Source organism: Chryseotalea sp. (genome assembly GCF_057350905.1).
Genome location: NZ_JBMRCF010000007.1, coordinates 1 through 48420, shown reverse-complemented (window position 1 = coordinate 48420; position 48420 = coordinate 1). Strand labels below are relative to the sequence as shown.

Here is a 48420-nt window from a genome sequence, read left to right as displayed (position 1 = left end):
GCAAGTAAGAATTGAGGAAAGCATTATTGCAGATGATGGTTTTATCAAACTTGAAGAAATTAAGAGTGTTGCAAGCCTGGGTATTGATGCTTACTACAAAACAGAGGCTATTGGTAGGTACAGCTATGCAAAGCCAGGCATAATGCCGCTAAGATTAATGAATTAGAATGTTAATTGGTAGTAGACAAAAAAACAAGGCAATGTTTGCAAAAGCCATCTCAAAAATACTTCGAAATAAATAAAAATAGTGTCATAGTGATTAACGAAGCGTTGAATGTGTGCTGGGGCGAAGAGGGAATCTATTGATGTGAATGTAAAGCCAGTAGTTAGATTGCTTCTCCCTCCTGAACACGAACCTTAACTTCGGGACTCGTAATGACGAGTTCTATTATTTGTAAGATCGGCTCTAGTATTTTATAAGCTTACCAGTTTCTAGTAAACCCGCAGCATCTTCAATAATGTAATGGTAAATACCAGCACTTAGTGTTGATGCTGAGCAAGTATATGGTAATCGTATACGCTCATTCACAGCAAGATCTCCTTTGATGTTAATCAGTCTGAAAGAAAATTCATGACCTGATTCTCCATCAATAGTCAATATATTTTCCATCGGATTCGGGAACACGCGAATCATGGCCTCTTCCTTTTTCTTCTTAACCTCAGTCACTGTATTTTTGATAAAGCGAATAGAATCGTTGCTGAGTATGCGGTCCACCCAGGACTTGTACATTTTACCAGAAGGATGTAAACGATCACCCGCTACCAACTCCGGATCTTGTAAACCTAGTCTTGATATATCTGTGATGTTAATATAAAGGACGCCTTTTCTTTCTGTAATACTTTTATTAACGCGGTTAAATTCATCGAGCTGTGCACTGATAGTAGCTTGGTTGGATTCACCAAAGGGCGTATAACCATAATCAGGAATGGAGACAACAAATACACGTTCTTTACTGCCCGCGAGATCAATAGCCATTTGCAGCAGTTCCTCAAATTCCTGTGCATAAACATTAACTGGTCTGTTTTGGTATTGGTTGTTCACACCAATTAATAAGGATATGAGGTTATAACTTCCCGGACTAATTGCGGCATTCAGCACAGCAGCCTTTAACTGGTCAGTACGCCAACCGGTAGTAGCGATAATCCGCGGTTCATCGGCAGTTAAGTTCTTTTCGCTTTTAAGTTGTTCAATCAATTGAACAGGCCAGCGTTCCGCCACAGCAACACTTTGGCCAATGGTATATGAATCGCCTAAGGCCAGCAATTTTACCTTTTCTTCAATCAATAAGGTTTGCGCTGACGAGGCAGAGGAAATCAATAAAAGCAATAGAAATCTCATATGGTTAAAACAACTAAATACTAAACAAGTTCAGGACTTTCAGTATTGGTGTACATTCCTTAACTTTCAATCCTATGCCTAAAGTAACTACTTGTTCCTCAGGTAAAAAAGTATTTCTGTCCATGAGTTTGGCAGAAGAAGCGCTATTGTCTGCCCATATACAGTTTGACTTCCGGCAGGGTAAGGCACCTGTGGCTGTTTACCAGTGTGAAGATTGTGGGCAGTTCCATTTGACTTCAAGTGGAGCAATGACTTCAAGATTAAAAGACTTTTTAGCTTCGTCTGATTTTAAGCGGCTAAAGCAGGCAGCTGAATGGACAGATAAATTAAAACATAAATATTAGAAAGTGAACTGGATTGAAATGATGGGCCATACCGGCTCGCTGCTAAGCAGCATTACTTTTATACCGCAGGTGTATAAAGTCTGGCAAACAAAACGCACACAAGACTTAAGCATGACCATGATGCTGATTGTTTTTACCAGCACGATTGTCTGGATCGTTTATGGTGTAGGACTTATGCTTTGGCCAGTTATCATTTGCAACAGTATTATCTGCTTCCTCAGTTTAATGCTTATCTATTTTAAATTAAGTTTTGAGAAGAAAAATGGCTGATCTTACAATTGGTACTCCGCTAACGAAGGGTGCACTTAAAGCCATGTTGCTGGGTTCGGGCGAATTGGGTAAGGAAGTGGTGATTGAATTTCAACGCTTTGGCGTAGAAGTAATAGCCGTAGACCGCTATGCGAATGCACCCGCCATGCAGGTGGCACACAGGGCTTACGCGATATCCATGCTGGATGGTAAGGCTTTACGAGAGGTGATTGAAAAGGAAAAACCTGACTACATCATTCCGGAAGTAGAAGCCATTGCAACAGATACATTGGTAGCGTTGGAAAAGGAAGGCTACAACGTAATCCCTACTGCAAATGCCACGCGCCTGACCATGAATCGCGAGGGAATAAGATCCCTGACTGCCGAAACCTTGAAGGTAAAAACATCACCTTTCCGCTTTGCGGGTACTAAAGATGATTTTGATAAGGCTGTTAAAGAAATCGGTATACCCTGCGTTGTAAAACCCATCATGAGCTCTTCGGGTAAAGGACAGAGTGTAATAAAAACAGAAAAGGATATTGATCATGCCTGGAAATATGCACAAGAAGGTGGACGCAGTGGAGGAGGTCGTGTAATCGTTGAAGGATTTGTTGATTTCGATTATGAGATCACCTTGCTAACCATACGTCATAAAGCAGGTGTTTCTTTTTGTGAACCGATTGGTCATCGACAGGAGCATGGCGATTATCAGGAATCGTGGCAGCCACACCCCATGAGTCGCCAAGCCTTGCTTGAATCGCAAAACATTGCACGGAAAGTGGTCGATGCCCTGGGTGGTTATGGCATTTTTGGTGTGGAGTTCTTTGTAAAAGGAGATACAGTATACTTTAGTGAGTTATCGCCAAGACCACACGATACCGGTATGGTCACCATGATTTCTCAAGACTTGTCAGAGTTTGCTTTGCATGTGCGTGCCATTTTAGGCTTACCAATTCCCGCCATCCGACAATTAGGTCCATCTGCTTCAAGTGTTGTGTTGGTAAAAGGACATTCTGCTTCCGTTACTTTTAGTGGAATTGAAAAAGCATTGCGTGAAGAAGATACCCAAATGCGCTTATTCGGTAAGCCAGAAGTACAAGGCGAAAGAAGAATGGGTGTTTGTTTGGCTAAAGGTAAAACAATAGAGGAGGCCAGGGCTAAAGCCAATCGTGCAGCTGCAGCGATTGAGGTTACCTTGTAGTTAGTTTAAAACAAAATGTTTAGCATGAATCAGGAAAAGCATTGGAATACTATAGGATCATCGTACAAAGACGAAATATTCGATGTCTTTGCCAGCGATAAAAATAAACTCTTGCCAAAGTATTTTCAAAAACATGCCAACAAACAACATACAGCGATCGATTTTGGTTGTGGCATCGGCAAGGCATTTCCTTATCTATCTCCTTTGTTTAAAAAAATTATCGGAACCGATATTTCAATGCGCTTACTCAATCAGGCAAAGAAGCAACCCTATAGTAACATATCATTGCTCAAAGCTGATTTATCAAAACCTGATTTAAAATTTCCCAAGGCTGATTTTGCCTTTTGCTGCAACGTTATCATGCTTCCCGAAATTGAGAAGAATTATCGCATGTTCAAGAACATTCAACGTTCACTCAAACCTGGTGGTCATGCTTTGCTGGTATTGCCTTCCATAGAATCCATGATGTTTGCCAGTTGGCGTTTAATTGACTGGTATCAAAAGGAAGGTGTAACACTGGAGGAAATCCCCAATAGTGAGCTGGCTTATTTTAAAAGCCCAAAGAAAGAAATTTTAAGAGGCAATGTTCACATTAACGGAGTGCCTACAAAACACTATTCAGAACCTGAACTGGAGGTAATTTTAGAAGAAGCGGGTTTTGTAGTGAGGGCCATAAAAAAGATAGAATATGACTGGAATACGGAGTTTTCAACGGTTCCGGAATGGATGAAGGCGCCTTATCCCTGGGATTGGCTCGTTGAATGCAAAAAAGTCTGAACAAGTTTGCTTGTGATCTCAAAAGCTGACTATCTTTCTTCTCGTCTTTACCTATGCATTCACTTTTTTACCGTTTCAAAAGCTTTCTAAAATCGTGGAGCATCATCATTTGGCAGTTTATTGTAGAGCGCTACCAGCAAATCAGGCTGTATTATAGTACCCATCCCAAACAAAAAAAATGGTCGATCGTAGCCGCTTGTTTTTTTGGACCACCCTTACTTTTATTACTAATCGTTTGGATAGAGATACCGAGTAAGCGTGCCTTGCGCAACATCCGTAACCAACTCCCATCAGAAATATATACTTCCGACAGTGTTTTAATTGGCAGGTTTTACATTCAGGATAGAACCGAAGTTGGCTATGATGCTATTGCTCCCGTTGTATTGGATGCCTTGATTGCCACGGAAGACATTCGTTTTAAACAACACGGTGGTATTGACTACGCCAGTATGGGCCGTGTGTTAATTCGCTCGATCATTATGGGCGATGAATCTTCAGGAGGGGGTAGTACCATTACACAGCAGCTTGCTAAGAACCTGTATCCGCGCAAGCGATATTGGATAGCCTCTATGCTGCTGAATAAAATGCGTGAAATGATTACGGCCATTCGCCTTGAGAATATTTATTCAAAAGAGGAAATCATCACTATGTACCTTAATACGGTTTCTTTTGCAGACCAGACTTTTGGTATCGAAACAGCATCCAAGCGTTTTTTTTCAGTGAGTGCTTCCAGCCTAAGACCACATCAGGCAGCTTTGTTGATTGGTATGTTAAAGGCTACACACTCCTACAATCCACGTTTATTTCCAGAGAGAGCTTTGGCAAGAAGAAATGTGGTGATAAGTCAAATGCAAAAATACCAGTTTATTGATTCGCTGCGTGCCGATTCTATTAAGCGCTTACCTTTATCACTCAAATATTCCAAGACACTCAATCAAACACCACTCGCGCCTTACTTTAAAGAATATTTGCGTACCGAATTGCAGCAATGGTTTAATGATCATCCGAATGAAGATGGAGAAGTGTACAATATCTATACTGATGGACTGAAAATATATACGACACTGGATTCAAGGTTACAGCGTTATGCCGAGAAGGCCATGGTACAGCAAATGACAGAAGTGCAGAAACAATTTTTAGCACACTGGGGGCAAGATGGTATTTTTAAAAGTAATCCCGCTATTGCTGAAGATGCCATCAAGAGAACAACAAGGTATCAGCGCTTAAAAGAAGAAGGCCTGAGTGAAGAAGAAATCATAAAGGAATTAAATAAGAAGATTCCTACACGCTTATTCTCATGGCGCGGGGATAAGGAAGTGTTAATGAGTCCCATCGATTCAGTAAAGCATCACTTACAATTCCTCAATGCAGGTTTGTTGGCTATCGATCCACGGAATGGTTATGTAATGGCTTGGGTAGGTGGCATTGACCATGAATTTTTTCAATACGATCACGTACGCGAATCTACCAAGCGACAAGTGGGTTCTATCTTTAAACCCATTGTGTATGCTACAGCAGTTGAGCAGGGCATTGAGCCTTGTGAACTGGTGCTGGCTAACCGAGAAACCTACATTGATAAAGAGGGAGAAGAGTGGTCACCAAGAAACTCACAAGTCGATTATGAGGTGAAATATACCATGCGGGGTGCGATGGCGTACTCCGTTAATACGGTTGCAGTGAAAGCCATCTTAAAAGCAGGTGTTGACAATACCATTCGTCTTGCCAAAGATATGGGCATCGTAAGCGAGTTGCCAGATGTACCCTCTATATCTCTTGGCTCAGCCTCTGTTTCATTAATGGAAATGACCACAGCCTACACAACCTTTGCCAATGGTGGTGAACGCGTAATGCCAATATTGATTTCTTCTATAGTTGATCAGGATGGGCTTGTATTTACCGCCATGATGCCTGAAGAGCCAAGAAAAAAAGTATTGTCGGCTAAGGCCAGTGCGATTACTAACGCTATGTTACGCACCGTGGTTACAGAGGGTACTGCTTCGCGTCTTCGTTGGCGTTATGGCGTTTACAATATGGAAGTGGGTGGAAAAACCGGCACAACTCAATCGAATGCAGATGGTTGGTTCATGGCCGTTTCACCTCATCTCGTTGTAGGTTCGTGGGTAGGTGCAGATGATCCACGCATCAGGTTTAGAAATACAGAGTTAGGGCAGGGGGCGAGCACAGCCTTACCGATAACAGGCTACTTTTTAAATCAATTAGTGAACGACAAGCAATTTGAAACGATAGCCCAGGCCAAGTTTCCTGATCTGGAAGAAGACTGGAAGAAGCTGCTGGATTGTGATTTATATGAACTTGATTCAACGCTGATCAGACGAATTGAGGTAATGGCAATGAAAAGAGATTCATTGGTACAAGCCGATACTACAGCCAAAGCAGATGAAAGTTTTCTCGAACAACTGTACAATAGAAAACTGCGTATGCAGCGGCAGCAAGAGAAGCGCGACAGCACAGCACGCGCCAACCTGATTAAAATTATTGAATCTGAAAACGAAACCGAAAGTGATGACAATTGATAAAATGCTCGGAATTGATTACCCGATTATCGTAGCACCGATGTTCCTGATATCTAATACAGCTATGATTAAGGCAGCATTAGACAATGGTATTACTGCGGCATTTCCTGCTTTAAATTACAGGACAGATGATGAATTGCGAAAAGCAATCGATGAAATTAAAGCATATACCAATAAACCTTTTGGTGTTAATTTAATTGTCAATCAATCCAACCCAAAGTACAAGGGGCAGCTAGCTATTTTAGTAGAGAAGAGAGTAGCCTTTATCATTACTTCTCTGGGTAATCCCAAAGAAGTAATTGCTCAGTGCAAACCTGTAGGCATTAAAGTGTTCTGTGATGTAGTAGATCTCGCCTATGCAAAAAAAGTTGAAGAACTGGGTGCTGATGCCGTGATTGCTGTGAACAGCGAGGCGGGAGGACATGCTGGTAATATCAAACCACAGGAATTGGTAACGCTGTTAAAGGCAAATTTAAATATCCCTATTATTTCAGCCGGTGGCATTGCTAAGGCAGAGCATCTGAATGAAGTAATGCGTTGGGGGGCGGCAGGCGTATCGGTAGGTACTATTTTTATTGCCAGCGAAGAAGCACCGGTAACACCAGATTATAAACAGGCCATGATTGACTATGGTGCTAAAGACATCGTGAGAACAACGAAACTATCAGGTTCTGCGCTTACTGTAATCAACACACCCTACGTGCAAGAATTGGGTACAGAAGCGAATTGGTTAGAACGCTTGATGAATAAAAACAAACGATTAAAAAAATACATTAAATTGTTTATCGCGCTAAAAGGCATGAAGGCCATTGAAAAAGCTGCTTTTGGTGCCACGTATAAAACACTTTGGTGTGCGGGACCTTCCATCGAATATGTGAAGGAAATACGACCCATGAAAGCGATCATTGGGGATCTGATTAATGGGTATACACAGGCTAAGTAGTTACTAGCTTCGAGCTGCTGGCTACTAGCTGATGCATATGCTGGAATTATGTGCTTAGTGAATAGTCAAAGCATACGACTGATTATAAACTGGGAAGTTTTACGGTAAAACAAGAACCCTCGCCAACTTTACTGTCCACTTCAATAGATCCTTGTAGCCTATCAACTGAACGTTTTAAAATGTATAGTCCGAGTCCGCTGCCTTGTGCATGCTGACTGGCTCTGTAGAACATTTCAAAAATTCTATTCTGATACTCTTCCGGAATACCGGCACCATTATCTTTTACTTTAATTTCAAGTCCGTTCTGATCAGTTTTAACATAAATATGCACGTAAGGACTTTCGGTACTGCAATACTTTACAGCATTCTCTATTAAATTCTGTACAATAGCATTTAACAGTGTCCACTCCGTATGATAAGTAGTATTGATTTCGATTTCTCTTTTGAAAGTAATTTTCTCGAAACTATGTAAACTGCGCGAGGCATCAATGCAATCATCAATCAGCCTTTCAAAATCAATAGCCTCCCGTTGCAAGGCCGCATTATTGAGTCTGGTAAGGTTGATAAGGCCATTAATAATTTGGTGAAGTCTTTCTACCTGACTATGTTGTTTTGTAACATAGTCAAGGGCAAGTTCATCTTTAATATCCATTTTGGCCAGGGCATTTAAGCCCAGGAGGGAAGCAATAGGACCTTTTAAATCGTGAGAGATCCGGTAAAAGAAAGCATCCAGTTCAGCATTTTTATCTTCAATTATTTCTTTCTGAAGTTTAATGGTGTCGAGTGTTTGCTGTAGCTCCTCCGTTCTTTCCTTTACTTTCAATTCAAGTTGTTCATTGGCTTCTTGTTGAACCTGCAAGGCTTGGAGTTGAATTTCTTCCTTTTCTTCTTTGTATCTTCTGTATCGATCTCCGAGGGCTATGGCAATAATGGTTGTCTCCAGCACAGCCCCGATTTCAACAAAATGAGTAGTCCAGAAATTAAATACCAGCACGCCTGAATTGCGGAGGGTAAGTAACAATCCTCCGATCAAATAAAACCCCCAGGCCGCAATAAAAAAATTAGCAGTTCTATTGCCTTTAATACGGCAAACAATACCTGTTGATAAGTAGATTAATGTAGAGAGCGAAATCAGGTTATTGCTGGCTGATGACATGATACCACTCGCAGTAAGCACCCCTGCAACAAGCCCCAGAAAAGGGAGTGCATACAGCACATAATACATTGTTTTAGAATATTGTTTTACCTCCAGAAAGCGAATGGTAAAAATGGCGAGGAAGATGGTAAGTACAGGAAGCGACATGCGTCCTGCATAGAAATTCCATTCCGGATTCTCAGGCCAAAAATATTTTCCGGCATATCCGGTGGCTGATGCAAATATGAAAAATGTGCAAACAATGGTGCAGATATAAAGCAGATAGTTTGTCTGCTTTAGTGTAATATAAATAACAAGGTTATAGAAGAACATGACGATCAGAATGCCGAAGAATATGCCATAGCCAATATCTTCGAATCTTGTTTTTTGATAGAAATGTTCTTTTTCAAGAATATAGACCGGAAAAGTTTTCGGACTTCTTCCGGCAACTTTTATATAAACATGACTAACATCGTCATTCCCAAAAATCAAGGGCTCAAGGTGATTAGTATGCGAAATGATTCTTTTACTTTGAGCCCTGTAATAACCCGACTCATGATGCACCCAGGTGCCGTCCGACTTTAGCTGATAGAAATCAACGAACTCAAGAAAGGGAGCCGGTAATTCAAGAAGCCATGCTGCATTAGAAGCAGATTTTTTTACAGCAAACTTCAGCCAAATGTTAGCTTTGCTATAACCAAATTTTAAATCACCACCGCTATGTATAAATTTTTGTTGTACATCATTCTTCAGAATATCCTGATGATTTAATCTTTCTGTTGCATCAATATAGATTTGTACATGCGCATCCAGGCGATGACTTCCTGCGCCATCATGCAAGGTATAATTTACCTGCGCATAGGAGAGTGGGGCAATGAACAGAAAGAGCCCCAAGAATATAAAATCCTTAGAGCTAGGTTTTGTAGGGGGCATGATTAAAGCATTACAAAGCGTTGTAATGTAGTCAAAACAACTAAAAATTTTACGCTACCCAAATTATTTAGCAAATAATTGAGTAATTGTACGCAAAAGTTAAACAAATCAAACCTTATAGGTACAGCAATGAAAACTCAGGGGTTTGCCCTAACACTTGTTATTGAAAATCAGTGAATTAAACTTTTCCTTTCAAGGGTTCTAACAAGTAATCAAGGCCATTTAGTTTGATCTCGAACATGGTTTGCAGGAGCATCCCTAATTTGCCGTTTGGAAAACCCTTTCGATTGAACCATTCAAGGTATGACACCGGTAAGTTGCATAAGATGACACCCTTGTATTTGCCAAAAGGCATACGCATGCGAACAAGTTCCAATAATAGGGTAGGATCGAAAGACATGTTTACTTAACGATGAAAGACAGATGAAAAGTGAATAAGACCTTGTTTAACCTCCAGCATTTCTCCAACATAAAGTTCTTCCTCATGATCAACACGTCTTACATATTCCATAAAAACACGCTCTTCAAATGGTGTAAGTCTGATCAATTCATATTGCAGGCTTGGTAAACGGTCGAAGGCATCCTGCCACCAGATACGAAGATTCTTTTTGTGTTGAATAAGCCCTTTTGTTTCAGGTTGCCGTACCTTTAGTTTAGGACTATAATGCTGCGCATCCTCATGGTACAAAGCCAGGAGTGCATCCAGATTTTTACTATTGAAAGCAGCCATCCAGTTTTCAGCTAGTTTTATAAGGTCTTCGTTTGTCATTTGCCTGTAAATATAATTGTATTGAAAAGAAGCTGAGCAGACTCTGTGATTTCTTTTGCAACATGTTTACATTTACTGCTCATGGCCTTATATACTGCATCATTAAATTCTGGAAGTAATGGCAATTGCTATTATGTAGGAAATGCGAATGAAGCTGTATTGATTGATGTGGGGATTTCCTGCAGGGAAGTTGAAAAACGAATGAAACGATTAAATCTGAATCCAAAACAGATTAAGGCTATTTTTGTTTCTCACGAGCATGGCGACCATATACACGGTGTACCTGCCTTTGCCGCAAAATTTGAAATACCGGTTTACATAACACCGGCAACCTATCGTGCGGCCAACCTCTCTTTAACAAAAGTAAGTGTTCATACTTTCGTTCCTAATCAATCCATTAATATTGGTGACCTGGTGGTGTTGCCATTCCCTAAGTATCATGATGCCGCAGATCCGCACAGTTTTGTCGTGCAACATAAAGGAATCCATGTTGGCATAATGACTGATATCGGACGTGTGTGCGACCATGTTATCACATATTTTAAACAATGCCATGCTGTATTTCTTGAATCTAATTACGACACAGAAATGTTGGAAAAAGGTGGCTATCCCTTAGCGTTAAAAAATAGAATCAGAAACGGATACGGGCATCTGTCCAATCATGAAGCAGCTACTTTGCTGATGCAGCACCGACCTGATTTTCTAAGCCATGTATTTCTTTCACATTTATCACGTAACAACAACTCTCCGGAGCGCGCATTAGCAGCCTTTCAAAGTTTCGAACACCAAAGTCAGGTAGTGATTGCTCCCAGAGATCAGGAGACACCATTATTTTTGATTGATGGAAGTATGGCCGTTAATACAAAACCTTCCATTGTAGTGCCAGAGGGCTTACAGTTTCGCTTATTTTAATTCCACATAAACAAACCTACCAAAACAGCAATGCTAATGGCAATCGCATTATTTGCCCACATATTTACAGCGGCATCCAGCTTATAAAACTGCTTAAGCGGCTTGCTATTCATAAGAGCAATCGGGAGAATTAGTGCGATAACAGCCAAAAGGTAGGTTAAGGAGTTTATAGCAGGTAATAATTGATCAAGTTCAATGATGACCGTAATAATGGCGCCCATCAAGGAATAGAAAAATTGTGCTGTTAAAACCCACCCTTTACTTTCTTTCACAATAAGACCTGTTGCTGATAACAGAATTAGCAATAAAATTAACATATCTTCTTTTCTGTAGGTAAAGATGTAAGACCAGCTGATGTCGCCTTGTTTCAGCAGCTGATTGAAATCGTAAGCCAGGTTGTACAAGACTAACACATAACAAATACCAAGGATGAGTAGAATAAGGCCGATGCTTATATTTTTCATGGTAATGGTTTACTATTTATTACGTCTACCTTCTAAATTTCAAATTTGGAATTTGGAATTTGGAATTTGGAATTCTTTCTACTACTCCTTATTCACCATAAACATGGCAGTAGGTACTAATCTTTTCATCATATCCTGCTTCACGCTTTCATCGATGGGCAAGGTAATAATGGCTTGCGACATGCACGACAACCAGGCTTCAGCTTCCTTCATACCAATGGGATGGAGCATGTGCCTTGCACGCATTTTCGGATGACCGTAGACTGCTGAATATAACGCTGGCCCACCAAAAAATTGTGTTAGAAATAGCCTTTGCTTTTCTTTGATCAGTGCCTTGTCTGTTTTGAATAAAGGCGCTATCGTCTTATCCTCAAAAACCAGATCATAAAACCGGCTTACCAGCAAGTCAATATTTTCTTCTCCAATCTGTTCAAACAATGTTTGCTCCATTATTATTATTATTCTGAAGGCATTACGACAGCCAGGATTACATAGAGTAGCAAACCGGTTCCAAAAAATAATAAGGCAATCAGAAAGGCAAGACGAACTAATGTCGGATCAAGCTGAAAGTAATCTGCCAGACCACTGCAAACACCCATGATCATTTTTTTTCCTTTGACTAATCTTTTAGACATAGTATAATTTTTATTTGGATGATTAATTTATCAATTCCTACGTGTTTAAACTTGATTTCTCAGGATGTTTTGCTGTAAACTGCCTGTAGAAGTTTTGAATCTTAACCAGATCTTTTTCATAATCGCCCGTAGGGTAGAAGAGATCGCCAAAACCCGCAGTCTTTTTTCCATAGTCAAGATAACCCATCACGATAGGTACCTTTGCCCCCATGGCTGTATGGTAAAAACCAGATTTCCATTCCTTCACATAGCTGCGAGTGCCCTCAACAGGAATCATAAGTATAAGTTCTTCATGTTCCTTAAACATGGCAATCATGTTGTCAACCAGATTATTATGCTTCGATCTGTCAACCGGTATGCCTCCGGTAGCGCGCATCAATATGCCCAATGGGAAATTAAAGAGTGCTTTTTTTCCAAGGAATCGAACCTTAACGCCATTGGCATAAAGTGTTGCAAGTGAAATTGGATAGTCCCAGTTGCTGGTGTGTGGTGCTGCCACCAAAACACATTGTTTAATTGAGGGATCAAGTACACTGGCCGTCTTCCAGCCAATCATCTTCAAATAAAGTCTACAGAGCCACTTCATCGGTTCACTTTCTAATACACTGCAAAATGCAATTTTGAGGTGAATGAATTGATTGTTACCGGAAAATAATTTAAGCTTTGAATCTGTCAGTATTGTGCCAATTTGAAAAATATCGGAAGCACAATTCTCTGCTTTACGGGCTTACCGCGTTGCTTGGCAGGTTGCCAATCCGAAGACAATTTTAAGATGCGTATAGCTTCTTCATCGCAGCCGGAGCCAATGCCTTTCACTATAGTAATGCTCCCGATCTTTCCTTCTTTATCAACTACAAACTCAACAAATACTTTCCCTTCTACATTCATTCTTCTGGCCTGCGGTGGATAACGCAAATTTTCAGAAGCCATTTTATAAAAGGCAGGCATGCCACCTTTAGGAACAGCGCTTTCTTCCACCACAATAAAGATTTCATCTGCTTTTTCAAGATCATCAACAACAACACTTGGTTCAGCGAGCACAAGCTCCTCTAACTTGGTGTCCGTGCTGATTTCAACATCAAAATTCACGACAACTTTCTCTATAATTTCTGATTCATTGGGAACTTCTGTGATTTGGGGAAGTTGCAGTGTAGGAGGTGGCGGTGGTATTGTGGTGGGCGGAATCTCCAGAATTTCTTCTATAGCCATATTGGAGCCAGCCAACTCAATTACTTCGATGCTGCTTTTGCTTTTAATTTGAAAAGCAACAATAACCAATAGTAAGGACGTTGTTAAACCTAAACCTAACAGCAAAGGTCTGAGTTCCATCAGATCAGCATGTTTGTATTTTTTGGGTTCCAGATAGGGGTGTATTTCTGTGTGTGTCATGTAGCGAAAGTATCTGAATAGGTATTATACAATTATGAGATTACTTAGTATATCAACTGACATTTGTAAGGTCTGGATGTACTGAGTTGAATCACTTTTGCGACTGATAATGATCAGTGGTTTTGTGTGACTGTGGTTACAATAGATGCAGCCTAATGTGCCGAATTTAGTATCAACAAAAGCGAATGATTATGAAAACCAGGCAAATTATTATTTTAGGAAGCAACTTTGGCGGTGCTACAGCTGCCATGGAGCTCAAGCGCAAATTGAAAGACAAGGCCACTGTTACAGTGATTTCACCCACTACAGATTTCACTTACATCCCATCAATGATCTGGGTGCCTTTCGGCAGGAGAAAAATGACTGATATCAAGTTTCCGATCAGCCCCATCTTTGCCAAAAAAGAAATCGACTTCATTCAAGACAAAGCAGTGCGTGTTGACCCTAAGTTGAACGAAGTGCAAACGGAACAGCATGGCAAACTCACCTACGACTACCTTGTTGTGTCAACCGGTATACAAATGGATTTTAATATCGTAGAAAACCTGCATCCCGAGAAAGGCATGATCGAAAACATTGTGCTGCCAAAATATGGTGAGAAGGCGCTGCAACGTTTTGAGGAACTAGTTAAAGCTCCTGGTCCTGTAGTGGTGGGTGCAACCCAGGGTGCCAGTTGCATGGGAGCAGCTTATGAATATCTCTTTAACATGGATAAGGAATTGAGAAGAAGAGGCGTTCGTAATAAAATTAGTCTTACCTGGTTTACACCAGAACCATACCTGGGGCACTTTGGCATTGGTGGTATTACGGGTGGTCAAACCATGCTCGAGGCTTTCATGAAAATGTATAACATCAACTGGATTACCAATGCTTCTGTTGATAAAATCGAGAAAGATAATATTTACCTCAAAGATGGCCAGGTTCTTCCATATAAAATGGCCATGATCATGCCACCTTTTGTGGGAACGGAAGCCATGAAGCAGTCTCCGGAATTAGTGGATGAAAAAGGTTTTGTAGTTTGTAATGAAGGTTATCAGCATGTGACCTACAAAAATGTTTATGCGGTTGGTCTTGCTGTTGAAGTAAAAGCACCCTTTAAATGTATAGTACCGTTTGGTGTGCCTAAGACTGGTTTCCCTACGGAAGTATCTGCCAAGATTGCTTCTCAGAATATCGTTGCTGCAGTAGAGGGCAAGCATGAGTTTAAAAAGAGAGACTGGGGTAGAATACCGGCAGTGTGTGTAATGGATGCAGGCCATAAGGAAGTAATCATATTTGGTGATCGCTTATTCCGCCCAAGAAATTTTGCGGTAATGATTCCAAACATTTTTAATGACTGGGGTAAATTACTTATCGAGAAATACTTTTTGTTCAAATTCAAGCATGGCTTATCTATGCTTCCATAAAATAATCTGACCTTGTCTGGTAGGTGCCTGAGCAATATTCTCTGTACTTTAGCAACATGACCACGTTGCAATATGTATTAGAATTGCTTGGCACCTTTTTCTTTGCCATTTCAGGTGCTCTGGCAGTACGCGATCAGCATGACGACTTATTCGGTGCAGGTTTTATGGGCTTTGTTACAGCTATTGGCGGGGGCACACTAAGGGATATCATGCTGGGTAGTTACCCCTTAGTATGGATTGGTGACATTAATTTTCTTTACGCCATTCTGCTCGGTGTAATTATAGCCTATGTCTTTTTTAGATACCTGATACAACTAAGGCGCACTTTTGTATTATTTGATACCATTGGTATTTCATTCTTTACCATTTTAGGGGTTGAAAAAGCCCTCAGTTTGGGGGTACAACCCGAAATAGCAGCCATTATGGGTATGTTTAGTGCTGTTATGGGCGGTGTTATCCGCGATGTGTTAACCAACGAAACCCCTGTGCTCTTTAAGAAAGAAATTTATGCCACTGCCTGCCTGCTCGGTGCGGTGGTTTATTTAGTACTGGTTAAGCTTAACCTCGACAGAGATATCAACCTTATTGTTTCCAGTGCAGTGATTTTTGTATTCCGAATCGTCTCGATAAAGTATAAACTATCCTTACCAAATTTTAAAAGATAAGTCGTTCGCTTAATTATATTTGTATATCGTACAACCATTACACCTGGTTGTCTTACGTCTACACATAATTGTTGATCTATGAAAAAACTGGTTTTTATTGTTGAAGATAACCTGGTGCAACAAAAGATGCTGCAAGTTCATTTTGAAGAGATTTTAGGTGATTACGCAGTGCAGACATTTGAGCATCCTCAGGATATGTTGCCGCAACTTAAGGAGAAACCTTTTGCGGTGGTGTTAGACCATTTCTTCGGTGATAAGGAGGGGAGGACTGGCCTTGATTTTCTTAAGCAGCTAAGACAAAGTTACAAGAGCATTCCCGTTATCTATTACACTTCGCTGGATGATGAAACTGTAAAGGCAGACGTAATGAAGCTGGGTGCAGAACAATATATTATAAAAAACTCTGCCTCACTGGTACGATTAAAAACAGCCCTTGACTCTCTGCATAAAAAAGATGCAGATAAGGGTTTCTTTAAGAAATTGTTTTCTTAAGAAATCAGGTTACAAAGGCAAAGTGAAGTAGAACACAGAACCTTTATTGAGTTCACTGCTCACACCAATTTTTCCACCATTTTTCTCGATAAAATCCTTACAGAGAATTAAGCCCAATCCGGTACCTTTTTCGTTGGCGGTGCCTTTGGTACTGTGTTTACTGTCGATTCTGAATAGTTTATCCATTACCTCCGGACTCATACCCACGCCTGTATCACTGATGCTGACTTTTACGAATCCTTTTTCACTTTCCATGTTCATGGTAATGGCGCCACCCTCCGGAGTAAACTTAATTGCATTGGAAAGTAAATTGCGAACAACAGTAGTAACGGAATGTCTATGCGCTTTTATAGGCATGGGTTGTTGATAACGCTGTTCCAGGCTAATGTTTTTTGCACCCGCCTGTGCTTCAAGTAAGGCTTTATTTTCATTTAGGATTGCTGTCAGGTCAAGGGCTTCTGGTGTAAACTCAATATTGCCGGTTTGAGAGCGCGACCACTCTAAGAGATTCTCCAATAAAGCAAAAAGGTTTTTTACAGACTTATCCAGGTCGGTTGCCAGCATCTGTATATCTTCCTTACTCAGCTTGTCGGTATGGTTAATCAGTAAGCCAGAAAAAGAAGTTAATGAATTGAGCGGACCTTTTAAATCGTGACTGATGATTGAAAAAAATTTATCCTTGGTGGCGTTCAAATCCTGTAACTGCAGGTTTTGCTGTTGGATTCGTTCATTGGAAGCAGCAAGTAAGCTATTGGCTCTTCTTTTCGAAATGTAAAGTATAAAAATCAGTGAGGCGATTATAGCAACCAGCGCCATGCCGATCATGAGCATCCTCCTGAATTCCTTTTGGGTTTGCAATTCTTTCTCTCGTTGCAGCCTTTCTATTTCAAGCTTCTCCACTTTCGATTCCTGTATGGCAATTTCACGGGCAGCTTCCTTCGACAAAATACTCGATTGATCATTTTCCTGCTGCAGCATTTCATTGTAGCTGGTAAATTGTTCCTGATAATGGAGCGCCCTTTGAAAATCGTTTAAGCTTTTATAGCACAGGTATAAGTATTCATAACTTCTGCGTGTTTCACCCGTGGCATTAATCTCTTTGGCTTCTGCCAATGCCAGTTCTAGATTCGGAATGGCCTTCTGTACATTTTGTTGTTCAAAATAAAGGATAGCCACATCGTTGTAGGTTTGCGCAATGCCAGGTTTGTCTTTAAGGCTTTGCCTTATTTCAAGGGCAGCTGTATAGTTGGCAAGCGCACGCTCATAATTTTTATTGGCTTTATACAGTTTGCCAATATCGTTAAGGGCAATGGCTTCGCGGTTTTTCTCTTTTACCGAACGATATTCTTCTAAAGCCATTTTATAGTACTTCAGTGCTTTCTCGAAATCGCCATCAATGGAGATAGCATTGGCTATGTTATAATAAGCTTCACCCCTCAGACTTGGTTTGTTGATATCAGCAAGTAACTCAAGTACAACTTCATACTGCTCTATGGCTAATGCAGTATTATTATTGGCCAGGTATTGTTTACCCAATTGGGTGTAATAATAAACACGTAGATTCAGATCCTCTGTTTTCTCCTGAAAGGCAATGCCTCTGTTTAAAGTCTGAAGGCTCTTGGTGGGTTCTTTAACTTGCTGGTATAATTGTGCAATGGCCAGATAAGTGATGGTTCTTTCATAATTAAGCGAAAGCGAGTCTTCTATGTCAAGTGCCTTGGTAAAATAATCGTACGCCTGCGCATAATTGTGTGTACGTGTTAAGGCCAATAAACCTTGTTCTTTAAACTCCCTGGCCTGTCCGGATAAATCCTGTATATCTAAGGCAGTCTGTAAACGCTTGTTACTTTCTTCAAGGAGCAGCGCAGGGTCCTTCATGCTGTAGTCCAAAAAACCAAGATACCAGGTCAGATCCTGTTTTTCCTGGGCAGATACTCCTGTATGGGTGATACAAAATAAAACAAAACCAGAAAAGAATCGGAACAGCATGATTTAGATGTATATTCAAAGGTGGAAAAAATCGTAGAGATTCCGTCTATCTATTTGGATCAAAATCTTACATAGTCGAACTTGTTTTTGTACGACAGAACTTTTTACAAAGTAGGATTTTACTCGGTGTTTTTCACTTAAATGTTATCAGTTATGATGCTTTTCTTTAAATCACTTTTGTTCATTATTGCAGGCGTGTATTTATCTTTTCAGGAAAGCGCCCCTCTAAAAGCTGCAGATGAGTATACCTGTAAACTGAACCTAAGCTTTAAAACCAGAAGTGGAGAACCAAATAAAGTTGTAAGTTTTACCGAAACGGTAGTAGAGCGTGAAAAGCGTATGTCGACAACACCCTTGCCGTACCTTAAAATTAATTTGAATTTGATCAAACTTCAGCCTGAAGAATTTCGCTTGCAGGTACTGACCAAGGACGGGACATTAAGAAATAAAAAAATTATTGAAGGGGAGGTGATAGAGCTTGATCTAGGTTACACTGATGATATAAAAGACGGGATTTCCCCAAGAGAATACCAGATAATATTACTAAGTAAAGACAAAAAACCTGTTTCCAGAATTGATATTCGATTTGAAGAGTCGGGTGATTTTTTTGTTAATGGTGAAAAACGGGGGAGAATCTGATCTGCCCTTCCGTTTATACTGAATAAGTGCTTGTTTGTCAAAGCCATAATATCTATTTCCTGAATTCTACGTTAATTCGCCAAACTGAAATTGCATGCGATTTATTCTACTCTTGTTAATACCCTTTTTAGGCCTGGCCCAGCAAAAACCTCAGCCGAATGCAGCTGAAATTAAACTGGGACTAAAAAAACTTAGTTTTCTGGGATCAGTCTTATATGTTGCAGCACACCCTGATGATGAGAACACACGCGCCATAACCTATTTTGCAAATGAAAGACTGGCTGCAACTGCTTATCTGTCGATGACACGGGGTGATGGAGGACAAAATTTAATAGGTCCTGAAATCAGGGATGAATTGGGTCTGATTCGCACCCAGGAATTATTGGCAGCCAGGCGTTTAGACGGTGGGCAGCAGTTTTTTACCAGAGCCAATGACTTCGGCTTTTCCAAATCAGCAGATGAAACCTTTGCCATTTGGGGTAAAGACCAGATACTGGAAGATGTAGTGCGCATCTACAGACAATTTCAACCTGACGTAATTATTACACGCTTTCCTCCTGATGAAAGAGCTGGTCATGGGCACCACACAGCCTCAGCAGTGTTAGCACAAGAAGCTTTTGATGCAGCAGCAGCTAAAGATCGATTTACCAAGCAGCTTGCTGAGTATTCTACATGGCAAGTAAAACGTTTATACACCAACACTGGTCGTTGGTGGAACCAGAGCATTAATGAAAATACACCAGGAGTGCTGACCTTGAATGTGGGCGGCTACAGTGCCTTACTTGGCACATCCTATTCTGAATTGGCTGCTATCAGCAGAAGCCAGCATAAGAGTCAGGGCTTTGGCTCACGTGGTACAAGGGGCGATCAGCTGGAGTTTCTTGAGTTTGTAAAAGGTGAAGAAGCCAAACAAGATATATTTGAGAATGTAAATACTACCTGGACAAGGTTGAAGGGTGGTGAAAAAGTTAAAACTTTAGTAGATAAAGCGATTCTTGACTATAACGAAGAAAAGCCTGAAGCCTCAGTACCCGCCTTAATTCAAATCCGACAACAAATTTTAGCACTGGAAAAAAGTGTATGGAGCGACCGAAAGTTGGAAGAAGTGAATCTCTTACTGCAAAGCTGTCTGGGGCTTTACCTGGAAGCAACAGCAGATCATTATTGGGCAACACCCGGAAACATAGTACCTGTCAATATCGAATTGTTAAACAGATCGTCCTTGTCGATTGCTGTTAAAAAAATAATAGCGCCAACCTTAAATTACGATACCACACTGAATGCAAATCTGTTGACAGGCAAAACGCTGAATCTTAAAGTGAAACGCGCTGTGGATAGTACATTACCTTATTCATCACCTTATTGGTTACAGGAAGAACACGCCATTGGTACCTTCACTATTCCAGATGAGAAATTAGTAGGTAAACCAGAAAGTGATCCAGCCATTCAGTTTACAATAGATGTTGAAATTGCAGGTCAGGTGTTGTCTTTAACAGTGCCCCTGATTTATAAAAATGTTGATCCTGTAAAAGGTGAGTTAAACAGGGCTGTGGAAGTGGTACCTCCTGTTTTTGTAAACCTGGCAGAGTCCGTAATCATTTTTGCTACCGATGCACCACGTCAAGTGCAGGTAGTTGTTAAATCTTCAGCGAAGGAGAAAGTGCAGGGTAATTTAAATCTGCGCTTACCCAACGGTTGGCGTTCCGAACCAGCAAGCGCAAACTTTGAATTAAATAAATTGGGGGAAGAGCAGGTAAAAAGCTTTACTGTATATCCTGGAGCCGGAGAAGGTAAATTTGTACTTGAGGCTTACGCTGCAATCAATGATAAGGAGTATAATAGAGAATTAAAGATCATTGCTTACGATCACATTCCCACCCAAACCATTTTGCAGAAATCAACTGCGGCTTTGGTGCGCATTGATTTGAAGAAGGAAGGAAATAGCATTGGTTATATAAAAGGTGCCGGTGATGATGTTCCCTCAGCCTTGCGCAACATGGGTTATGAAGTATGGGAAATGAAAAACGAGGAAATCACATCTGAGAACCTTAAACGTTTAGATGCGGTGGTGTTGGGTATTCGCGCAGTAAATACGAATAACCGCTTGCAATTTGCCATGCCGGCCTTACTCGATTATGTAAAAAATGGCGGCACGCTTGTGGTGCAGTACAATACCAATTTCGACTATGAAACAGATGTCTTCTCTCCCTATCCACTTACGCTGTCGCGCGACAGGGTAACAGAGGAAGATGCAGCCGTAACTATTTTAAAGCCAACGCATCCCATTTTGAATTATCCAAATAAAATCAATTCAACAGATTTTGATGGTTGGGTGCAGGAGCGTGGTTTGTATTTCCCTAATAAATGGGATGGACAATTTGAAGCACTGCTTTCGATGAATGATAAAGGAGAGAAAGCAAAAGAAGGTAGTTTGCTGGTGGCCAATCATGGAGAAGGAAAATACATTTATACAGGCTTATCTTTCTTCAGAGAATTGCCCGAAGGTGTACCAGGGGCTTATAAACTTTTTGCAAACCTGGTCTCTGGCGGAAAAGCAAAAATAACAGAGCCAACATCAAATGTGAAAGGAAAAAAGAAATCCGGTAATGGAAGAAATTGAAAAGCCACCCTTATTTAAAAAATGGAGTAGTTGGTATTATTTGGTATTGGTGTTCATGCTGATACAAGTTGTATTTTATTTCTTCTTAACTCGTTATTTCGCATGAATTATATAGACTGGATCGTACTATTCGGTACACTCATATCCATTGTGTCCTATGGCGTTTATAAAACAAGAGGTAGCCAGACCATACAAGGTTATCTGAAAGGCGATAACTCTATGAAATGGTGGATGATTGGGGTATCCATTATGGCCACGCAGGCAAGTGCCATTACGTTTCTTTCTACACCCGGGCAGGCCATTGAAGATGGCATGCGTTTTATCCAATTCTATTTTGGCTTGCCTTTGGCGATGGTGATTATTTCTGTCACTATGGTGCCCATCTATTATCGGTTAAAGGTTTATACTGCCTATGAATATTTAGAGTCACGCTTCGATTTAAAAACAAGAACATTAGCCGCTATTCTATTTTTAATACTTCGTGGTTTATCAGCGGGTATTACTTTATATGCACCAGCCATTGTACTCTCTACTATTTTGGGTTGGAACATTTTTGTAACCACTTCGCTGATCGGTCTGTTTGTTATCATCTACACCGTATCTGGTGGTACCAAGGCAGTGAGCATTACCCAACGTCAGCAAATGACCATCATCATGAGTGGTATGTTTCTGGCAGGCTTTGTGGCCTATTCTATGTTACCCGAATCTTTGTCCTTTGGCGAAACACTGAGCCTGGCAGGGGAGTTGGGTAAGTTCAACATCGTGAACGTATTGCCATCAGACATTGAACAGAATCTACCAGTGGGTGTGGCTACTGTTGATGAGCTAAGTTTGTTCCAAAAAGTCAATCTGATCCTGAGTGACCGGTATAACATCTGGACGGGTTTAATTGCCAGTACTTTCTTGTTCTTATCCTATTTTGGAACAGACCAATCGCAGGTATCCCGTTATTTAGGGGGTAAGTCGATAAGGGAAAGCCGTATGGGCTTAATCTTTAATGGATTGCTTAAAATACCCATGCAGTTTGTAATCCTTTTCATAGGGGTACTGGTCTATGTTTTCTTCTTGTTTAATCAGCCTCCTGTTTTTCATAATACAGCCTTGTATCAAACGGCATTACAAACCTCAAGTCAGCAGGAATTAGTGGCACTCGAGCAAGAATACAAAAGTGTATTAGCTCAAAAGGAAATAGCTACCAAACGTCTAGTACAGGCTATTGAAAATGACGATACATCAGTAAAGCAATCAGCAAGGGCTGAAGTGTTAGCGTTTCAGGCACAAGAGAAAACAATTAGAGATGAAGTGAAAGCAAGCATTGCCAAGGCTGTGCCCGGTGCTAAAACACAAGACAGGGATTATATATTCCTGAATTTTGTACTTTCCTATTTACCACACGGTATCATTGGCTTATTATTAGCAGTTATGTTCTCAGCTGCTATGTCATCGATGGCTTCTGAGTTAAATGCCCTGGCTTCCACCACAACGGTAGATATTTATAAGCGTTCCTTTAATGCCAATGCAACAGATAAGCATTATGTAAAAGCATCACGAAGTTTTACGCTCATGTGGGCTTTGCTGGCCATGGTGTTTGCTATGTTGGCAGGCTTCGCAGAAAATTTGATTCAATTTGTAAACATTGTGGGTTCGCTTTTCTATGGCACCATCCTGGGAATTTTCTTATGTGCCTTCTATGTAAAACGTGTGCATGGCACCGCAGTATTCTGGGCTGCGTTATTGGCTGAAGCAGTGGTGCTGTATTGCTATTTATTTACCGATCTGGCTTTCCTGCTTTATAACATTATTGGTTGTGTGCTTGTTGTTTTGGTGAGTTTGATTATTCAATCATTTCTAAAGAAAGAAGTGGAAGGTTAATCAATTTGAAATTTCAAATTTAAAATTTCAAATTATATGAAAAAGGCTGTTCCGGATTATTCCAGAACAGCCTCTTCAATTTGAATGCAGATCAATTACTTGATTGTCTTCAAGAAATCTTCATTCAACTTAACGTAACCGAAGTCGTTACCATTTTCTTTAGCCAGGCGGATAGACTCATTGGCAGTCTCGCGAGCGCCTTTTACATCACCGGCTTTAGCCTGAATTTTTGCCTTTTGGTGTATATACCAGAAAGCTTTAGGATTCGCCTTAATGGCTTCGTTAATCCATGTTAAGGCCTGATTTAAATCCTTGCCATTCTCAGCGTAGTAGATGGCAGCATTGGCATAGTTGCCTGGAGATACTTTAGTAGCCGTTTCAATAGACTTCATCACTTTAGCATCATAATCAACAGCGATACCGAATTTTACAGAAGTATTTTCCCAGGCAATTTCAATTTTAGCTGTTTTGCTGTCATCCGAAAGGTCAGTAATGTTCATGGTGAACATGTCCACTTTCTCAGTAAGTTTTGCAGGCTTTACTTTAAACTTAGCCACTTCATTTTCCACTTTGTAGCCATCAGTATTACCACCAATGCTAAGGTCTTTGTATAAAGAAAGTGTCCATTCGGTAGCACCAGGCCATGAGAACAGAAGGTATTCACCTTTTGCCACTTTAGTGCCTTCTACTGTAACTTCATCAGAGAAAGTGATTTTAGTTCCATTGTTGGCACCTGTTCTCCAGATTTTACCATTCGGAACTAATACATCAGCACCTTCACCAAATATTTTGCGGCCTTTCGTGCGAGGGCGCGCATAATCGATCTTTACATCTGTAAGACCCACCACTGTAGATACAGAGGCTGAAGGGCTAGGCTGAGGCGTTTGCACTTGTGCTTCCGCTGTAAGAACCGCAACAAATAGTATTGCGAAGAGTAACTTTTTCATGGTAGTATTGATTTAATTTAGTGTTTTTAAGCGCGCCAAAAATAGGCATTTTTTGTGTAGTGTAGTGTTAAGCGTATGAAGTTGAAGCAATCCTTTTACGAACGGCCTAATGTAGTCTTGATTGCAAGGCAATTACTTGGTAAACAATTAGTTAGCAACGAGAATGGGCTTATCACCTCAGGGATTATTGTAGAAACCGAGGCTTATTCATGGAAAGAAAAAGGTTGCCATGCTTATAATAATCGAAGAACAGAAAGAACTGAGGTGATGTTTGCTACAGGTGGAGTGGCTTATGTGTATTTATGTTATGGCATGTATAATCTATTTAACATTGTTACCAATAAATCCGGCAAGGCAGAGGCTGTGCTGATACGGGCCTTGCAACCACTGGAGGGTATTGAGCATATGCGTATGCGCAGAGGAAAAGTGAAAGATAATCAACTTAGCTCTGGTCCCGGTAAACTAACGCAGGCATTGGGAATTTCCCGAAAACATAATGGAATCCAACTAGATGATGAGCATCTTTGGATTGAGGATGGTTTTAAAGTAAAGCCAGCGCAAATTGTAAGCTCTGCACGCATTGGTATAGACTATGCCGGAGAAGATGCAAATCTGCCCTGGAGATTCTATCTTCGCGATAATATATGGATATCAAAAAAGTAAAGCTTCTCTTATGCTGTGGCCTGTTGTTTTCGGCCAGTGTTCATGCCCAGTTATTATCTGCCGACAAGGTTGCTGCTTTTAACTCAACTTTTGATGAACAAAACCCCGTGTTAAGTGCTGATGGTAATTATTTATTTGTAACCAGAAGTAATCATCCACAAAATATAGGCGGACTCAAAGACCCGGGTGATATCTGGATTGCCCATTTTAATGGTACTGAATGGTCTGCTCCTCAACATGCAGGCAGTGAGTTGAACGACAAAGGGTATAACACAGTATTGGGTACTTCTCCGGATTTGGCAGAACTCTATATAGGCAATCATTTCACAACTACAGGCGAAGCAGCCACAACGCAAGGTATGGCGGTTGCAACATTTGAAAATGGTAAGTGGGCTAAACCACAGAATATTAATATTCCCTATTTTCATTCCAAGTCGCGTAACATTCAGGGCCAGCTTTCTTATGATGCACAGCATTTTGTCTATGCCGCTGAAACATATGGTACTTATGGTGTTGAAGACCTTTATGTAGTGAGCAGAACTTTAAATGGTTGGTCAGAGCCGAAAAACCTTGGTAAAATTATAAATACCAGTTTTCAGGAATTAGCGCCTTCATTAAACCGTACTAACGACACCTTATATTTCTCGAGTAACGGCCGCAAGGGAATGGGTAGCTTTGATGTATACGCTGCTGCACGATTGGATGACACATGGCAAAATTGGTCAGAACCTGTCAACATAAAAGAGATTAATACTGATGGTCGTGATTTATTCTATAAAAGTATTGGCAGGGGCAATGCCCTATACACAAGTACCTTCGATAGTGATGGTTATGGTGATGTTCGCTTTTATGATGCAGGCGCACCCATTATAATTGATACAATTAATCAAGTCGTAACGCAACCGGTTACTACCAAACCTAATGAAACCATTGTATCCGGTGCGATTACAAATGCAAAAACAGGACAGACAATCAATGCAAGTCTCTCTTTTGTTTCAGGTGCAGCCATTGCAAAAACCGAAGCAAGTCTGAGCGGTTATCAGCTTCCCTTGGTAAATGGCAATAGCTATAGAATTGTAGTAGAAGCCAGAGGATACATCTCTTATTTTCAAAATGTGGTTATAAATGAAGATCAGGCTGAACTTGAACTTGATTTTGCTTTGCAGCCTATTGAAGTGGGTACCACTGTTAATTTAAAAGGTGTTTTGTTCAAACAGAGCTCAACAGATCTTTTGCCTGAGTCGAAAGATGAATTGAATGTGGTCGCAACTTTTATGAAGGCCAATCCAAAGGTAAAAATTGAATTGTCGGGGCACACTGATAACAGAGGTGTGCAAAAAGATAATGAGAAACTATCGCAGGCAAGGGTGCAAAAAGTAAAAGAATATTTAGTTGCCAATGGCGTTTCAGCTAAACGTATTTCAGGTAAGGGTTATGGAGGCGCTAAACCCATAGCGGCCAACGATACAGAAGAAAGCCGCAAGCTCAACAGAAGGGTAGAGTTCACCATTGTTAAAAACTGATTGTCATGTCACCCGGAGTAAAGCGCACGCTTAAAATTCTTACAGGATTTTTTTTAATTGTTTGTATACTTATTGCTATATCCATTGCTCCGATTGACAGGACACCTATAGAAGCACAGGATTTTTATAAAAAGTCTTTTACTGCTATAGATACTGCCACCATTCATCATTTTAGTGGCAAGGATAGTTTACTGATTGGCTGGGCTTCTGTAAACATTACACCAGAACAAACACTACCAATCGCTGGCTATCGCCCTCGCAATCATTTTGAGAGTGTTCATGATTCTTTATTTACACGGGTGCTTGTTATTGACAATGGCGAAACAACAGTAGCGCTGATAACAGTTGATCTTTTGCTCTTTCCTCCCTTGCTGAATAAATTAGTAAAGGAAGCGTTACAGGATAAGGTGGATTTCATATACTTAAGTGCTACTCATACGCACAACAGTGTTGGTGCATTCGATAATACGGTAGGAGGTAAGTTGATTTCAGGTGCTTATGATTCATCCTGGCTGAACACGTTAAGCAGCAAAATTCAGGATGCTGTACGAATGGCTGCAACTTCTAGGATAAGAGCAACCATGGCTTATGGCGAAAGCTATGCACAAGATCTGGTTGCTAACCGATTAAGACGCAGCGGGCAGAAAGATGGTAGGGTGCGTAGCGTATTGATTGAACGGAGTGATGGTTCGAAAGGGTTATTCTTTACGTTTAGCGCGCACGCCACAAGTATCGATAAAAAATCCATGGCCTTATCAGCTGATTATCCAGGAAGGGTGGTTGAAATTTTAAAAGTAAATGGAATTGATTTCGGTATGTACATGGCCGGTATGGTGGGGAGTCATCGCGTTGAATACAAGATGAAACGCATGGTGGGCTTTCCTTTAATGGATACTTTCAGTACCACATTAAGCAGACGAATACTGAGTACACACCATAATCGTGCAGATGCCGGAGCCAGCATTAGTTTTGCTGAAGTGCCGCTTTCTTTTGGTGCATCACAAATGAGGATATCAGAGAATTGGCGCATAAGACCCTGGTTGTTTAATGCCTTGCTGAATCCACTGGAAGGAAGCTTGACCTATTTAAAAATGGGTAGTATAACTTTGGTAGGCACACCTTGCGATTTTTCAGGTGAGCTTTATTTGAATCACTTAAAAAGCTATAATGATCCTCTGATGATCACGAGTTTTAATGGTTCCTATGTTGGTTACATCACTGAAGATGCTGCTTATGATGAAATTAATAGAACAGAGGTGAGAAATATGAATTGGGTGGGTCCATATCATGGACAGTTTATGGCTGAGCTTATTGAAAGGTTGATTAGTAAAGAGTAAGATTCACCTGCGGTCAGTGTTTTCACCGAAACGCATTCATCTTTAAAATCAGATCATACAATACTTGTCACTAAATTAAGTGATCGGTGATAACACCGACCACAGGTTAAATCAGATCATACAATACTTGTCACTAAATTAAGTGATCGGTGATAACACCGACCACAGGTTAATTCAATAACTATCTTTAGGTAGAATGGAAGCAAGTTCGTCAGTCCGAGAACCGAGGAGGATTTTCAAAATATCTTTATTAGCCCCCAGACAATAAGTGCAATACCACCATACTTAAAGAAATTGCCAAATTTTTTATAAAAAATTTCTTCTTTTTCCTTTGTAAATGGTTTGTACAAGCCAAACCCAATCAATGTCACTATTATCCCAAGAACTAAGTTAAAGTATCCGTAAAAATTATCAATTGATTCCATTCTTTGTTATTGTTTCTGTCCCGACTTGCCCTTGTTGGTAATCCACCGCGAATACTTGCACGCAAAATTGAGAAAGCTATGAACACCACTCTTTACTTCAGATTCCGCTTCTTCATAATATTTTCTAACTCCAGCTTATTGTATTTTGAACTATTGATCAATTTATAGGCTAAAAATAAAGGGATGAGAGTAAGTAAACCCAAAGTATTTTTCATAACACTGTAAAGTACAATACCTATCAAAAATCCAATTAGCACAGCATTAGTTATAGCGGTTGATTTCATTTTTTTTGCGGCTTGCAACAATTCCTGATCTGTTAATTCTGATAGTTTTTTCTCCTCCATTTTCATTATTTTGATTGCAATATCCTTAACAACATTGTCTTTTCATAATGGTTGCCTAATACTAACTATATTCTGATCACCTTCTGGTCTTAGCGTATCGAAAATCCCGCATGTGTTTACTGTTTTTACTTTACCTTAATTTGTATGTTTTTAGTAGATCGTAGGGAGCCCCTACGACCAGTGAGGGTAGCGCATTCTAAGCTTGATTAGTCTTTTTTTTTGAGAAAATTGAGTGATGAATTTTAGCAAGCTAAATGTTGCTTCGTAAGCACACGAAACAGAATATGAACCGGAGATGAAACGAATTAAAATCTGTTTTATTTATAGCTCCACATGTTAGCGCAGCACATGACTAAAAATAAGAGTAACAAAGTGTATTGAGTCAGGTATCTTGCTTTGGATTTTTGGTACTCCACACCATGGTTAATACGCCAGTAATAACTAAAGGTACACTTAATATTTGCCCCATGTTCAGCAGAAAATTTTCTTCAAAAGCCACCTGATTTTCTTTAAGGAATTCCATAAAGAATCTTAACGTGAAGATTAATGATAAACCTAAGCCGAATAGAAAACCTTTGTGATGTTGAACTCTCTTTCTTTTCCAGAGCATAAACAAAAATGAAAAAATCGCAAGGTAGAAGATAGCTTCATAAAGTTGTGTCGCATGCCTTGGGAAATAATCGATGCGCGTAAAGACAAATGCCCAGGGTACCTGCGTTGGTATTCCAATGATTTCGGAATTCATCAAATTACCCAATCTTATGAAAGCCCCCAGCAATGAAGCTGCAATGGTCAACCGATCTAATGTCCACAAAAAGTCTTTTGTGTGTTTTTTGCAATACAGGTATAGAGCAAACAAGGCACCTATAACGCCACCATGACTGGCCAGTCCCGCCAGTCCAGTAAACTCAAATGAGGGCTTAATTCGAATTGGCAGAATCTCAATAGGATTGTCCAGGTAGTAAACGGGATCATAGAAAAGAATGTGCCCTAAGCGGGCACCTATAATAGCGCCCAGTATCACATAAATAGTCAACGTGTCTAAGTCATGTTGTTCGAGACTTTCATGCTTATAGATTTTTAGCATGACTTGATAGCCCATCATCATTCCAATAGCCCAGCAGCATCCATACCACCTTAAAAATTCTATCTCCCTAAAAATTACGGGATCGAGATCCCAAACGATAAAGGAAATCATCCTCCCTGACAACAAACAGTGAGCAAAACAAACACTAGCGTGATCGTCATGTATCCAGGAAATCTTTGTATTGTTTGTAGTTCTTCCCGCTCTATGATAGATAAGATTTCTTTTTGATTTGCAGGTTGCATGGAATTCAGAAACCGGAACTGCTTCCATGCGGGTTTAAGGTTATTTAAATTCATAACGCTGACTTTTGAATTTGCTTTTTAGTTCTGTCTTCACTCTGTTCAGTCTGGTACTAACATTAGTAGAGGTTAAGTCCAGCATCTGAGAGATCTCTTTGTTTTTGTATCCTTCTAAATACAAAATGATAATGGCCTTGTCGATTTCTTTTAATGACTGAAGCACAATGTTGAGAAGTTCATTGTCATCATCAGCCATGGCTCGCGGTTCAAGCTGTTCAGATACTGACAATGTCTCTGTAATTATTTTATTTCTATCGTTTCTTACTTTGGTAAGTAAGGTGTTAAGACTAACCCTGTAAATCCATGTACTAAGTGCGGACACTCCGCGAAATGTTTCAAAGGATTTCCAGAGTTGCAGGATGATGTCCTGATAAGCATCTTTTTGATCTTCATGCCTGGTATAATAGGCCTTGCAAAGACTCTTAACAATCCCTTGCTGGCTGTTGATGACTTCTATAAATCTTTGCTTTTGCGATTCCACTGAAGTAATGATCTTTGCCTTGTTAGTAGCATAATTTGCCGAATTGTCACAGCAAGGGACATTTTTTTATAGTATTTGCATCAATCTGGGCTTTAAGGCGTGGGGAGATAATAAACTATGACATTGAACGTTGCACAATGTACACGACACCCCATAAGAAGATGAAAAAGTTGGCCATAACATCTGCTTTTCTAATCTGCCTGGTAAACTCCACAGTAGCGCAGTATAAAACTTACTTCGGTTTAGAGTTTTCTGTAGCAAATGACATTTACAGCATTAAAGAAAGTGGCACTTACCTAAAGCAGGTTCCGCTTATTGGGGCTCAAGGTGGCTTCAATTTCAGGCAAGAAATTGGTAAATATTATTACATAGAAACTGCCCTGATATTAAAATATTACGCAGAGGGTTTTGGTTTTAAGACTATCCCATACTATGCCAGTAGCAGTAGTGATAATTCATGGATTATTCCCTTGCGTATTGGATCGAACCTGAATCTTTACAAAGAAAAATTGTATGTCGTTCCTGTCGTTGGCTATTCACTGGGTATTAATCCTTCTTTTGGATACGGTTTAGGCTATGGCATTCAAACAGCTGATGCAACTGTAATTAATTATAATTACACCAACAATCCAGACGTTAACAGGTACTTCTCACTTTTCCAGGCGGGACTTGGTTTTGAGCTAGAAGTATTCAAATCATTGCTAATCTCAATTTCAACAAATTACTATTTTGGCATCAATGAAATTAATCAGTTGGATATACAATACACAGTAAATAATAGCAATACCTATTACGGTACAGCAATAAGTAAGGGCGATTTTTGGTGCATCAGTACCGAGGTCAAATATCCTATTAGTAATTTCTGGTCGAAGAATAATCCCTGACGATACATCTTTATGATTTGCAGTTCATGCTTTGCAAACAGAACTAACAATGAGTACAAAAAGTGATCAACAAGTAGCATGTCCAGCCCGCCTAGAAATCTATTTGCGGAGAGTTTCATGAACCTTTGGAAATATTAGCCTTGTTCTGGCATAACAACACTATAACCCATGCTTAGGTAGTAACGCATCACTTATGCGCTTTTAATCTGCGCTGATGATTTATTTAAGCCTTTGGTGTAATTCAATTGACAATTTGTTAACAAATGGCTTTCTTACTTAACATTTAAATTGCTTATGAAGAAACAATACCTCCTGGCACTTATCGCATTCTTTGTTGCCTTTGCAACACTGGCACAAGACGATAAGAAAGAAAAGTCGGACTCGACTAAAAAAGAAAAGCCCAAAAAGAAAAAGGACCTCCCTTTAGAAGTGGGCAGAACGGTATCCATTAAAACTTCCGAGGGTACCTGGATGTCGCTTGACGTTAGTCCTGACGGCAAAACCATTGCCTTCGATTTTCTGGGTGACATTTTTACGATGCCCATCAGCGGTGGCAAGCCTACACAATTTACCAAAGGCATGGCCTTCGATTCACATCCTAAATTCAGCCCTGATGGTACAAAGTTATTGTTTGTATCTGATCGGAGCGGTGGAGAAAACATCTGGTGGTTTTCATTAGATGGAAAGGATTCACTGCAGGTTACAAAAGGAAATACCGATCACTATCAATCAGCTGAGTGGACACCCGATGGAACCTATATTGTTGGGTCGCGGGGTACACGGAATTTGAAATTATGGATGTTCCACAAAGACGGTGGTTCTGGAGCGCAGATCATCAGCAAGCCAGATAACCTTAAAGTGGTGGAGCCTGCTTTTGGTGCTGACGGTCGCTATGTTTGGTATGCACAACGTAATGCTGCCTGGAACTACAATGCCCAATTACCTCAATATCAATTAGCAGTTTATGATAGAGACAATGGCGAAACAGAAGTGAAAACTTCTCGCTATGGTTCAGCCTTCTCCCCAACACTTTCCCCCGATGGTAAGTGGTTAGTATATGGTTCACGTTACAACGACCAGACGGGTTTAATTCTTCACGACCTTAAGACAGGCGATGAGAAATGGCTTGCCTACCCCGTGCAGCGCGATGAGCAGGAGTCTATTGCTCCGCTGGGTGTTTTACCGGCCATGTCATTTACACCCGACAGTAAAGAAGTTGTAGCGTCTTATGGTGGTAAGTTTTACCGTATTCCTGTAGCCGGTGGTGCTGCTATTAATATTCCTTTCCAGATGGAAACTGAATTGTTAATGGGACCTTTGGTTGATTTTAATTATCCGATTAAGGATGATAAAGATATGGTGGTGACTCAAATACGCACACCTGTTGTTTCACCCGATGGCAAACAAGTAGCCTTTACAGCATTGAACAGGTTGTACGTAATGGATTTACCCAACGGCACACCTAAGCGCGTGAGTGCAGCTAATTACACAGAAGCCCAGCCCGCCTGGAGTGCCGATGGCGCTCAGTTGGCATGGACAACCTGGGAAGGAAATGGCGGTCATATCTACAAAATCAACTTTAAAGTGAAAGGGGCCAAGCCACAACGCTTGACAACGGTGCCTGCACTGTACTCTGAACCTGCCTGGACATTCCAGGGTAACAAAATTGTTTTCCTGCAAGGTAGTTCGTACAATTTTAAAGAAGACCCAGATCCGGTAACTTTTGCTAATCAGAATGCAATCGCCTGGATCAGTGGAGATGGAGGCAACATCAATGTGATTGGTAAAGCGAAGGGTAGAAGCAATCCGCATTTTGTAAAAAGTGATGATCGCATTTATCTCTACAGCGGTCAGAAAGGTTTGGTATCCATCCGCTGGGATGGCAGCGATGAGAAAGCGCATGCTAAAATTACCGGTATTATGACTTATGGTTCAGCACTCGGTGAGCAACATTGCATGTTGTATGAATCAGCTACCGAGCCTCAACGTGAACCGTCTAATGCCAACGTTATTTTAATGGCACCCGAAGGCGACAAGGCCATTGCTCATATCAACAATGATATCTATGTAGTGACTATACCCAAAACAGGTGGCGATGTTCCTAAAATTTCAGTAGCCGAGGCAGGTAATGCATCATTCCCTGCCACAAAGCTTACTAAAATAGGGGGTGAGTTTCCCAGCTGGAGCAGTAATGGTAAACTCGTTTACTATTCTCTAGGTAATGCCTTCTTTACCTATAATCTGGACGAGGCCAAAGCGAAAGAACTTGAGCTGAAAAAGAAAACAGCGGAAGAGGAGAAGGCCAAAGAAGCAGGTAAAGATACTAAGGCAGAAGGAGAGAAGAAGGAAGCCGATAAGGCCGAGAAGAAGGACGAAAACTATAAGCCTGCAGAACTCAGGGTTAAAGTAATCGTACAGAAGGATATCCCTTCAGGCAGCATCTTGTTACAAAATGCGAGAATCATCAGCATGAAAGGAGATGAAGTCATTGAAAGTGGCGATGTATTGATTGAGAATGCACGCATTAAACAAGTAGGGCCTGCGGGCTCTATCAGTGTCGGTAGCACGGTTCAAAAAATGGATCTAAAAGGAAAAACCATTGTACCAGGTTTTGTAGATACCCACGCACACATGTGGCCAGCCTGGGGTATTCACAAAAATCAGGTGTGGATGTATGCAGCCAACCTGGCTTATGGCGTTACCTCAACCCGCGATCCACAGACTGCTACGACAGATGTACTAACTTATAGTGACATGGTTGAGACAGGTGATATCATTGGTCCTCGTGTATATAGCACAGGTCCTGGTGTAGGTTTCTGGTCATATAACCTAAAGGATTATGAACAAACTAAAGACATTCTGAAGCAGTACTCAGAATACTACAACACCAAGACAATCAAGATGTATCTGACGGGTAATCGCCAGCACAGACAGTGGGTAATTCAGGCTTGTAAGGAACAAGGTTTGATGCCTACTACTGAAGGTGGTCTTGACTTTAAACTCAATGTTACCAACTTGATTGACGGTTATTCCGGACATGAGCATGCTTTTCCTATTTATCCCTTGTACAGCGATTTTGCCAAGGCAGTTGCAGAATCCAAGATGACCTACACGCCTACATTGTTAGTGGCGTATGGCGGACCATGGGCAGAGAATTTTTACTATGCAACAGAAAACGTGAATGGCGATCCAAAACTTAATTACTTCACAGCGAAGTCAGAGTTGGATCAAAAGTCAAGAAGAAGGCCAGGATGGTTTATGAAAGAAGAACACGTGTTTGATGACCATGCACGCTTTGTAAATGATCTTGTTAAAGCAGGCGGTAATGCAGGCATAGGCTCTCATGGTCAGCTACAAGGTCTTGGTTACCATTGGGAATTGTGGAGCGTGGCTTCCGGAGGTTTAAGTAATCATAATGCATTAAAAGTAGCCACTATCCATGGCGCTAAAGCATTAGGTTTAGCAAACGATCTAGGTAGTATTGAGCCAGGTAAATTAGCTGACTTGCTGATCCTGGATAGCAATCCACTTGAAAATATTCGCAACACCAACACCATTAATAAAGTAATGAAGAATGGTCGCTTGTATGAAGGCAATACTTTGGATGAAGTATATCCTGCGCAACGTAAGGCACCTTCATTTGCTAACGAACAGGCTAAGCCAGAAGGCTTGCCAGGTGTACAAAAATAATTAAGTGCCCAGTGGAAAACTAAAAGGTCTTAATTCGAAAGAATTAAGACCTTTTTAGTTTTGTGCAGTTTATTTTGCTGCCTGTAAATGTGATATTTATTTCGAAGCGATTTAGTAAATCTTTTTACAGTGAGGTAAAAGTTATTTTAAGTCGAATCTTTTCCCATGACATAAGAAGAGCATTTTGTTTGTTCCCCATCTCATTCAGGTAGTAGGTGAGTCTTTCCTGATTTTTATTGCTTTTACTTGGCTTTACCTTTATTCTTATCACATCTTCATCGGAATCATAATCGTCTGCTAGATGCTGATCCCAGTTTTTGTTTAAGATAAACACCCATTCTTTTTTACCGGGAATAGTAAAGACTCCGTATTTGCCAGCCGGAATACGTTGTTTACCAATCATAATATCCTTGTCAAATTGCCAATGAGTGGCCCGATGCGCCCCTGTTACCCAAACCTCATTAAAAGGCACTAAGCCACCCCATATGGCTCGTCCCCGAACGGCAGGAGCATAGTAATAAATCATGTGGTGCGAATCACCTAATTGCGCATGTACTTCTTTGGGGATGCTTTTTTTTGTTGTATCAGCAGGTGCTGCACTTTGTGCTTCATGAACATGCTGAGCAACAGCCATATGCGAAAGAATGAAAAGGGCCGAAACTGCAAAAATGTACTTTTTCATATTTTTTTAAGGTGGCTCAAGTTACCACAAACCAGGTGAATTAATTAACGAATTCAATTAAATGCAAGAATGCTTATTTTATTACATCTGTTCTAAAATAGTCGTGAAGTAAACGTAAATTAAGATGAGCCAGGATTTATGGCCTTACATTTGCAAATACTACTTTCTGTAGCAATACGATATATGAGATCTTATCTTTTCTTTATTTTATTATTATCACAGATTGTGCCGTCTGTATATGCACAATCTGCAAAAGAACTGATAAGTAATGCAGATCAGTTGTATGGCAAAAAGAATTACACTGCAGCATTAGGCACTTATCTGAAAGCGTATGAGATAAATCCTGATGATGCATCACTGAATTTTAAAATTGGCTTAACTTATCTATATTCTGATACAAAATCCAAAGCTGCCTTATATATCGATAAAGCCTATCGACTTAATCCTGCTGTGCACCAGGATATTGATTACCACCTTGGCGTAGCATTTCAAAACACCAATGAGTTTAAAAAAGCCATTCAACATTTCGATGACTTCAAAAGAAAAAACAGAAAGCTTGCCTCCATCGCTGATGAGAAAATTGCAGAATGTATTATGGCCGATTCACTGGCGCAGAACGAATTGAATGTAGTTATAGAAAATTTAGGAGATGCCATCAATACAAAGTTCAGCGAGTATTCACCAATTATCTCTGCAGATGGCAACACGCTCATATTTACCTCTAACCGATCTGACAATGAAGCCCGCGTAAAAGCAGGAATGAATTTTGAAGATATCTACTTCAGTATACGGGAGGGAAATGGATGGTCTGCCCCTAAAAAAATAAGCGACAATATCAATACAGAAAAGTATAATGAGGCTGCAGCTTCATTGTCACCTGATGGTAAAACACTTTTTTTATACAGTGAAGAAGGTGCCGGAGATATACATGTTTCTACACTAGAAGGTGCCTTCTGGTCAAAACCAGAACCACTGAACAGAAACATTAATACGGGCATGTTTTGGGAAACCAGCGCTACTTTATCTCACGATGGAAAAAAACTCTATTTTACAAGTAACAGAGATGGTGGTTATGGCGAATTGGATATTTATGTAAGTGAATTAGATGGCAAAGGCGATTGGGGTAAGGCTGTAAATTTAGGACCAACCATTAATACAAGCGAGGATGAAGATTCTCCCTTTATCCATGCTGATGGTGTTACACTTTACTTCTCGTCAAACGGACACAGAAGACTGGGTAATAGCGATATTTTTTTCAGTGAACTCCGTGGCAACAAATGGACGAAGCCAGAAAATATTGGATATCCCATCAATTCATGGGAGTATGATGGTTTTTTTTCTATCTCAAAAGATAAAAAGAAGGCCTACTATTCAACTGTGAAAGAGGGTGGTAAAGGAGAAACCGATATCTACTCAATTACATTTTTAGAACCCAAATATAAACCGAAGCCTAAACCTGTTGTGGTGGTGAGTCCACCTCCTGTTAAAAAGAATGATGACTTCGTGGCTGCTTTTATTCAAGAACAGAAGAATAAGAAGGTGGTTACCATCCTTAAAGGAAAAGTGATTGACGAATTAACTGCGGAACCGCTAGCGGCTACCATAAGTCTGGTTGATAACCAAACCAATACTGTTGTTGCCAAGATAAGCACCAATGAAGGGATTGGTGATTTTGAATTGATAATTCCTCACGGTGGAAACTACGGTGTAACAACAGAAAAAGCGGGCTATCTATTTAATTCTATTAACTTCAGTTTACCAGCTTTTGCTGAATACCAGGAGATTGATACACACATCATTATGGTAAAGGCAGAGATCGGTTCTAAGGTGGTACTGAAGAATATCTTTTTCGATCCACGAAAGACGGAGCTAAGAACGGAATCTGTAGCAGAGGTGGAAAAGATAAAGGAATTGTTATTGGGTAACCCTGCTTTACGTGTTCAGATTAATGGTCACACAGATAACACAGAGTTGAGCACTGGTGGAAATGCAGAGACTTATAAAGCTTTATCATTAAAGAGGGCTAGTGCTGTAATTAGTTATCTGACCAGCCAAGGCATTGAAAGTTCACGCCTTAGTGCCAAAGGTTACGGTCTTGAACGCCCCATTGTTTCTAACGATGATGAAGAAAGCGGGCGCGAGATCAACAGAAGAACGGAGATAGAAATCATTCAGTAGCATCACTTCGATCTATATTTACGATAGAGTTTGGTGAGAAAATTGCAAATAATTATCCGAGTTAAAACTGAATTAGAATACCTTAAAAATAAGGTATCTTATAATTAATTTACTGAAGTCTAGTTTTGTTGGGAAGAATCTATACATAAAATTTACTTTATTTAAGTAAATATTATTCTTTTTTTAAGTTTGAAATCATTTAAATATGTAGGAATGAAGCATAGAAGGATCTTGTATATAAATGCATCTTTTGCTCATGCCTTAAAATTAAGGTATTCACTCATGATTCTCTCACTCAAGTTTTAATGATAACGTATCCTTGTTAACAATAACTAAATTTTAGGTATTGAACCACAAGCATTATCTTTGTCACTGTTAAAATATGTTTGAGATTTCAAACTTTTTAACTCCCCTAAACCGCGTAACCATGTCCATCAACTCGTACTCACCATTTGGTGAGCGTTTTGTTTGTTTTTTATTCTCTGCGATAACGTTTCGCCTCCAAACACCTCTTTTATTCACTCAATTTTTTCTCCCTGAAGCGAAAATGATCAGCTTAAGGGTATCTGATATTTACACCTTCTGCAATATTTCATTCTTTAAGACATGGTAAAAGGGTTCAATTATTTGGTACGTGTATGCGCAGTACTCAGTTTATTGTTTGTATTGTTGATGCCCTATGTTTCATGGGCGTCCTACCATGTAAATGATTCTTTGCTCAACAAGAATACTTACAATGTTTTATCACAGACTAGCCATTTGCCTAACACAGGCGTTCCTGTAAGCCTTGAGAAAAAGAAATCAGTTTTATCGAAAAGAACATTCGATAATCTGGAGATTAAACCAAGTTCACCTGTATTCATTGATCAACCATTTCAATTAGACGAGGTAATTGAACCAACTACTGATCTACAGGAAGAAATACGTCAAAAAATTGAAGCCACTTACGAAAAGGTTGTTAGTGAAAGTCGGTTTATAGATTTTCTTGATGAGGCAGCCATGCTGGATTTACCCATGGGTTTGAAGTTGGATCTCGGGGTGCTCAGGTACATTATTTTAATAGATAGTGTGGTGATGACCCCACGAGAATCTTTTCTTTATGCTTCCATGGTTTTTGAAACACCTGAAGGTAAACGCATTCACTTTAAAGGAAGTGATATTAAGTTTAGTAAGACAGGCGGATTGACAGGTGATGGAAAAATGATGTTGGTGGGGGATTACCCGATTAACCTTGATGGTAATAACTCAAAGTTGGTTATAAAGGGCACCAGAGAAAAGACCTTTGTTGAATTTGACTGCAATGGGTTTAAACAAATGTCCATTGATGGTAGTTTGGTTTTCTCAAGGGAGTTACTGGTGCCTGAAACAGGCACAGGCAACGTAATGGTTGACTTCAATACCACAGTTACTGATTGGAATGATATCCTAGTAAATGTTAATGTTCCACCATTCAGGGTTACTAATCTAAAAGACTTTACCTTTTCAATTACAGATGCAGTACTCGACTTTAGTGATTCACGAAATGCACCTGCAGTCCGTTTCCCACAAGGTTATGCGGAAGAATCTCCATTATTCATTGAGGGTAACCTGAAATTATGGCGTGGCGTTTATATCAGGGAATTATCGGTAACCCTACCTCCCCAATTTGAAAATAAAGGTGATTCCAGTCAAACAGTTCCCCAGGATACAGTAGGCCATCGAATTTCGTTTAAGGGTAATGACCTCTTATTAGATAACCTCGGATTTTCTGGCAGAATATCTGGAAATAACCTGATACCAATAGAGAAAGGAAAAATTGGAAACTGGGCTTTTTCTCTTGAAACAATTTATGTGGATGTGCGTGTCAATGAATTAAAAGAGGCTGGCTTTTTTGGTAGAATTAATATCCCTCTTAACAAGAAACCTGACGCGCCAAGCACTTCAGCACAAACGGCAAGTACATCAACCGGGCAAACGTCTGCAACAAATACACAATCTCAACCACCAAAGGAGAATTACTTTACCTATCGGGCTACCATTAAACCTGACAATGAGTATTTGTTCACAGTTACGAATCCCGATACGGTAAACTTTGATTTGTGGAAAGCAGATGTTATGCTACTTCCCTCATCATTTATTGAAGTAAAACTTGCTGGTGGTAAGTTTATGCCAAAGGCGCATCTCAATGGATCGATGACCATCAACTTAGGGCTTCAGGAGAATGGGAATGCATCTGCTACAGATAAAACAAAAAACGTAAAGCTTGCCAATCTTGCCTTTGAGGACTTAGAAATTCAGACCGTAAGTCCCTACATTAAAATAGGATACTTTTCATTGGGTATAGAAGGCAATGATTCTGGCATGGGGGGCTTTCCTTTGTCCATTAATGAAGTGTACGGATCATCTGATGCAGACAATATCATTCTTGGTATTGATCTTACCCTAAGTCTTATTAACGAACAAGATGGTGGATTTGCTGCTAATGGAAGATTCAAGATAGTATCACGGGGTGTAGTCGAGAACGGTGATCTGAAGTACAGGTTTTCAAGTTTAGATATTGAGCGATTTGGTATTGACATTGACAAAGGCTCGTTCAAATTTAAAGGCACACTTAATTTCTATAAAAATGATGTTGTTTACGGAAATGGTATTAGTGGTACTGTCGATGCCACTTTTGGATCAACCTTTAGACTGCAGGCTTCTGCAATTTTTGGAACGCGCAACGGTAATCGCTATTGGTTTGCCGATGCCATGGTTAAGTTTAATACGGGTGTAACCATTTTTCCGGGTGTAGCATTCTATGCTTTCGGTGGTGGTGCATATTACCGCATGAAAATGGATGACCAAGGCATTGGATCACCTTTAGGAAGAACAGTTTCAGGCATTGTATATGTGCCTGATGAAAGTGTTGGTTTTGGATTTAAAGCCTCCGTATCCTTAGGGATACAGCCTGGCAAACAGGCCTTCAATGCTGATGTGACTTATGAAATGGCTTTTCACCAAGGTGGTGGAGTTAAGTACATAAACTTTAGAGGCAATGGCTATTTTATGACGCCACCGATTCCGGATGATATAGCCAAGATGCAGGAGAAGGCAAAAAAATTGGCTGCTGCTGCGAAAAAAGCAGGTATGACAGGAGGCAACCTAAACGTGGGTAATGATTCATCAGTAGAAGAAATTCATGGTTCTGCGGCTGATGCCGGACAGAAAGCGCAGGTATGGGCATCGACCATGATCAACTATGATTTTGATAACAGAATATTGCATGGAAATTTGAGGGCTTATGTGAATGTTGGTGAAGGTGTTATTAGGGGTGCAGGGCCTAATGGACAAGCAGGTGAGGCTGTACTTCATTTTGCACCGGGTGAATGGTACATCTACATCGGTAGACCTGAATACGAAAACAGATTTGCCATTGAGGTTTTAGGCATTGCTCGTTTAGACTCATATTTTGTTATAGGTTCAATCATTCCGGATTCACCACCACCACCAGAAAATGTATCATCAATTTTAGGAGGTGTAGATCTGGATTATATGGGCGAACTAAATGAGTTAGCTGATGGTGCAGGTGTTGGATTTGGTGCAAGCTTCAGGGTTGATACAGGTGATCTCTCTTTCCTGATTTTTTATGGAAGATTTGCTGCTGGCCTTGGCTTTGATATTATGCTTAAAGACTACGGAGATGCTCAATGCAGGGGAGGTGGGCAGCTAGGAATCAATGGTTGGTATGCAAACGGTCAAGCTTACGCTTATTTTGAAGGAACAATAGGTATTAAAGTTAAAATATTCCGAAAAACCAAAAAGATCAACATTCTGGATATAGGTGCAGCGGTTGTTGCTCAGGCTAAACTTCCTAATCCAACATGGGTAAGAGGCATTGCCGGAGGAAGATTCAGCGTGCTTGGCGGATTAGTAAAAGGTAATTGTAAGTTTGAAATTGAAATTGGAAAAGAATGTGAGATAGTTCGCGAAGGCGGATCAGTGCTTGAATCTGTGGAGGTGCTGGCACAGGCAACACCACAAGAAGGATCAAAAGAAGTAGATGTTTTCACCTTACCACAAGCAATTTTTAATTATGAAATGGATAAGGAATATGAAATGGTTGATGAAGTAAGCAGCCAGATTGTAAAATTTAAAATAGCACTTGACCAATTCAGGATAAAAGATGGAGCAAATCCCGTACAAGCCGAATTAATTTGGAATGATGATAAGACAGTTGCAGGACTTAATCCATTTGAAATTTTACCCTCTGAAAAAGAGCTTACACTTGAAGTAGTTACTTCGTTTAAAGAATGGAAAGGCGGCTATTGGGTTGTGCCTGAAGTGGATGGCGAAAAGCTAACAAAGACCTACACCTATAAATTTACTACTTCAAAAGCGCCTGATTATATTCCAGCCTCTAATGTCGCTTTTAGTTATCCATCAATTAACCAATACAACTACTATCAGAACGAATCAAAATCGGGGTACATTACCCTTAAACAAGGACAGAGTTATCTATTTACAGCTAACCCACAATGGAGCCAAACTGTGAGATTCTCGACCAGCAATGGCAAACCAATAGAGGTGCCATTTAATTATATTCCTGCAGCGAAAGAGGTACAGCTTCAGATGCCTGCGGATTTTGCTAACGATCAACTTTATTCATTGGCTATTGTGAATGTGCCTAAAACTGGCCTTTCTTCTATAGACCAGAATGTTGATACAAGTAGAGTGGTTTCATCAGGAGAAATGGAATTGGGTATAAAGCAAAGAAGTGCTGAAGGCACCATTCAGGAAGTACAGGAGAAAGAAATTTATTCTACCAAGTTTAGAGTAAGTAAATACAATACATTTAATGAGAAAGTTATAAGCGTTAATCCATCAACCGGATGGCGCGATCCTATTCTCACGGGTGTTCATGCTATCGGCTCAAACATCAGTGGTCCGGAACCATTCTCTGAAGAAGAAATTGTTGGGCTGAATGGTGCCCCACCTCTAGTGCGAATGGAAGCGGATCTATCAAATGTTCCATGGTATAACTCAAAAGTCTATCCACTAGTTTATCAGGATTATCCAATTAATGGAACGATGCGCATCCGGCCAGAAAACAGAAATGCAGCAGTATTGGGTGTTGTTCCTACGAAAGCCGTGTTCTTGTATCAGTATCCGTATAAAATCAAATTGTCTGACAAAGAGCTAACAGGAGCTCCTATCACGGTTATCCCAACAGTAGGACGATTTGATTACTACCTGGCGTATTATATGTATTACGATTTTATCGATTTAGCTAATCAGGCAGCTAACTATGCTGTTTCGAATGGTACAAACGAAAGAATCAACAGACTGATAACCTCATCTTTTCCTGTCATAACGAAAGGAGACTATTGGATCACCATACAATATGTACTACCAGGTAAAAATGTGTCAACCTCTTCATACAAGCATAAAATCTATAACCCAATTGACTAAGGCATGAATAGATTTTACAGATATCGTATTTTCACCATCGCAATATCCTTGTGTATGTATTGTGTATTGCCAATGCAAGCACAAACAGAGAAGCCGGCCATTAAAGTGCAAGGCAAATCCACGCAAAAATCCATCAAGTTAAGATGGGCACCAAATACACCGACCACTTGGTTGTTTGCAAATCAATATGGCTATACGATTGAACGGATCATGCTGAGTGATAACAATAAAGCGTTGCCGCAACCTGTAAAAGTTGTTCTTAATAAGGCCCCGCTTAAACCAGCGTCACAACAATTTTGGGAGCCGCACATGGATAATGACGATTACGTTGCAGTAGCAGCACAGGCAATATTTGGTGAAACGTTTGAACTGACTGATAACTATAGTTCTGATGTTGTAAAGGTTGTTAATAAATCAAGAGAACAGGAATCACGCTTTTCCTTTGCCTTATTTGCGGCTGACCAATCAATAAAGGCTGCGGAACTTTCTGCACTTTATTTTGAAGATGAGACCATCTCACCCAATGCAAAATATGTGTATAGAATTTATGCAAATATTCCCTCGGAGATATTAAAGGTAGATACAGGTTTTGTTTACCTAGGGCTGAAAGACTTTCAGCCATTGCCACGCATTACTGATCTCAGGGCTCAATTTGAAGACCAGACTGTTAACCTTAGCTGGAATGCAACTTTGTTTGAAAAGATATACAACAGCTTTTGGGTGGAGCGTTCTGATGATGGTATTAAATTCCAAAGAATTACCGATCAGCCAATTGTAAATACATATCCAGGTAGCTTCCGAAAATCAAATTTGATTTTTAAAACAGATAGTTTACCAGCCAACGATAAAAAATATTATTACAGGGTTATGGGGGTAAGCACCTTTGGAGAGATAGGTCCACCTTCTGACACAGTTGCTGGACTCGGAAAACCAGTATTTGCTTATAGTGCCGCAGTAGATAATCATGTTATTATTGATAATCAGCAAGTGCAATTAACATGGAGCTTTCCTCAGCAAGGAGTCTCAGTTCTGAAATCATTCGATCTGCTAAGGCTTGATCCCCAAACAAAAGTCTATTCTTTGGTTAAAGATAATTTAACTAAAGATATGAGGGAAGTAGTTGATGAAAGTCCGCGTAGTTCTAATTATTATGTTGTGCGCGCCTGGGATCGTTACGGCAGATCAAATAATTCATTCCCATATCTGGTGCAATTGGAGGATAGTATTCCACCGGTTGCTCCGACAGGATTAGTGGGAAAAATCGATACGCTAGGAAGGGTTCAGCTTTCATGGTCGGCTAATGCAGAGACAGATGTTTTAGGATATAGTGTGTATCGATCTAATTTTAAGTCACAAGAGTTTGTACAGGTGCCTGGGCCAATTTTTGAAGCTACCAATTACACAGACACAATTAAACTTAAGAATCTTACCGAGAAAATCTATTATAAAATCAGAGTTTACGATAAGCGGTTTAACCCATCTGCTTTTTCAGAAGTACTTGAGTTGGAAAAACCGGACATTGTACCCCCCATGCCCCCGGTATTTAAGCAAATAAAACGAGACTCATTGGGAATACTACTAAGTTGGGAGAAGAGCAGCAGTGCCGATGTTTCAGAACACTTGCTTTACAGAAAATCAGATACCGAAAAGGAGTGGACATTAATTAAGTCTGTTAGTCAAAGCGATACTTCAAGAAGTTATGTTGATAAAGATGTACTGCATCGGACGCAGTATTATTATACCCTACTGGCGATGGATGATGATGGTCTTGAGTCGGTACCTTCATCACCATTAACCATGAAATGGATTGACAGTAATCCTTTTCCAATCATTGAAAACTTATTTTTTAAAATCGATAAGCAGAAGAAACGCATCGACTTGTCATGGACTTATAATGAACAAAACATTGAGAAATTCATCATCTATAAATCAAAAAACGGTGGACCACTTTTATTCTATAAATCATTGGAAGGCTCACAGCGTGAATTTGTAGATGATTATACATTGTCGGATGTAAGTGTTGAGTATAGGGTAGTGGTTGGTTTTAATACAGGTGAACGAACAAGGGTTTCTAAGGCTTTGGTGGTTAAGATAATTTAACCTTATTGATTTGACTAAATGATTTGGATTCAATTATTATGGAAAGAGTATGAGTAGACTTAATCCTAAACTTTTCCTTACTCTTATATGCTTAGCATGGTTGTTGGTATTTTCCTCCTACCAATGCCACGCGCAAAATGATATTGTACTATATGACCTTAGTGTTTTCTTTGGGCGGAATAATCCACCAGGAACAAGTCTGTCACTTCAAAATGTAGTGGTAACGATAGATGGAACTAGCACCTATGGTTCTACCTATTTTCCTAACGGGGTTAATCCCAATAACACTATGTATGTTAGAAATATTTCTGGAAATACACCAACAAGTGTTCGGATATCGGGCCAGGTAACAGATAGGAGAGCGAATGGCACTACAACTACGGTTAATTTTAATGAACCATTTGGTCCATGTGGTGGATACAAATCGTTAAATACGAGCCCAGCAATTTCAGTAACTGTTGCCATTACTTCAGTGAAGCTAGCCACACCATTAGCTCAGGCTGGTTTCCCAGCTGGTGGCTACTGTGCAAGTGAACCAGTAAGTTTTACTGTCACTAATCTTGGGAGTACTAGCTTCTATGAAATAGAGGCTGGTATATTAAATAGCAATGGTACCTATACCTTTTTTCCAAATCCTTTTCCTAACCCTGCTCGTGTTTCATCGGGCACAAATGATAGTTATAATGCAACCATATCTTTTACAATAAAAGATATTATTGGGAGTAATTATGCTTCATTTTTGGGCCGTGAAATTTTTTTCAGAGCCAAGTCAAATAATACCCATTTATGTGGTGTCTCTAACTTTCCAGGCATACAGAGCGATGTTACTGCACCATATCGTTTTTATCCTGATCCACCTTCAATTGTTTCTGCCACCGGTATTGCGCCAACCTGTCCTGATGGTCAGGGAAGTATTCAAATTGTTCATGGAGATCAAACACCTCGAAATACAACCTTTACTTATACAGTTACACAGTATTTGAGGTCAACTAATGGTGCTTGTAGGAGCGACTACGGTCCAGTAGGAAATAATACTGTAGATCAATCGGTAATTAATGGAACAACTCCTGTGTGTGGTGGATCGTCAACGATTAATGTTGGAGGCAATACGTACTGTTCAGGATTTATAGGTAATTATGAACGCACATTTTATGACGCTACTCAACTGACCTATACACTTAACGCAACAAATAGTATTCAGGGCACCGGAGAAATTGCTGGAAATTCTTTAAAGCTTTTCCCTGGAATATATCGAGTAGAAATTGAAGCCAAAGCGAACCCAAATGAACAAAATTGTATTTGTGCCTACTTTGTTGAAATACCAGCCAGTAACTACGTGACTCCGACAATTTCATCACCATCCTTAGTTGACAGGCCGTCTTGTATTGGCGGAAATGATGGTTCATTAAGTTTTGATGTTAGTAATGGCTTGGCGCCATTCAATTGGGATGTTTATAATCTCAACGATCTTGTCAATCCTATATCTTCGAGAGACAATACTACCACTTTTACGACTGACCGGACTTTACAATACTCAACGGGAAACGCTTATCAGGTTCAACTCAGCGATGCCTGTTCAAGTTCACCTTTTACCCAGAATTTTCGTTTAGACTCTGACGGTCTTGCATTGTTAGAGCTTAATACCATTGCTGGATCAACGAATTCAACAGTTACTTGTTACGACAATGCGGGTCTAGGTAATGCTACTTGGCAGGTGGAAGTTACAGGGTCACGTCCTTCAGCAACTACAGGCTATAAGTTTAGTCTGTTTAAAGGTGCTGGAAAGAGCCAGCCAGTTATGGGTAAACAAAATATGGGAGACGATTTAAGTTATCAGTTTACTGAACTTGGTCTTAATACATATACTATAGAGGTTAAAGCCCCCAATGAGTGCACCAACACCATAGTTAAAAATGATTTTGTTTTGCCTGCGCGTGTTAACGGTACTTTTTCCTTTGATCCAAGTTGTACGAATTCTGCTACTGGACGAATAACATTTACTAAAACATCAGGTCAAGGGACTTTAAATTTCGAACTAAACAGTAATCCTGTTGTGCCTGTAATTAATGGTAATGATTACATTTTAAATGGTTTGACTTCTGGTACTAAAAATCTTGTTGTTAGAGATGATTGTCTCATCCCGAATGAAGCAGGTATTATCGCCCAGGTTTCTGAAAGTAATTCCATTGGTAGGATCACTCAACTTGCCATCAATGATATCTCTAGTGGTGAGGCTACTGATACTAATATAGCTAACGGTCAGACTATAGCCTTAACTTGTTACAATTCAACCTTTGATGCCTTCCTCAAATATGTACATGGATTAGCACCATTTAGTATTTCCATTACCCGCAATGGTAGTGCTTTTACCGGATTTGCACATACTCCTGGTACTTTGCTTTCTATACCCGATTTGACTGCTGGTGCTTATATAATCCGGATTACAGATGCTTGTGGCGATCAGGTTATGCGAAGCTTCACAATCACAACGCCACCAATTATTACGAGCACCACATCATCAACTCATTTGACTTGCGCTAATAATCAATCTGGCGAAATTATGGTAACAGCTGGTGGCGGCACGCCTGGTAACTATTCAATAAAGCTATTTAATGGCGCCACTGAAATATTAACAGAAACTGAGGTTTGTGGAACTGATTGTATAAGATTTAAAAACCTGAGCGAGAACGTTGCATACTTAGTGGAAATTAAAGATGCTAACACCTGTATTAAACGCTTTGATCAGGTTTCTGAACTTATTACGCTCAACGCCCCCCAACCACTTACGATTAAAATTCCTGATCTGGCAAACGATTTTAGTGACGGAGTTTATTATAATAATAGTCTTTATGTTTCTTGTAAAGATGATAGCAATATTACTTACCGCACCACGATTGCAGGGGGCAATGCCCCTTATGATGTTGATTTACTCTATAACACGATCAATAATTTTTCTGTTGGTCATATAACTCTTCAGAGCGAATTAGTTTCCAGTAGTGGGGGAGTTGCCTCCTTTGAAGACCTGGGTGCAGGCTGGTATAAG

37 protein-coding genes are annotated in these 48420 nt (G+C 40.1%); 22 read left to right on the top strand and 15 right to left on the bottom strand.

The annotated features are described in order from the left end of the window. Positions 1-406: 406 nt before the first annotated feature. The gene (locus ACO1XM_RS08310) at positions 407-1339 is read right to left on the bottom strand and encodes an SGNH/GDSL hydrolase family protein (RefSeq protein WP_486227779.1); all 933 of its coding nucleotides are present in this window, start codon (positions 1337-1339) and stop codon (positions 407-409) included. A 74-nt stretch (positions 1340-1413) separates the two neighbouring features. Here ACO1XM_RS08310 and ACO1XM_RS08305 point away from each other — a divergent pair, with 74 nt between their 5' ends. The 6 genes from ACO1XM_RS08305 to ACO1XM_RS08280 are packed head-to-tail and all read left to right on the top strand — an operon-like array spanning position 1414 to position 7387. Then, positions 1414-1683 carry a hypothetical protein gene (locus ACO1XM_RS08305; RefSeq protein ID WP_486227777.1) on the top strand — a complete coding sequence of 90 codons (270 nt, stop codon included), beginning with the start codon at positions 1414-1416 and terminating at the stop codon, positions 1681-1683. 3 nt (positions 1684-1686) lie between these two features. Beyond that, entirely contained in the window at positions 1687-1953 is a 267-nt protein-coding gene (locus ACO1XM_RS08300; RefSeq protein WP_486227775.1) for a SemiSWEET family sugar transporter, read from the top strand. Then, a complete protein-coding gene (purT, locus tag ACO1XM_RS08295) occupies positions 1946-3133 on the top strand; it encodes a formate-dependent phosphoribosylglycinamide formyltransferase (RefSeq protein WP_486227773.1) in 1188 nt (395 codons plus the stop codon). The genes ACO1XM_RS08300 and purT overlap by 8 nt, the downstream gene beginning before the upstream one ends. Before the next feature lie 24 nt (positions 3134-3157). Then, positions 3158-3910 (top strand): class I SAM-dependent methyltransferase, encoded by a 753-nt coding sequence (locus tag ACO1XM_RS08290; RefSeq protein WP_486227771.1) that lies wholly within the window; start codon positions 3158-3160, stop codon positions 3908-3910. Between the two features lie 53 nt (positions 3911-3963). Beyond that, the gene (locus ACO1XM_RS08285; protein ID WP_486227769.1) at positions 3964-6444 is read left to right on the top strand and encodes a transglycosylase domain-containing protein; all 2481 of its coding nucleotides are present in this window, start codon (positions 3964-3966) and stop codon (positions 6442-6444) included. Then, positions 6434-7387: an NAD(P)H-dependent flavin oxidoreductase gene (locus ACO1XM_RS08280; protein ID WP_486227766.1), complete on the top strand. Its 954-nt coding sequence runs from the start codon at positions 6434-6436 to the stop codon at positions 7385-7387. Before ACO1XM_RS08285 ends, ACO1XM_RS08280 begins: the two co-directional genes overlap by 11 nt. Before the next feature lie 82 nt (positions 7388-7469). Here ACO1XM_RS08280 and ACO1XM_RS08275 read toward each other — a convergent pair whose 3' ends face one another. From ACO1XM_RS08275 to ACO1XM_RS08265, 3 genes are all read right to left on the bottom strand, one after another. Beyond that, positions 7470-9455, bottom strand: a complete 1986-nt coding sequence (locus ACO1XM_RS08275; protein ID WP_486227764.1) for a 7TM diverse intracellular signaling domain-containing protein — start codon at positions 9453-9455, stop codon at positions 7470-7472. 178 nt (positions 9456-9633) lie between these two features. Continuing rightward, on the bottom strand, positions 9634-9855 hold the full coding sequence (locus ACO1XM_RS08270; protein ID WP_486227762.1) for a DUF3820 family protein: 222 nt from the start codon (positions 9853-9855) through the stop codon (positions 9634-9636). 6 nt (positions 9856-9861) lie between these two features. Continuing rightward, positions 9862-10224 (bottom strand): nuclear transport factor 2 family protein, encoded by a 363-nt coding sequence (locus tag ACO1XM_RS08265; RefSeq protein ID WP_486227760.1) that lies wholly within the window; start codon positions 10222-10224, stop codon positions 9862-9864. A gap of 81 nt (positions 10225-10305) precedes the next feature. On the opposite strand from ACO1XM_RS08265, the gene ACO1XM_RS08260 reads away from it, so the two are divergent. Beyond that, entirely contained in the window at positions 10306-11136 is an 831-nt protein-coding gene (locus ACO1XM_RS08260) for an MBL fold metallo-hydrolase (RefSeq protein ID WP_486227758.1), read from the top strand. On the opposite strand, the gene ACO1XM_RS08255 is transcribed toward ACO1XM_RS08260, so the two are convergent. The 5 genes from ACO1XM_RS08255 to ACO1XM_RS08235 form a co-directional block, all read right to left on the bottom strand. Continuing rightward, positions 11133-11600 (bottom strand): hypothetical protein, encoded by a 468-nt coding sequence (locus ACO1XM_RS08255; protein ID WP_486227756.1) that lies wholly within the window; start codon positions 11598-11600, stop codon positions 11133-11135. The genes ACO1XM_RS08260 and ACO1XM_RS08255 overlap by 4 nt on opposite strands. Positions 11601-11681: 81 nt before the next feature. After that, positions 11682-12050, bottom strand: a complete 369-nt coding sequence (locus ACO1XM_RS08250; protein WP_486227754.1) for a globin domain-containing protein — start codon at positions 12048-12050, stop codon at positions 11682-11684. Between the two features lie 8 nt (positions 12051-12058). Next, the gene (locus ACO1XM_RS08245; RefSeq protein ID WP_486227752.1) at positions 12059-12235 is read right to left on the bottom strand and encodes a PspC domain-containing protein; all 177 of its coding nucleotides are present in this window, start codon (positions 12233-12235) and stop codon (positions 12059-12061) included. A 37-nt stretch (positions 12236-12272) separates the two neighbouring features. Continuing rightward, on the bottom strand, positions 12273-12821 hold the full coding sequence (locus ACO1XM_RS08240) for a lysophospholipid acyltransferase family protein (RefSeq protein ID WP_486227750.1): 549 nt from the start codon (positions 12819-12821) through the stop codon (positions 12273-12275). An 86-nt stretch (positions 12822-12907) separates the two neighbouring features. Beyond that, positions 12908-13624 carry an energy transducer TonB gene (locus ACO1XM_RS08235; protein WP_486227748.1) on the bottom strand — a complete coding sequence of 239 codons (717 nt, stop codon included), beginning with the start codon at positions 13622-13624 and terminating at the stop codon, positions 12908-12910. 191 nt (positions 13625-13815) lie between these two features. Here ACO1XM_RS08235 and ACO1XM_RS08230 point away from each other — a divergent pair, with 191 nt between their 5' ends. The 3 genes from ACO1XM_RS08230 (at position 13816) to ACO1XM_RS08220 (ending at position 16187) form a co-directional block, all read left to right on the top strand. Beyond that, positions 13816-15030: an NAD(P)/FAD-dependent oxidoreductase gene (locus ACO1XM_RS08230; protein WP_486227746.1), complete on the top strand. Its 1215-nt coding sequence runs from the start codon at positions 13816-13818 to the stop codon at positions 15028-15030. A gap of 56 nt (positions 15031-15086) precedes the next feature. Further along, positions 15087-15695: a trimeric intracellular cation channel family protein gene (locus ACO1XM_RS08225; RefSeq protein ID WP_486227744.1), complete on the top strand. Its 609-nt coding sequence runs from the start codon at positions 15087-15089 to the stop codon at positions 15693-15695. Positions 15696-15773: 78 nt separating this feature from the next. Continuing rightward, positions 15774-16187 carry a response regulator gene (locus tag ACO1XM_RS08220; RefSeq protein WP_486227742.1) on the top strand — a complete coding sequence of 138 codons (414 nt, stop codon included), beginning with the start codon at positions 15774-15776 and terminating at the stop codon, positions 16185-16187. A 9-nt stretch (positions 16188-16196) separates the two neighbouring features. Here the strand turns inward: ACO1XM_RS08220 and ACO1XM_RS08215 are convergent, their stop codons facing one another. Continuing rightward, positions 16197-18176 carry a tetratricopeptide repeat-containing sensor histidine kinase gene (locus tag ACO1XM_RS08215; protein ID WP_486227739.1) on the bottom strand — a complete coding sequence of 660 codons (1980 nt, stop codon included), beginning with the start codon at positions 18174-18176 and terminating at the stop codon, positions 16197-16199. Positions 18177-18329: 153 nt separating this feature from the next. Here ACO1XM_RS08215 and ACO1XM_RS08210 point away from each other — a divergent pair, with 153 nt between their 5' ends. The 3 genes from ACO1XM_RS08210 to ACO1XM_RS08200 all read left to right on the top strand — a co-directional run bounded on the left by ACO1XM_RS08210 (position 18330) and on the right by ACO1XM_RS08200 (position 23307). Further along, a complete protein-coding gene (locus ACO1XM_RS08210) occupies positions 18330-18815 on the top strand; it encodes a hypothetical protein (RefSeq protein ID WP_486227737.1) in 486 nt (161 codons plus the stop codon). A gap of 94 nt (positions 18816-18909) precedes the next feature. Further along, positions 18910-21435 carry a PIG-L family deacetylase gene (locus ACO1XM_RS08205; protein ID WP_486227735.1) on the top strand — a complete coding sequence of 842 codons (2526 nt, stop codon included), beginning with the start codon at positions 18910-18912 and terminating at the stop codon, positions 21433-21435. A gap of 102 nt (positions 21436-21537) precedes the next feature. Further along, positions 21538-23307 carry a sodium:solute symporter family protein gene (locus ACO1XM_RS08200; protein WP_486227733.1) on the top strand — a complete coding sequence of 590 codons (1770 nt, stop codon included), beginning with the start codon at positions 21538-21540 and terminating at the stop codon, positions 23305-23307. 95 nt (positions 23308-23402) lie between these two features. Here ACO1XM_RS08200 and ACO1XM_RS08195 read toward each other — a convergent pair whose 3' ends face one another. Continuing rightward, positions 23403-24254 carry a DUF2911 domain-containing protein gene (locus ACO1XM_RS08195; protein ID WP_486227731.1) on the bottom strand — a complete coding sequence of 284 codons (852 nt, stop codon included), beginning with the start codon at positions 24252-24254 and terminating at the stop codon, positions 23403-23405. A 75-nt stretch (positions 24255-24329) separates the two neighbouring features. On the opposite strand from ACO1XM_RS08195, the gene ACO1XM_RS08190 reads away from it, so the two are divergent. From ACO1XM_RS08190 to ACO1XM_RS08180, 3 genes are read left to right on the top strand one after another with little or no spacing between them, the layout of a single operon-like run. Next, positions 24330-24917 carry a DNA-3-methyladenine glycosylase gene (locus ACO1XM_RS08190; protein ID WP_486227729.1) on the top strand — a complete coding sequence of 196 codons (588 nt, stop codon included), beginning with the start codon at positions 24330-24332 and terminating at the stop codon, positions 24915-24917. After that, the gene (locus ACO1XM_RS08185) at positions 24899-26440 is read left to right on the top strand and encodes an OmpA family protein (protein ID WP_486227727.1); all 1542 of its coding nucleotides are present in this window, start codon (positions 24899-24901) and stop codon (positions 26438-26440) included. Before ACO1XM_RS08190 ends, ACO1XM_RS08185 begins: the two co-directional genes overlap by 19 nt. 5 nt (positions 26441-26445) lie before the next feature. Continuing rightward, positions 26446-27777: a neutral/alkaline non-lysosomal ceramidase N-terminal domain-containing protein gene (locus ACO1XM_RS08180; protein ID WP_486227725.1), complete on the top strand. Its 1332-nt coding sequence runs from the start codon at positions 26446-26448 to the stop codon at positions 27775-27777. Positions 27778-28294: 517 nt separating this feature from the next. Here ACO1XM_RS08180 and ACO1XM_RS08175 read toward each other — a convergent pair. The 3 genes from ACO1XM_RS08175 to ACO1XM_RS08165 all read right to left on the bottom strand — a co-directional run bounded on the left by ACO1XM_RS08175 (position 28295) and on the right by ACO1XM_RS08165 (position 30413). Beyond that, a complete protein-coding gene (locus tag ACO1XM_RS08175; protein ID WP_486227723.1) occupies positions 28295-28546 on the bottom strand; it encodes an FUSC family protein in 252 nt (83 codons plus the stop codon). Positions 28547-28928: 382 nt separating this feature from the next. Further along, positions 28929-29744: a prolipoprotein diacylglyceryl transferase gene (gene lgt / locus ACO1XM_RS08170; protein WP_486227781.1), complete on the bottom strand. Its 816-nt coding sequence runs from the start codon at positions 29742-29744 to the stop codon at positions 28929-28931. 171 nt (positions 29745-29915) lie between these two features. Further along, a complete protein-coding gene (locus tag ACO1XM_RS08165; protein ID WP_486227721.1) occupies positions 29916-30413 on the bottom strand; it encodes an RNA polymerase sigma factor in 498 nt (165 codons plus the stop codon). Positions 30414-30574: 161 nt separating this feature from the next. Here ACO1XM_RS08165 and ACO1XM_RS08160 point away from each other — a divergent pair, with 161 nt between their 5' ends. Further along, complete coding sequence (locus tag ACO1XM_RS08160) at positions 30575-31297, top strand: hypothetical protein (protein ID WP_486227719.1); 723 nt, start codon at positions 30575-30577, stop codon at positions 31295-31297. A gap of 294 nt (positions 31298-31591) precedes the next feature. Then, complete coding sequence (locus ACO1XM_RS08155) at positions 31592-34987, top strand: amidohydrolase family protein (protein ID WP_486227717.1); 3396 nt, start codon at positions 31592-31594, stop codon at positions 34985-34987. Positions 34988-35111: 124 nt separating this feature from the next. Here the strand turns inward: ACO1XM_RS08155 and ACO1XM_RS08150 are convergent, their stop codons facing one another. Continuing rightward, a complete protein-coding gene (locus tag ACO1XM_RS08150) occupies positions 35112-35669 on the bottom strand; it encodes a DUF2911 domain-containing protein (RefSeq protein ID WP_486227715.1) in 558 nt (185 codons plus the stop codon). Positions 35670-35852: 183 nt separating this feature from the next. Between ACO1XM_RS08150 and ACO1XM_RS08145 the strand changes: the two genes are divergently transcribed. The 4 genes from ACO1XM_RS08145 to ACO1XM_RS08130 all read left to right on the top strand — a co-directional run. Next, the gene (locus ACO1XM_RS08145) at positions 35853-37847 is read left to right on the top strand and encodes an OmpA family protein (protein WP_486227713.1); all 1995 of its coding nucleotides are present in this window, start codon (positions 35853-35855) and stop codon (positions 37845-37847) included. Between the two features lie 606 nt (positions 37848-38453). After that, positions 38454-43277, top strand: coding sequence for an SH3 domain-containing protein (locus ACO1XM_RS08140; protein ID WP_486227711.1), 4824 nt, complete (start codon positions 38454-38456; stop codon positions 43275-43277). A 3-nt stretch (positions 43278-43280) separates the two neighbouring features. Then, the gene (locus ACO1XM_RS08135; protein ID WP_486227709.1) at positions 43281-45377 is read left to right on the top strand and encodes a hypothetical protein; all 2097 of its coding nucleotides are present in this window, start codon (positions 43281-43283) and stop codon (positions 45375-45377) included. A gap of 49 nt (positions 45378-45426) precedes the next feature. Further along, on the top strand, positions 45427-48420 hold a 2994-nt coding region (locus ACO1XM_RS08130), incomplete at its 3' end, for a hypothetical protein (RefSeq protein WP_486227707.1).

Bases quoted from the DNA above. Each gene is read 5' to 3' on its own strand.
- ACO1XM_RS08310 (WP_486227779.1), bottom strand. From the start codon at position 1,339: ATGAGATTTCTATTGCTTTTATTGATTTCCTCTGCCTCGTCAGCGCAA.
- ACO1XM_RS08305 (WP_486227777.1), top strand. From the start codon at position 1,414: ATGCCTAAAGTAACTACTTGTTCCTCAGGTAAAAAAGTATTTCTGTCC.
- purT (WP_486227773.1), top strand. From the start codon at position 1,946: ATGGCTGATCTTACAATTGGTACTCCGCTAACGAAGGGTGCACTTAAA.
- ACO1XM_RS08290 (WP_486227771.1), top strand. From the start codon at position 3,158: ATGAATCAGGAAAAGCATTGGAATACTATAGGATCATCGTACAAAGAC.
- ACO1XM_RS08285 (WP_486227769.1), top strand. From the start codon at position 3,964: ATGCATTCACTTTTTTACCGTTTCAAAAGCTTTCTAAAATCGTGGAGC.
- ACO1XM_RS08280 (WP_486227766.1), top strand. From the start codon at position 6,434: ATGACAATTGATAAAATGCTCGGAATTGATTACCCGATTATCGTAGCA.
- ACO1XM_RS08275 (WP_486227764.1), bottom strand. From the start codon at position 9,455: ATGCCCCCTACAAAACCTAGCTCTAAGGATTTTATATTCTTGGGGCTC.
- ACO1XM_RS08270 (WP_486227762.1), bottom strand. From the start codon at position 9,855: ATGTCTTTCGATCCTACCCTATTATTGGAACTTGTTCGCATGCGTATG.
- ACO1XM_RS08265 (WP_486227760.1), bottom strand. From the start codon at position 10,224: ATGACAAACGAAGACCTTATAAAACTAGCTGAAAACTGGATGGCTGCT.
- ACO1XM_RS08260 (WP_486227758.1), top strand. From the start codon at position 10,306: ATGGCCTTATATACTGCATCATTAAATTCTGGAAGTAATGGCAATTGC.
- ACO1XM_RS08255 (WP_486227756.1), bottom strand. From the start codon at position 11,600: ATGAAAAATATAAGCATCGGCCTTATTCTACTCATCCTTGGTATTTGT.
- ACO1XM_RS08250 (WP_486227754.1), bottom strand. From the start codon at position 12,050: ATGGAGCAAACATTGTTTGAACAGATTGGAGAAGAAAATATTGACTTG.
- ACO1XM_RS08245 (WP_486227752.1), bottom strand. From the start codon at position 12,235: ATGTCTAAAAGATTAGTCAAAGGAAAAAAAATGATCATGGGTGTTTGC.
- ACO1XM_RS08240 (WP_486227750.1), bottom strand. From the start codon at position 12,821: ATGAAGTGGCTCTGTAGACTTTATTTGAAGATGATTGGCTGGAAGACG.
- ACO1XM_RS08235 (WP_486227748.1), bottom strand. From the start codon at position 13,624: ATGACACACACAGAAATACACCCCTATCTGGAACCCAAAAAATACAAA.
- ACO1XM_RS08230 (WP_486227746.1), top strand. From the start codon at position 13,816: ATGAAAACCAGGCAAATTATTATTTTAGGAAGCAACTTTGGCGGTGCT.
- ACO1XM_RS08225 (WP_486227744.1), top strand. From the start codon at position 15,087: ATGACCACGTTGCAATATGTATTAGAATTGCTTGGCACCTTTTTCTTT.
- ACO1XM_RS08220 (WP_486227742.1), top strand. From the start codon at position 15,774: ATGAAAAAACTGGTTTTTATTGTTGAAGATAACCTGGTGCAACAAAAG.
- ACO1XM_RS08215 (WP_486227739.1), bottom strand. From the start codon at position 18,176: ATGCTGTTCCGATTCTTTTCTGGTTTTGTTTTATTTTGTATCACCCAT.
- ACO1XM_RS08210 (WP_486227737.1), top strand. From the start codon at position 18,330: ATGATGCTTTTCTTTAAATCACTTTTGTTCATTATTGCAGGCGTGTAT.
- ACO1XM_RS08205 (WP_486227735.1), top strand. From the start codon at position 18,910: ATGCGATTTATTCTACTCTTGTTAATACCCTTTTTAGGCCTGGCCCAG.
- ACO1XM_RS08200 (WP_486227733.1), top strand. From the start codon at position 21,538: ATGAATTATATAGACTGGATCGTACTATTCGGTACACTCATATCCATT.
- ACO1XM_RS08195 (WP_486227731.1), bottom strand. From the start codon at position 24,254: ATGAAAAAGTTACTCTTCGCAATACTATTTGTTGCGGTTCTTACAGCG.
- ACO1XM_RS08190 (WP_486227729.1), top strand. From the start codon at position 24,330: ATGAAGTTGAAGCAATCCTTTTACGAACGGCCTAATGTAGTCTTGATT.
- ACO1XM_RS08185 (WP_486227727.1), top strand. From the start codon at position 24,899: ATGGATATCAAAAAAGTAAAGCTTCTCTTATGCTGTGGCCTGTTGTTT.
- ACO1XM_RS08180 (WP_486227725.1), top strand. From the start codon at position 26,446: ATGTCACCCGGAGTAAAGCGCACGCTTAAAATTCTTACAGGATTTTTT.
- ACO1XM_RS08175 (WP_486227723.1), bottom strand. From the start codon at position 28,546: ATGGAGGAGAAAAAACTATCAGAATTAACAGATCAGGAATTGTTGCAA.
- lgt (WP_486227781.1), bottom strand. From the start codon at position 29,744: ATGATTTCCTTTATCGTTTGGGATCTCGATCCCGTAATTTTTAGGGAG.
- ACO1XM_RS08160 (WP_486227719.1), top strand. From the start codon at position 30,575: ATGAAAAAGTTGGCCATAACATCTGCTTTTCTAATCTGCCTGGTAAAC.
- ACO1XM_RS08155 (WP_486227717.1), top strand. From the start codon at position 31,592: ATGAAGAAACAATACCTCCTGGCACTTATCGCATTCTTTGTTGCCTTT.
- ACO1XM_RS08150 (WP_486227715.1), bottom strand. From the start codon at position 35,669: ATGAAAAAGTACATTTTTGCAGTTTCGGCCCTTTTCATTCTTTCGCAT.
- ACO1XM_RS08145 (WP_486227713.1), top strand. From the start codon at position 35,853: ATGAGATCTTATCTTTTCTTTATTTTATTATTATCACAGATTGTGCCG.
- ACO1XM_RS08140 (WP_486227711.1), top strand. From the start codon at position 38,454: ATGGTAAAAGGGTTCAATTATTTGGTACGTGTATGCGCAGTACTCAGT.
- ACO1XM_RS08135 (WP_486227709.1), top strand. From the start codon at position 43,281: ATGAATAGATTTTACAGATATCGTATTTTCACCATCGCAATATCCTTG.